This window comes from Streptomyces sp. NPDC004327 (genome assembly GCF_042873935.1).
GTDB lineage: Bacteria > Actinomycetota > Actinomycetes > Streptomycetales > Streptomycetaceae > Streptomyces.
Genome location: NZ_JBIAME010000005.1, coordinates 560,726 through 618,396, shown reverse-complemented (window position 1 = coordinate 618,396; position 57,671 = coordinate 560,726). Strand labels below are relative to the sequence as shown.

At 71.6% G+C, this 57,671-nt stretch carries 45 protein-coding genes (1 of these 45 cut by a window edge); 33 read left to right on the top strand and 12 right to left on the bottom strand.

Going from position 1 to position 57,671, the window contains the following annotated elements:
* On the bottom strand, window positions 1–1,006 hold the 5' portion of the coding sequence (locus ACFYU9_RS20480; protein ID WP_389345616.1) for a MerR family transcriptional regulator. The gene continues 173 nt to the left of window position 1, outside the view; only the first 1,006 of its 1,179 coding nucleotides appear in the window; the start codon lies at window positions 1,004–1,006; the stop codon falls past the left edge of the window.
* Between the two features lie 214 nt (window positions 1,007–1,220).
* Between ACFYU9_RS20480 and ACFYU9_RS20475 the strand changes: the two genes are divergently transcribed.
* Window positions 1,221–2,807 carry an SDR family oxidoreductase gene (locus tag ACFYU9_RS20475; protein ID WP_389345615.1) on the top strand — a complete coding sequence of 529 codons (1,587 nt, stop codon included), beginning with the start codon at window positions 1,221–1,223 and terminating at the stop codon, window positions 2,805–2,807.
* Between the two features lie 111 nt (window positions 2,808–2,918).
* Here the strand turns inward: ACFYU9_RS20475 and ACFYU9_RS20470 are convergent, their stop codons facing one another.
* Entirely contained in the window at window positions 2,919–3,365 is a 447-nt protein-coding gene (locus ACFYU9_RS20470) for an Lrp/AsnC family transcriptional regulator (RefSeq protein WP_389207770.1), read from the bottom strand.
* 105 nt (window positions 3,366–3,470) lie between these two features.
* Between ACFYU9_RS20470 and ACFYU9_RS20465 the strand changes: the two genes are divergently transcribed.
* Window positions 3,471–4,424 (top strand): SMP-30/gluconolactonase/LRE family protein, encoded by a 954-nt coding sequence (locus ACFYU9_RS20465; RefSeq protein WP_389345614.1) that lies wholly within the window; start codon window positions 3,471–3,473, stop codon window positions 4,422–4,424.
* On the opposite strand, the gene ACFYU9_RS20460 is transcribed toward ACFYU9_RS20465, so the two are convergent.
* Window positions 4,421–4,789, bottom strand: a complete 369-nt coding sequence (locus ACFYU9_RS20460) for a hypothetical protein (RefSeq protein ID WP_389345613.1) — start codon at window positions 4,787–4,789, stop codon at window positions 4,421–4,423. The two genes, ACFYU9_RS20465 and ACFYU9_RS20460, sit on opposite strands and share 4 nt — an antisense overlap.
* 268 nt (window positions 4,790–5,057) lie before the next feature.
* On the opposite strand from ACFYU9_RS20460, the gene ACFYU9_RS20455 reads away from it, so the two are divergent.
* The 4 genes from ACFYU9_RS20455 (at window position 5,058) to ACFYU9_RS20440 (ending at window position 7,909) form a co-directional block, all read left to right on the top strand.
* The gene (locus tag ACFYU9_RS20455; RefSeq protein WP_389345612.1) at window positions 5,058–5,480 is read left to right on the top strand and encodes a cell division protein SepF; all 423 of its coding nucleotides are present in this window, start codon (window positions 5,058–5,060) and stop codon (window positions 5,478–5,480) included.
* Between the two features lie 54 nt (window positions 5,481–5,534).
* A complete protein-coding gene (locus tag ACFYU9_RS20450; RefSeq protein ID WP_389345611.1) occupies window positions 5,535–6,938 on the top strand; it encodes an AAA family ATPase in 1,404 nt (467 codons plus the stop codon).
* Window positions 6,935–7,291 (top strand): nucleotide pyrophosphohydrolase, encoded by a 357-nt coding sequence (locus tag ACFYU9_RS20445; protein ID WP_389345610.1) that lies wholly within the window; start codon window positions 6,935–6,937, stop codon window positions 7,289–7,291. Before ACFYU9_RS20450 ends, ACFYU9_RS20445 begins: the two co-directional genes overlap by 4 nt.
* Before the next feature lie 126 nt (window positions 7,292–7,417).
* Window positions 7,418–7,909 (top strand): DUF6099 family protein, encoded by a 492-nt coding sequence (locus ACFYU9_RS20440; protein WP_389345609.1) that lies wholly within the window; start codon window positions 7,418–7,420, stop codon window positions 7,907–7,909.
* Window positions 7,910–8,112: 203 nt separating this feature from the next.
* On the opposite strand, the gene ACFYU9_RS20435 is transcribed toward ACFYU9_RS20440, so the two are convergent.
* Window positions 8,113–8,463: a hypothetical protein gene (locus ACFYU9_RS20435; RefSeq protein WP_389345608.1), complete on the bottom strand. Its 351-nt coding sequence runs from the start codon at window positions 8,461–8,463 to the stop codon at window positions 8,113–8,115.
* Between the two features lie 248 nt (window positions 8,464–8,711).
* On the opposite strand from ACFYU9_RS20435, the gene ACFYU9_RS20430 reads away from it, so the two are divergent.
* The 7 genes from ACFYU9_RS20430 to ACFYU9_RS20400 all read left to right on the top strand — a co-directional run bounded on the left by ACFYU9_RS20430 (window position 8,712) and on the right by ACFYU9_RS20400 (window position 17,870).
* The gene (locus ACFYU9_RS20430) at window positions 8,712–9,635 is read left to right on the top strand and encodes an LLM class F420-dependent oxidoreductase (protein WP_389207757.1); all 924 of its coding nucleotides are present in this window, start codon (window positions 8,712–8,714) and stop codon (window positions 9,633–9,635) included.
* A 4-nt stretch (window positions 9,636–9,639) separates the two neighbouring features.
* Complete coding sequence (mmuM, locus tag ACFYU9_RS20425; protein WP_389345607.1) at window positions 9,640–10,542, top strand: homocysteine S-methyltransferase; 903 nt, start codon at window positions 9,640–9,642, stop codon at window positions 10,540–10,542.
* Window positions 10,543–10,702: 160 nt separating this feature from the next.
* Window positions 10,703–12,223, top strand: coding sequence for a 3' terminal RNA ribose 2'-O-methyltransferase Hen1 (locus ACFYU9_RS20420; protein ID WP_389345606.1), 1,521 nt, complete (start codon window positions 10,703–10,705; stop codon window positions 12,221–12,223).
* The gene (locus ACFYU9_RS20415) at window positions 12,220–14,811 is read left to right on the top strand and encodes a polynucleotide kinase-phosphatase (RefSeq protein WP_389345605.1); all 2,592 of its coding nucleotides are present in this window, start codon (window positions 12,220–12,222) and stop codon (window positions 14,809–14,811) included. The genes ACFYU9_RS20420 and ACFYU9_RS20415 overlap by 4 nt, the downstream gene beginning before the upstream one ends.
* A gap of 145 nt (window positions 14,812–14,956) precedes the next feature.
* The gene (locus tag ACFYU9_RS20410; RefSeq protein WP_389207749.1) at window positions 14,957–16,189 is read left to right on the top strand and encodes an arginine deiminase; all 1,233 of its coding nucleotides are present in this window, start codon (window positions 14,957–14,959) and stop codon (window positions 16,187–16,189) included.
* Window positions 16,190–16,340: 151 nt separating this feature from the next.
* Window positions 16,341–17,348, top strand: coding sequence for an ornithine carbamoyltransferase (argF, locus tag ACFYU9_RS20405; protein WP_389207747.1), 1,008 nt, complete (start codon window positions 16,341–16,343; stop codon window positions 17,346–17,348).
* Window positions 17,349–17,423: 75 nt separating this feature from the next.
* Complete coding sequence (locus ACFYU9_RS20400) at window positions 17,424–17,870, top strand: hypothetical protein (RefSeq protein ID WP_389345604.1); 447 nt, start codon at window positions 17,424–17,426, stop codon at window positions 17,868–17,870.
* Window positions 17,871–17,876: 6 nt separating this feature from the next.
* Here ACFYU9_RS20400 and ACFYU9_RS20395 read toward each other — a convergent pair whose 3' ends face one another.
* Complete coding sequence (locus tag ACFYU9_RS20395) at window positions 17,877–18,494, bottom strand: MerR family transcriptional regulator (protein WP_389345603.1); 618 nt, start codon at window positions 18,492–18,494, stop codon at window positions 17,877–17,879.
* Between the two features lie 90 nt (window positions 18,495–18,584).
* On the opposite strand from ACFYU9_RS20395, the gene ACFYU9_RS20390 reads away from it, so the two are divergent.
* Window positions 18,585–19,421, top strand: coding sequence for an MBL fold metallo-hydrolase (locus tag ACFYU9_RS20390; RefSeq protein ID WP_389207741.1), 837 nt, complete (start codon window positions 18,585–18,587; stop codon window positions 19,419–19,421).
* Window positions 19,422–19,548: 127 nt separating this feature from the next.
* The gene (locus ACFYU9_RS20385; RefSeq protein ID WP_389345602.1) at window positions 19,549–21,054 is read left to right on the top strand and encodes an amino acid permease; all 1,506 of its coding nucleotides are present in this window, start codon (window positions 19,549–19,551) and stop codon (window positions 21,052–21,054) included.
* Here the strand turns inward: ACFYU9_RS20385 and ACFYU9_RS20380 are convergent.
* The gene (locus tag ACFYU9_RS20380; RefSeq protein WP_389345601.1) at window positions 21,008–21,511 is read right to left on the bottom strand and encodes an ATP-binding protein; all 504 of its coding nucleotides are present in this window, start codon (window positions 21,509–21,511) and stop codon (window positions 21,008–21,010) included. The two genes, ACFYU9_RS20385 and ACFYU9_RS20380, sit on opposite strands and share 47 nt — an antisense overlap.
* Before the next feature lie 249 nt (window positions 21,512–21,760).
* Between ACFYU9_RS20380 and ACFYU9_RS20375 the strand changes: the two genes are divergently transcribed.
* Genes ACFYU9_RS20375 through ACFYU9_RS20365 form a run of 3 tightly spaced genes read left to right on the top strand, consistent with a single transcriptional unit; the run spans window position 21,761 to window position 25,595 of the window.
* Entirely contained in the window at window positions 21,761–22,588 is an 828-nt protein-coding gene (locus ACFYU9_RS20375) for an enoyl-CoA hydratase family protein (protein ID WP_389207735.1), read from the top strand.
* Window positions 22,585–25,158 carry a bifunctional salicylyl-CoA 5-hydroxylase/oxidoreductase gene (locus ACFYU9_RS20370; RefSeq protein WP_389345600.1) on the top strand — a complete coding sequence of 858 codons (2,574 nt, stop codon included), beginning with the start codon at window positions 22,585–22,587 and terminating at the stop codon, window positions 25,156–25,158. Before ACFYU9_RS20375 ends, ACFYU9_RS20370 begins: the two co-directional genes overlap by 4 nt.
* Before the next feature lie 47 nt (window positions 25,159–25,205).
* Entirely contained in the window at window positions 25,206–25,595 is a 390-nt protein-coding gene (locus ACFYU9_RS20365) for a VOC family protein (RefSeq protein WP_389207732.1), read from the top strand.
* A 109-nt stretch (window positions 25,596–25,704) separates the two neighbouring features.
* Here the strand turns inward: ACFYU9_RS20365 and ACFYU9_RS20360 are convergent, their stop codons facing one another.
* Together ACFYU9_RS20360 and ACFYU9_RS20355 are read right to left on the bottom strand one after the other, a co-directional pair.
* Window positions 25,705–26,511: a PaaX family transcriptional regulator C-terminal domain-containing protein gene (locus tag ACFYU9_RS20360; protein ID WP_389207730.1), complete on the bottom strand. Its 807-nt coding sequence runs from the start codon at window positions 26,509–26,511 to the stop codon at window positions 25,705–25,707.
* 4 nt (window positions 26,512–26,515) lie between these two features.
* A complete protein-coding gene (locus ACFYU9_RS20355) occupies window positions 26,516–28,318 on the bottom strand; it encodes an AMP-binding protein (protein ID WP_389345599.1) in 1,803 nt (600 codons plus the stop codon).
* A 259-nt stretch (window positions 28,319–28,577) separates the two neighbouring features.
* Here ACFYU9_RS20355 and ACFYU9_RS20350 point away from each other — a divergent pair, with 259 nt between their 5' ends.
* From ACFYU9_RS20350 to ACFYU9_RS20330, 5 genes are all read left to right on the top strand, one after another.
* On the top strand, window positions 28,578–29,852 hold the full coding sequence (locus ACFYU9_RS20350) for an acyl-CoA dehydrogenase family protein (protein WP_389345598.1): 1,275 nt from the start codon (window positions 28,578–28,580) through the stop codon (window positions 29,850–29,852).
* Window positions 29,849–30,250, top strand: a complete 402-nt coding sequence (locus ACFYU9_RS20345) for a RidA family protein (RefSeq protein ID WP_389207725.1) — start codon at window positions 29,849–29,851, stop codon at window positions 30,248–30,250. Before ACFYU9_RS20350 ends, ACFYU9_RS20345 begins: the two co-directional genes overlap by 4 nt.
* A gap of 119 nt (window positions 30,251–30,369) precedes the next feature.
* A complete protein-coding gene (locus ACFYU9_RS20340; RefSeq protein WP_389207723.1) occupies window positions 30,370–31,923 on the top strand; it encodes an MFS transporter in 1,554 nt (517 codons plus the stop codon).
* Window positions 31,924–32,027: 104 nt separating this feature from the next.
* Window positions 32,028–35,954 (top strand): hypothetical protein, encoded by a 3,927-nt coding sequence (locus ACFYU9_RS20335; protein WP_389345597.1) that lies wholly within the window; start codon window positions 32,028–32,030, stop codon window positions 35,952–35,954.
* A 19-nt stretch (window positions 35,955–35,973) separates the two neighbouring features.
* A complete protein-coding gene (locus ACFYU9_RS20330; protein ID WP_389345596.1) occupies window positions 35,974–36,663 on the top strand; it encodes a hypothetical protein in 690 nt (229 codons plus the stop codon).
* 36 nt (window positions 36,664–36,699) lie between these two features.
* Here the strand turns inward: ACFYU9_RS20330 and ACFYU9_RS20325 are convergent, their stop codons facing one another.
* The 3 genes from ACFYU9_RS20325 to ACFYU9_RS20315 are packed head-to-tail and all read right to left on the bottom strand — an operon-like array spanning window position 36,700 to window position 39,273.
* Window positions 36,700–38,229, bottom strand: a complete 1,530-nt coding sequence (locus ACFYU9_RS20325; RefSeq protein ID WP_389207717.1) for a helix-turn-helix domain-containing protein — start codon at window positions 38,227–38,229, stop codon at window positions 36,700–36,702.
* A 50-nt stretch (window positions 38,230–38,279) separates the two neighbouring features.
* A complete protein-coding gene (locus tag ACFYU9_RS20320) occupies window positions 38,280–38,636 on the bottom strand; it encodes a VOC family protein (protein ID WP_389207716.1) in 357 nt (118 codons plus the stop codon).
* A gap of 55 nt (window positions 38,637–38,691) precedes the next feature.
* Window positions 38,692–39,273 carry a sigma-70 family RNA polymerase sigma factor gene (locus tag ACFYU9_RS20315; protein WP_389345595.1) on the bottom strand — a complete coding sequence of 194 codons (582 nt, stop codon included), beginning with the start codon at window positions 39,271–39,273 and terminating at the stop codon, window positions 38,692–38,694.
* A gap of 56 nt (window positions 39,274–39,329) precedes the next feature.
* Here ACFYU9_RS20315 and ACFYU9_RS20310 point away from each other — a divergent pair, with 56 nt between their 5' ends.
* The gene (locus tag ACFYU9_RS20310; protein ID WP_389207712.1) at window positions 39,330–40,061 is read left to right on the top strand and encodes an alpha/beta fold hydrolase; all 732 of its coding nucleotides are present in this window, start codon (window positions 39,330–39,332) and stop codon (window positions 40,059–40,061) included.
* A 155-nt stretch (window positions 40,062–40,216) separates the two neighbouring features.
* A complete protein-coding gene (gene acnA / locus ACFYU9_RS20305; protein ID WP_389345594.1) occupies window positions 40,217–42,946 on the top strand; it encodes an aconitate hydratase AcnA in 2,730 nt (909 codons plus the stop codon).
* 55 nt (window positions 42,947–43,001) lie between these two features.
* On the opposite strand, the gene ACFYU9_RS20300 is transcribed toward acnA, so the two are convergent.
* Complete coding sequence (locus ACFYU9_RS20300; protein ID WP_389345593.1) at window positions 43,002–46,805, bottom strand: GH92 family glycosyl hydrolase; 3,804 nt, start codon at window positions 46,803–46,805, stop codon at window positions 43,002–43,004.
* Window positions 46,806–47,204: 399 nt separating this feature from the next.
* Between ACFYU9_RS20300 and ngcE the strand changes: the two genes are divergently transcribed.
* From ngcE to dxs, 8 genes are all read left to right on the top strand, one after another.
* The gene (gene ngcE, locus ACFYU9_RS20295) at window positions 47,205–48,656 is read left to right on the top strand and encodes an N-acetylglucosamine/diacetylchitobiose ABC transporter substrate-binding protein (RefSeq protein ID WP_389345592.1); all 1,452 of its coding nucleotides are present in this window, start codon (window positions 47,205–47,207) and stop codon (window positions 48,654–48,656) included.
* A 60-nt stretch (window positions 48,657–48,716) separates the two neighbouring features.
* Window positions 48,717–49,646 (top strand): carbohydrate ABC transporter permease, encoded by a 930-nt coding sequence (locus tag ACFYU9_RS20290; protein ID WP_389207701.1) that lies wholly within the window; start codon window positions 48,717–48,719, stop codon window positions 49,644–49,646.
* Window positions 49,647–49,661: 15 nt separating this feature from the next.
* Complete coding sequence (locus ACFYU9_RS20285; RefSeq protein WP_389345591.1) at window positions 49,662–50,609, top strand: carbohydrate ABC transporter permease; 948 nt, start codon at window positions 49,662–49,664, stop codon at window positions 50,607–50,609.
* 157 nt (window positions 50,610–50,766) lie between these two features.
* A complete protein-coding gene (locus ACFYU9_RS20280; RefSeq protein WP_389345590.1) occupies window positions 50,767–51,987 on the top strand; it encodes an ROK family protein in 1,221 nt (406 codons plus the stop codon).
* A 122-nt stretch (window positions 51,988–52,109) separates the two neighbouring features.
* Entirely contained in the window at window positions 52,110–53,210 is a 1,101-nt protein-coding gene (locus tag ACFYU9_RS20275) for a substrate-binding domain-containing protein (protein ID WP_389207695.1), read from the top strand.
* Window positions 53,211–53,382: 172 nt separating this feature from the next.
* Window positions 53,383–54,183, top strand: a complete 801-nt coding sequence (locus ACFYU9_RS20270) for an ATP-binding cassette domain-containing protein (RefSeq protein ID WP_389207693.1) — start codon at window positions 53,383–53,385, stop codon at window positions 54,181–54,183.
* Window positions 54,180–55,481 (top strand): sugar ABC transporter permease, encoded by a 1,302-nt coding sequence (locus ACFYU9_RS20265; protein ID WP_389345589.1) that lies wholly within the window; start codon window positions 54,180–54,182, stop codon window positions 55,479–55,481. The genes ACFYU9_RS20270 and ACFYU9_RS20265 overlap by 4 nt, the downstream gene beginning before the upstream one ends.
* Window positions 55,482–55,705: 224 nt before the next feature.
* Complete coding sequence (dxs, locus tag ACFYU9_RS20260) at window positions 55,706–57,625, top strand: 1-deoxy-D-xylulose-5-phosphate synthase (protein WP_389207689.1); 1,920 nt, start codon at window positions 55,706–55,708, stop codon at window positions 57,623–57,625.
* The last annotated feature ends 46 nt before the right edge of the window (window positions 57,626–57,671 follow it).

The window sequence follows — 57,671 nt, the reverse complement described above, 5'->3', positions numbered from 1 at the left end:
CCGCGACGTGCCGGGCCAGGGAGTGGTTCGCCGTGGATCTGGCCTGCGACCAGAGCGCCACGACGGCCGGACCCGACCGGCGAACCGCCGCGTCAAGGGCCTCGGCCGGCACCGCCGCGCCGAACATCCTGGTCGGCAGGCCCTGTTCGGCCAGCCCTGCCGCGAGCGCCTCCAGCGGCAGCGTGTGCTGCTCCGCCGGGACGCACGCCAGTACGACGGGAGCCACCGGGGCAGCCGGGACCACCGGAGCGGGCGGGGAGGATGGGGCAGTCGAGGCCGGCGGGGAGGCTGGGTGCGCCGCCGCCGGGCCGGTGACGGCGGCCCGCCGCAGCGCGGTGGAGACGTGCCAGGACAGCAGGTGCTCCACCTCGACGTAACGGTCGCCGGAGGACTCCCACTTGCGGCCCACCGCGTGCAGGGTCGGCCCCATCACCTCCTCCCACGCGGTGACCAGCCCGTACCGGGTCAGTACCTCCTCAAGGAGCGCGTCCATGGCCGGACCGTCGAGACGCACCGCGGCGCGGGCCAGCCCCCGGCACTCCCGCCGTACGGCGCCGAGGGGCAGCCCGTCGCCGAAGGGAAGCCCGCCGCCCGGCTCCGTGCGGTGGCCCTTGCGCGACGGCTCGTCGTCGGCCGCGGGCGCGGCCGGTCTCACCTGCTCGGCCGGCCGAGCAGCGCCCACTCCTCCGGTCCCGGCCTCGGCTCCTCCGGTCCCGGCCCCCACTCCCGCGGTCCCGGTCTTCGCTCCGAGGGCCCCGGTCCCCGCCCCGGCCCGTACGTCCCTGGCGGCGCGTGCCGCCTCCGCGGGCGGGACGCCGGATGCCGTGAGGCGGCACATCTCCTCCAGCATCGCCACGTCCGCCGGGCTCCACCTGCGGTGCCGCCCGTTCGCGCGCACGGCGGGGCCGATGCCGTACCGCTGGTCCCAGGAGCGCACCGTGGTCGGCGAGACGCCCAGGCGCCGTGCCACCGCACCCGTCGTGATCCCGAGTGGCGTGTCGGACATGCCATCCACCATACGCTGCGGAAACGATGCGTTCAGGTGGTCGCCGACCGTGCCCGCATCCGTCGGCGCGGTCCCGGACGAAGAACTCTCAGAAGGAAGCAGAAGGAGAGGAATCAGAAGGAATCAGTGGCCTCACGACAGGCCGGTGATCTCGAAGCGGATCAGTGAAACAGATCGGTGAAACGGACCAGTGAACCGACGAACGGATCGGCGCATGGCTACTTCCACACCCGGCACGGGCACCCGCTGCCTGGTCACGGGCGCGAGCGGCTACATCGGCGGCCGCCTCGTACCCGAGCTGCTCGACAACGGCTACCGCGTGCGCTGCCTCGCTCGGCACCCGGACAGGCTCCGCGACCACCCCTGGGTCGACCGTACGGAGATCGTGCGCGGCGACGTGACCGATGCCGCGAGCCTGCGCGAGGCCCTCGCCGGTGTCGACGTCGCCTACTACCTGGTCCATTCCATGTCCTCGACCGCCGAGTTCGAGGACACGGACCGGCTCGCCGCCCGCACGTTCGCCCACGAGGCGCGCTCCGCGGGAGTGCGGCGGATCGTCTATCTGGGCGGTCTGACTCCGCGCGGAGTGGCGGAGGACCGGCTTTCGCCGCACCTGCGTTCCCGCACCGAGGTGGGCCGCGTCTTCCTCGAGTCGGGCGTCCCCACCACCGTGCTGCGCGCCGCCGTCGTCATCGGATCGGGTTCGGCGTCCTTCGAGATGCTTCGATATCTGACGGAACGGCTGCCCGTCATGGTCACGCCGAGCTGGGTCGGCAGCCTGGTCCAGCCGATCGCCGTCCGTGACGTGCTGAGGTACCTGGTGGCCGGCGCGGGCATGCCGCGGGACGTCAACCGGACCTTCGACGTCGGCGGCCCCGACGTGCTCACGTATCGGGACATGATGGTGCGGTACGCGGCCGTCGCCGGGCTCCGCCGCCGCCTCATCGTTCCCGTGCCCGTCCTCACCCCGCGGCTGTCCAGCCACTGGATCGGCCTGGTCACCCCTGTCCCCGCAGCCTTGGCCCGGCCGCTCGCCGAGTCGCTCCGGCACGAGGTGATCTGCACCGAGAACGACATCACGCGCTACGCCCCGGACGGCCCCCAGTCGCCGATCCCGTTCGACACCTCCCTCCGGCTCGCCCTGCGCCGGGTGCGAGACGCGCAGGTCGCCACCCGCTGGTCCTCCGCCTCGCTGCCCGGGGCGCCGAGCGATCCCCTGCCGACCGACCCCGACTGGGCCGGCGGCAGCCTCTACAGCGACGAGCGCACCCGTACCGTCGACGCGAGCCCGGCATCGCTGTGGCGGGTCATCGAGGGCGTGGGAGGCGAGAACGGCTGGTACTCCTTCCCGCTCGCCTGGGCCGTCCGCGGGTGGGCCGACCGGCTCGTCGGGGGAGTGGGATTGCGCCGTGGACGCCGGGACGCGCAGCGCCTCAGGGCCGGCGACGCGCTCGACTTCTGGAGGGTCGAGGAGATCGACCGCGGACGCCTGCTCCGCCTCCGGGCGGAGATGCGCCTGCCGGGTCTCGCCTGGCTGGAGATGGCCGTTGAACGGGACGAGCACGGCCGCACCTCGTACCGGCAGCGGGCGCTCTTCCACCCACGGGGACTTGCGGGTCATGCGTACTGGTGGAGCGTGGCGCCGTTCCACGCCGTCGTCTTCGGCGGCATGGCAAGGAACATCGCCCGGACGGCAGAGGCGGAGAGCACTCGGGCGGCAGAGGCGGAGAGCGCTCGGGTGGCAGAGACGGAGGGCACCCGGGCGGACGGGAGGGAGAGCAGCCGACGATCCCGCTCGTGAGGTACGCGTACCTCACCGGTATCCGCGCCCCCCAATAACCGCGCCGCACCGGTAACCGCAACGAACACCCCGCCACCGGCTGCTTCCCCGCCTCCGTGCACCAGCGGCGGGTCAGCCCTCCGCACCCGGTGACACCGGACGCTCGAAGAACGTCTCAAGGACCACCGTCGCCTGCGTCCCGCTCACGCCCTCGATCGCGTAGATCCGGCGCAGCACGTCCTGCAGTTGCTCGGTCGTCGAGGTCCTGACCTTCACGAGCACGGAGGCGCTGCCCGCGATGACGTGCGCCTCCAGGATCTCGGGGATCGCGGCGAAGTGCGGGGCGGAATCGCCCATCCAGGCGGTCGAGTCGACCATCACGTAGGCCAGGACGCCGCTGCCCACCGCGGCGGGGTCGACGTCGACCGTCGTGCGGCGGATGACGCCGCGTTCGCGGAGCTTGCGTACGCGGTCGTGCGCCGCGCCGGCGGAGAGGCCGACGGCCTGGCCGAGGGCGGCGTAGGGCTGGGCGGCGTCCTGTTGGAGCAGGGCCAGTAGCGCACGGTCTATGTGATCCACGACTCTCCATTCGGGAAGAACTTGCAGTGACCGTATCTCATCCACCAGTCTCCCTCTCAGGCCGAACAAGGTTCGGTCGCTGGGCTCTTGGTGACGGAGGGGATCATGACCGGTACGCGTCCCGAGTTCTACGAGGTGTTCGACGACAGGTTCGTCACCGGCCGTTGCACGTACGGCGACGGGCGCCTGGAGGTGCTCTACAGCGGTTGCCGCTGGGCCGAGGGGCCCGTCTACCTGCCGGCGTGGCGGCAGGTGGTGTGGAGCGACATCCCGAACGACCGGATGCTGCGCTGGGACGAGGAGACCGGCGCGGTCGGCGTCTTCCGCCGTTCCGCGGGGCACACCAACGGCAACACCCTCGACCGCGAGGGCCGGCTGATCACCTGTGAGCAGGGCAACCGCCGGGTGACGCGGACCGAACACGACGGCACGGTCACGGTCCTCGCCGACCGCTGGCAGGGCAAGCGGCTCAACAGCCCGAACGACGCCACCGTGAAGTCGGACGGCTCGATCTGGTTCTCCGACCCGGACTTCGGCATCATCAGCGACTACGAGGGCCATCGCGCCGACAGCGAGATCGGCGCCAACAACGTCTATCGGATCGACCCGCGCACCGGCGAGGTCCGCCTCGTCGCCGACTGCTTCGCGGCCCCCAACGGCCTGGTCTTCTCGGCGGACGAACGGCAGCTCTTCGTCTCCGACACCCGCGCCGGCTTCGTCCGCGTCTTCGACGTGCGCGACGACGGCACGCTCTCCGACGGCAAGGTCTTCGCCGAGGCCGCCGGCCGCCCCGAAGCCCGTTTCGACAACCTGCGGTTCGACGCCGACGGCCGGCTGTGGGTGGCCGCGATGAACGACGGGGTGCACTGCTACGACCCCGACGGCACTCTGATCGGCCGGCTCGACATCCCCGAGGCGGTGGCCAACATCTCCTGGGGCGGCGCCAAGCGCAACCGCCTCTTCATCGCCGCCGAGACCAGCCTCTACTCGCTCGTCACCTCCGTCACGGGCACCCACCCGACGGGCCCGGGGCACCGCCCCTGGGCCTCCACGCGCTAGACGCCGCGGCGCAACAGCCAGAGCCAGCGGCGGCGTTCCGTCACCGTGGTCGCCGCGGCCAGCACGGAGACGACGACCGCCGCCCACACGGGCCACACGGCCCAGGCGGCGGTCACGGCCGCCGCGAGCTGGAGGAGCACCAGCAGGATCGTGACCGGGCCCGGGACGGCGACCATCACCTGGGCCTTGTCTCCGGGCGTGGAGAAGACGGTCGGCAGCCCGATGAGCACCACCACGGAGAGTACGGCGAGCACCCAGGAGTACGAGGCCAGCGCCCAGGGGGTCGCCACCCACGCGATCAGCTCCGTCGTGAAGCGCAACACGGAGGCGACGCGGTCGTCCGGCCGGTCGTCCGGCCGGTCCACCGGGCGCCCCGTCGCCCGTGCCCCTGCCCCCGCCCGTGCCTCCGCCTGTGCCCCTGCCTCCGCCTGTGCCCCTGCCCCGGCGCTTGCCCCCGCCCCTGTAACGTCTCCCATCCCGTCACCCATCTCCGCACTCACTCCGTCCTCCGCTCTCATCCCGTCCTCCGTTCCCGCGGTGCGGTGTCCATGCCGCCCCTCACGGGCGGGAGATCATAGGGCGTCAGCCGTGTCGGTGTTGGGCCGAACGGGTGAGTAACGGGAGGATGGGCGCATGAGTAGGTACGAGAGGTACGACGTCACCGACGAGCAGTGGGAGGGCCTGGCCCAGGTCGTCCCCCTGCGCGGCCGGGACGAATGGCCGTCAAGGGTGGACCACCGCACGATCCCCGACCAGTACGAATCCGCCGAACAGCGCCGGATGGTCGTGCTCCGCGTCCAGGTCTTCGCCGACGCCCGCGAGGTCGCCGAGTACCTCATCGCCCAGATCCCCGTGCTGCTCGACCTCACGAGCGCCGACACCGAGGTCGCCAAGCGCATCCTCGACTTCAGCAGCGGCGTCGTCTTCGGCCTCGGCAGCGGGATGCACCGCGTCGACCGCAACGTCTTCCTGCTGGCGCCGGCCGGTACGGAGGTCGAGGGCGCCGAGGACGGTAGCGCGGCGGAGGCCGGCGAGGGCGCGATCCCTCGTTCGTAGGAAGTTGATCAGGCGTAACGGTTCGTCGCGCGGAGGGCTGCGTACCTTCCGATCATGACCACCACCGGCGGTACCGCCCCCGACCGCACCCTGTCGCCGGGCCTCGTGCCCCCACAGGGACGCCCTCGCACGTACGACCACGGGCCGGGCCCGACGGTCACCCGGCCCGCCGTCACCGAGTTACGGCTCTCGGCGTTCGGGGCGCACCGCGGAACCGTGGTGCCACTCGGGCCCGTGACGCTGCTCAGAGGGCCGAGCGGCAGCGGCAAGTCGACCGTCCTGCGGGCGTACGAGGCGCTCGCGCGGCTCGGCGCGGGGGCGGGGCTCGCCGAGGCGCTTCCGGACGCGGCCGGTCACGTGCCGGACCGAGCGCGGCCCGACGCCCAGGGGAGGCGGGGCTTCCGGATCGGCTGCACGGTTGACGGCCCGGCCGGGCCGGTCCAGCTCGACCTCGCCGTCCAGGCCGACCCCGAGCTCCGGATCGTCGGCGAACGGCTCACCTGGCAGGGCCGCACCCTCCTCGCCACCGCCCTGCGCGATCCCGGCCGCGGCACCGTGCAGGCCGAGTGGCACACCGCCGGCACCACCCCCGTCACCCGCGCCCCGTTCCCCGACGACGCGCTCGGTACGGCTCTGCTCCCGCTGCGCGTCGCCGGCAAGACGCAGGGGCAGCGTGACGTCCTGGCCGCCGCCGAGCAGGTGGTCGTGGGACTCCGCTCGGTCTTCGCGTGCGATCCGGCGCCGGGCCGGATGCGGGCGCCGGTCCCGGTGGGCGAAGGACGGCTGCGGCGCGACTGTCGCAACCTCGCCGAGGTGCTGCACCGCACCGCGACGGAATGCCCCCGCCGCCACGCCCGGCTCGCGGCCTTCGCGGGCGCCGGGTGCGTCGGGTCGGTGGCGGCCCTCGGGCTACGGGAATGGGCCGACGCCGGCACGGTCGAGGCGGTCCTGGAGCGCGCCGGGCGCCCGGCGACGCCGCTCGGTCGGCTCGGGGACGGCGAACTGCGCTATCTCGCGCTCGGGCTCGTCCTGCTCACCGGCCCCGGTGTGCTCGCCGTCGACCCGGTCGCGGAGGTGCCCCAGGCCATGCAGACGCTGACCGTCCTGGCCGACGGACTCGACCGAGGACTCGACGCCCGGCAACTGCGCGCCCTCCTCGGGCTCGCCGCCGAGATCTGCGGGAGCGGACATCTGCGTCTCGTCGCGACGGTGGGGGAGGGGGCGAAGGTCATGCAGGCAGCACAGGAAGCACAGGAAGCACGGGAGGCACGGGAAGCACGGGAGGCACAGGAAGTACCGGGGGCGCAGGGAGCGGTGGGAGTGCCGGGAACGGTGGGTGCGCCGGAAGCGGTGGGAGTGGTGGGAGCGTTGGGGGCGACGGCCCTCGAAGCGGCGCAGGTGACAGAAGTGCCGGGGGTGGCGTTCGTGGACCTGCCGCCTGGTAGATCTGAGGCGTGACTGAACTCGATGTGACGGGCCTGCGGCGCCGCCTCGCGGAATTCGCCGCGGCCAGGGACTGGCAGCCGTACCACACGCCCAAGAACCTGGCCTCGGCGCTCAGCGTCGAGGCCGCCGAACTCCTGGAGATCTTCCAGTGGTTGACGCCTGAGGAGTCGGGCCGGGTGATGGCGGATCCGGACACGGCGCACCGGGTGACGGACGAGGTCGCGGACGTGCTCGCGTATCTGCTCCAGTTCTGCGAGGTCTTGGGGATCGATCCGCTGGCGGCACTGGCGGCGAAGATCGACCGGAACGAGATCCGTTTCCCGCCACCTGGACGTCGGGCACCTGATCGTCACTCTTCGGAGTGACCGAGTTTTCCCCAACGAGCTTCCTGTCCACAGATTTCCGAATTCCTCTGGTGTTTGGGCTCAGTCGGCCTCACGCTGGGTAATGGAATGAGTGAGCGGTAAGTCATCAGAACGGGGGCGGCGTTGATGGAAGCGGAGCGATTGATCGCGAGCGGTCGGCACGCACTGGCCGAGAGCCGCACGGCGCTGGACATCGTGGCGGAAGCCTGGCAGGCCCAGGCCCTCGCCCAGGCGATAGGGAGTCATCTCGCGCTCGGCGGGCCGCTGGAGTTGCGCGGCGAGGCCCGGGGGCTCGGTGAGACGGTCGGGGGACGTGGTGCGCTGGACCACCCCGCGCTGCGCACCGGCGGGCTGCGCGCCGTGCAGCTCACCGCCGTCGGCGACGCGCGCACGGCACTGACCGCGCTCGGCGCGCTCCTCGGCGAGGTGGGCATCGCCCTCGTCGGCGTGGCCTGCGCGACGGACGAGGAAGGGCTCTACTGGCAGTGCATCGAGGCCATGGACGCTGCCGACGAGGCCAACGACCGTGTCCGCGCCATGCTCCGCCGGCTCTCCCTCCGCGACCACGACCCGCATCGCCCACCCGACACGGCCCGCGGCCGCGCGGGCCCGGGGTAGGGGTGGGGGAGGGGTGAGGAGCAGAGGAAGCGAGTAGCGGCTGCTCCGGCGCAAGGCGCCGGCCGGTCAGACGACGGCTGCTGTCCGTCCAGTGCGTGCCGTGCGTGCTGTCCGTGGTGTCCGTGCCGCCCGTGGTGCCCGCGCCGTTCGTGCCGTCGGGCCGGCTGCTCCCGTGCTGGGCGACGGGCGCCGGTCGTCAGGCGTCAGGCGGTCGTCGTGCCGTCCGTCCGGTCGGCGGCGGAGGACGGGCCGGCCTCACCAGGGACCTGGGCTGTGCCCTCGCCGGAGCCCTGTCCCGGGCCTTGCGCAGGGGCCGGAGCAGGGGCCTCGCGCAGGGACCGACCGGGGGCGGCCGGGCGGTCGGACGAGGACTGGAAGTCGGCGTCGAGCTGGGAGAGGTCGGCGGTCAGGGCCGCCATCAGCTCCTCCATCTGCTGCAGCAGGCCCTTGGGAGCGCCACCGGCCGGCTGCGGGGGCACGGGAGGAACCGGCGGGAGCGGCGGCTGGGCGGGCTGCTCGGACACGGACCGCTCCGGTGCGGCTTCCTGGGACATGGCGGCCTCCTCGGCCCGGGCCCTTTGGTGAGGAAGGGCCCACAAGAGAGAGGGGACGCACCGGCAGCGGCCGCCGGCACGCGGGCCGGGCGGTCCGGCTCCGCCCGAGCCAACGACAGGTCACCGGCCCCGGTCACTGGCCTGGTGGGAGGCCGCCCGCCGGGAGGTGGATGTTCACCCGGCCGAGCCGGTGGGGCTCGCCCGCTGACGAAACGGTTGACGCGCACCCGACGGTGCAGGATGGAGGTATGGATCTTCGAATCTTCACGGAACCCCAGCAAGGCGCCTCGTACGACACCCTGCTCACGGTCGCCAAGGCCACGGAGGACCTGGGCTTCGACGCCTTCTTCCGCTCGGACCACTATCTGCGCATGGGCTCCGCCGACGGCCTGCCCGGACCGACGGACGCCTGGATCACCCTGGCCGGTCTCGCGCGGGAGACCCGGCGGATCCGGCTCGGCACGCTCATGACCGCCGGCACCTTCCGGCTCCCCGGCGTCCTCGCGATCCAGGTCGCGCAGGTCGACCGGATGTCCGGCGGGCGCGTCGAGCTGGGCCTCGGCGCGGGCTGGTTCGAGGAGGAGCACCGGGCGTACGGGATCCCGTTCCCGAAGGAGAAGTTCGGGCGCCTGGAGGAGCAGCTGGAGATCGTCACCGGGCTGTGGGGCACCGAGGTCGGCAAGACGTTCTCGTACGAGGGCGAGTACTACCAGCTGACCGACTCGCCCGCGCTGCCCAAGCCGGCCCAGGCACGGATCCCGCTGCTCGTCGGCGGGCACGGCGCGCGCCGCACCCCGCGGCTCGCGGCGCGGTTCGCCGACGAGTTCAACATCCCGTTCGCCTCGCTGGAGGACACCGAGCGGCAGTTCGGCCGGGTGCGGGAGGCGGCAGCGGAGGCCGGGCGGCCCGCCGGGGCGCTCGTGTACTCCAACGCGCTGGTGGTCTGCGTCGGCCGCGACGACGCGGAGGTCGCCCGCCGGGCGGCCGCCATCGGGCGGGACGTCGACGAACTGAAGGCCAACGGCCTGGCGGGGTCACCCGCCGAGGTCGTGGACAAGATCGGCCGGTACGGTGCACTGGGCTCCACCCGGATCTACCTCCAGGTCCTCGACCTGGACGATCTGGACCACCTGGAGCTGATCTCCGCACAGGTACAGACGCAGCTGGGGTGACCCGATGAAACCCGACCGCACGCTCGCCACCGCCCTCGCCGAAGGGGTGCTCGTGCTCGACGGCGGGCTCTCCAACCAGCTGGAGGCCCAGGGCTGCGACCTCTCCGACGCGCTCTGGTCCGCGCGGCTGCTCGCCGACGGACCCGAGCAGATCGAGGCGGCCCACGCGGCCTACGCACGCGCCGGCGCGCAGGTGCTGATCACGTCCAGCTACCAGGCCACCTACGAGGGCTTCGCCCGGCGGGGCACCGGGCGGGCGGAGGCCGCGCGGCTGCTCGCGCGCAGCGTGGAGCTGGCCCGGGCGGCGGGCGAGCGGGTGGAGCGGGAGATCTGGGTCGCGGCCTCCGTCGGGCCGTACGGGGCGATGCTCGCGGACGGCAGCGAGTACCGCGGTCGGTACGGGCTGTCGGTGGGCGAGCTCGAGCGGTTCCACCGGCCCCGGATCGAGGTCCTGGCCGAGGCCGGGCCCGACGTCCTGGCCCTGGAGACGGTGCCCGACGCCGACGAGGCCGAGGGGCTGCTGCGGGCGGCCGAGGGCTGTGGGGTGCCGGTGTGGCTCTCGTACACGGTCGAGGGCGAGCGGACCCGGGCCGGTCAGCCGCTGGCGGACGCCTTCGGGCTGGCCGCGGGCAACGACCAGGTCGTCGCGGTCGGCGTCAACTGCTGCGACCCGGACGACGCCGGGCCCGCCGCGGAGATCGCCGCCGCGGTGACCGGTAAGCCGGTCGTCGTCTACCCCAACAGCGGCGAGCTGTGGGACGCGGCGGCGCGCGGCTGGCACGGCGGTGCCACCTTCGACCCGGCCAGGACCGACCGCTGGCGTGCCGCCGGCGCCCGCCTCGTCGGAGGCTGCTGCCGCGTCGGCCCGGAGGCCATCGCCGAACTGGCGGCGAACCTGAGGTCGTAGCGGTCGCCCCCCCGGGGCCGGTCCCGGGCCGGGGCCGGCCTGCGACCCCAGCTCTGGGCTCGGGCCGGCCTTCGCCCTCGGCCCCCGGGCGGGCCCGGGGGGCGGCTCTCGGACTGAAAATCGTTGTGACGGAGCGGCGGGAAAGGTCATCCTTGAACGCATGTTCCTGACCATCAGCACCACCGGTACGGCTGAGAAACCCGCCACCGACCTGGGCTTTCTCCTGCACAAGCATCCCGAGAGGGCGCAGGCGTTCGGCACTGCGCACGGCACCGCGCATGTCGTCTACCCCGAGGCGAGCGCGGAGCGGTGCACGGCCGCGCTGCTGCTTGAGGTGGACCCCGTGGCGCTGGTGCGGAAGGGCAGGGGCAAGGGACGGGGCGGGGCGCCCGACGCGGCGCTCGCGCAGTACGTGAACGACCGGCCGTATGCCGCGTCCTCGCTGCTCGCCGTCGCCCTCGCGAAGGTCTTCAAGAGCGCGCTGCACGGAAGTTGTGCGGCGCTGCCGGAGCGGGCCGCCGCGCCGCTGCCGCTGCGGATCGAGATCCCGGCGCTGCCGGCGCGCGGCGGGGCCGGGCTGGTGACGCGGCTCTTCTCCCCGCTGGGCTGGGCGGACGTGACGGCGGAACCGGTCGCGCTCGACCCGGAGTTCCCCGAGTGGGGCGACTCGCGCTATGTGCGGCTCGTCCTGGAGGGCGAGCTGCGGCTCGCCGACGCGCTCAACCAGCTCTACGTGCTGCTCCCGGTGCTCGACGACGCCAAGCACTACTGGGTGGCGCCGGACGAGGTCGACAAGCTGCTGCGCGCCGGTGACGGCTGGCTCGCCGACCACCCCGAGCGGCAGCTCATCACCAGCCGCTACCTGTCCCGCCGCTGGAGCCTTACCCGCGAGGCCACCGAGCGCCTCGAACTGGTCCGGCTCGCCGAGGCCGACGGCCTGGACGTCGACGACGTCGACAACGCCGTCGACGAGACGACCGACACCGAGGAACGCCCGGTGCCGCTCGCCGAGCAGCGCCGCGAGGCGATCCTCGGTGCGCTGCGCGCCGCCGACGCCGCCCGGGTGCTGGATCTCGGCTGCGGCCAGGGCCAGTTGGTGCAGGCGCTGCTCAAGGACGTGCGGTTCACCGAGATCGTCGGCGTGGACGTGTCCGCCCGCGCGCTGTCCGTGGCAGCCCGCCGGCTGCGCCTGGAGCGGATGGGCGAGCGGCAGGCAGGCCGCGTGAAGCTGCTCCAGGGCTCGCTCACGTACACCGACAAGCGGCTGACCGGCTACGACGCCGCCGTGCTCAGCGAGGTCATCGAGCACCTCGACCTGCCGCGGCTGCCCGCGCTCGAGTACGCGGTGTTCGGTTCCGCCCGGCCGCGCACGGTCGTGGTGACGACGCCGAACGTCGAGTACAACGTGCGCTGGGAATCGCTGCCGGCCGGTCATGTCCGCCACGGGGACCACCGCTTCGAGTGGACCCGCGAGGAGTTCCGCGGCTGGGCGGAGGCCGTCGCCGACCGTCACGGATACGCGGTCGGCTTCGCCCCCGTCGGCCCGGACGACCCCGAGGTCGGCCCGCCCACCCAGCTCGCCCACTTCACCCGTATCGACCCGACTGACACGACCGACCTCACAGCCAACGACCCGACCGCCCACGACACGACCGACACCACGAAGGAGGACGCGGCATGACCGACGACGCCATCACCAGCCAGAAGACCGGGCGCACGCTGCCCGTCACCGACCTCTCCCTCGTGGTCCTGATCGGTGCGACCGGCTCCGGCAAGTCGACCTTCGCCCGGCGGCACTTCAAGCCGACCGAGATCGTGTCGTCCGACTTCTGCCGCGGCCTCGTGGCCGACGACGAGAACGACCAGAGCGCCAGCAAGGACGCCTTCGACGTCCTGCACTACATCGCGGGCAAGCGGCTCGCCGCCGGCCGGCTGACCGTCGTCGACGCCACCAGCGTGCAGCGCGAGGCGCGCCGCCAGCTCGTCCAGCTCGCCCGCGAGCACGACGTGCTGCCGATCGCGATCGTCCTCGACCTGCCCGAGGAGGTGTGCGCGGCGCGCAACGCGGCCCGCGCCGACCGGGCGCACCTGCCGCGGCACGTGATCCAGCGGCACCGCCGCGAACTGCGCCGTTCGCTCAAGGGACTCGAACGCGAGGGCTTCCGCAAGGTGCACGTGCTGCGCAGCGTGGAGGAGGTGGAGTCGGCCGAGGTCGTCCTGGAGAAGCGGTTCAACGACCTGCGGCACCTGACCGGCCCGTTCGACATCATCGGCGACGTCCACGGCTGCCGCTCCGAGCTGGAGACGCTGCTCGCGCGGCTCGGCTACGTCGACGGGCACCACCCGGAGGGCCGGACCGCCGTCTTCGTCGGCGACCTCGTCGACCGCGGGCCGGACAGCCCGGGTGTGCTGCGCCGCGTCATGGGCATGGTGGCCGCCGGGGACGCGCTGTGCGTGCCCGGAAACCACGAGAACAAGCTGGGCCGCTGGCTGCGCGGCCGCAAGGTGCAGCAGACCCACGGCCTCGCCGAGACGATCGAGCAGCTGGAGCGCGAGCCGGAGGAGTTCCGGGCGCGGGTCGCGGAGTTCATCGACGGCCTCGTCAGCCACTACGTGCTCGACGAGGGCAAGCTGGTGGTCTGCCACGCCGGTCTGCCGGAGAAGTACCACGGCCGCACGTCCGGGCGGGTGCGTTCGCACGCGCTGTACGGGGACACGACCGGCGAGACCGACGAGTTCGGCCTGCCGGTGCGCTACCCGTGGGCCGAGGAGTACCGCGGCCGGGCGACCGTCGTCTACGGGCACACGCCCGTGCCGACCACGTCCTGGATCAACAACACCCTCTGCCTCGACACCGGCGCGGTGTTCGGCGGGAAGATGTCCGCGCTGCGCTGGCCGGAGCGCGAGCTCGTCGACGTACCGGCCGAGCGGGTCTGGTACGAGCCGGCCAGGCCGCTCGCGGCCGAGGCGCCCGGCGGGCACCAGGGGCGGCCGCTCGACCTGGCCGACGTGCACGGGCGGCGGATCGTCGAGACGCGGCTGATGGGCAACGTCGCGGTCCGCGAGGAGAACGCGGCCGCCGCCCTGGAGGTCATGAGCCGCTTCGCGGTCGACCCGCGGCTGCTCGCCTACCTCCCGCCGACGATGGCGCCGACCGCGACTGCGAAGGCGGAGGCCCGCGGCGGAGCCGCTGATGAGCACTTCCTGGAGCACCCGGCCGAGGCGTTCAAGCAGTACGCGGCGGACGAGGTCGGGAAGGTCGTGTGCGAGGAGAAGCACATGGGCTCGCGGGCCGTCGCGCTCGTCTGCAAGGACGCGGCGGTGGCGGCGGAACGGTTCGGCGTGGCCGCGGCGGACGGTGTGACGGGCGCGCTGCACACCCGTACCGGACGCCCGTTCTTCGACGATCCCGCCGTCACCGAGCAGGTCCTCGGCCGGCTGCGGGCGGCGATCGGCGCGGCCGGGCTCTGGGAGGAGCTCGACACCGACTGGCTGCTGCTCGACGGCGAGCTGATGCCGTGGTCGCTGAAGTCCGCAGGACTGCTGCGCTCGCAGTACGCGGCGGTCGGCGCGGCCTCCCGGGCGGTCTTCCCCGGCGCGCTCGGCGCGCTCGAACAGGCTTCGGCGCGCGGGGTGGACGGGCTCGGCGAGCTGCTCGGCCGGCAGCGGGAACGGGCGGCGGACGCGGCCGCGTTCACCGACGCCTACCGGCGCTACTGCTGGCCGACGGACGGTCTGGAGGGCGTGCGGTTCGCGCCGTTCCAGGTGCTGGCCGCGCGCGGCCGTTCGCTGGCCGCCGTACCGCACGACGAGCAGCTGGCCTGGCTCGACCGGCTGGTGGAGCACGATCCGACCGGCCTGCTCCAGGTGACGCGGCGGCTCGTCGTCGATCCGGCCGACGAGGCGTCCGTGCGCGCCGGCATCGACTGGTGGCTCGAACTGACCGCGGCCGGCGGCGAGGGCATGGTCGTCAAGCCGCTCGCGGCCGTGGCCCTCGGCAAGGACGGGCGCCCGGTGCAGCCGGGCGTGAAGGTCCGCGGGCGCGAGTACCTGCGGATCATCTACGGACCGGAGTACACGCGTCCGGACAACCTGGAGCGGCTGCGCCAGCGCTTCCTCGGCCACAAGCGTTCGCTGGCGCTGCGCGAGTACGCGCTCGGCCTGGAAGCCCTCGACCGGCTGGCGGCCGGCGAGCCGCTGTGGCGGGTCCACGAGGCCGTCTTCGCGGTCCTCGCCCTGGAGTCGGAGCCGGTCGACCCGAGGCTCTGACGCGAACACGGCGACAGGAAGGCCACGAGGGGGGCGGCGGGAAGCCCACGAGGGGCGGCGAGGTGGGGTCCCGACCCCGCCCCGTCGCCCGCGTGACACGCGGAGTACTACGCGCGGGCCGCTCCGCTCGGCCAGGATGGGGCGCATGGGATTCCATGTCGATTCCGAGACCGGGCGGCTGCGCCGCGTCATACTGCACCGGCCCGATCTGGAGCTGAAGCGGCTCACCCCGACCAACAAGGACGCGTTGCTCTTCGACGACGTGCTGTGGGTGCGCAGGGCGCGCCAGGAGCACGACGGTTTCGCGGACGTGCTGCGGGACCGGGGGGTGGAGGTGCACCTCTTCGGTGATCTGCTGGGCGAGACCCTGGAGCTGCCGGCGGCGCGGCGGCTGGTGCTCGACCGGGTCTTCCACGAGAAGGAGTACGGTCCGCTCGCCACGGACCATCTGCGGGCGGCGTTCGACTCGCTGGACTCGCCGGCCCTGGTGGAGGCGCTCGTCGGCGGCATGACCAAGCGGGAGTTCCTGGCGGCGCACCGGGAGCCGACCTCGGTGCGCTTCCACGCCCTGGACCTGGATGAGTTCGTCGTCGGGCCGCTGCCGAACCACATCTTCACCCGGGACACCTCCGCCTGGATCTACGACGGGGTGTCGATCAACGCGATGCGCTGGCCGGCCCGGCAGCGCGAGACCGTCCACTTCGAGGCGATCTACAAGCACCACCCGCTCTTCACCGGCCCCGAGGCGGGGAGCTTCCACCACTGGTCGGAGGGGCAGTCCGACTACCCGTCGACGATCGAGGGCGGCGACGTCCTCGTCATCGGCAACGGCGCCGTCCTCATCGGCATGAGCGAGCGCACCACCCCGCAGGCCGTGGAGATGCTGGCGCGCGGCCTGTTCGCGGCGGGTTCGGCGCGCACCATCGTCGCCCTGGACATGCCGAAGCGGCGGGCGTTCATGCACCTGGACACGGTCATGACGATGGTGGACGCCGACACCTTCACCCAGTACGCGGGCCTCGGCATGCTGCGCTCGTACACGATCGAGCCGGGCGACGAGGGCCAGTCCCTGCGGGTCACCGACCATCCGCCGGAGCAGATGCACAGCGCGATCGCCGCCGCCCTCGGCCTCCAGGACATTCGGGTGCTCACGGCCACCCAGGACGTCCACGCGGCGGAGCGGGAGCAGTGGGACGACGGGTGCAACGTGCTCGCCGTCGAGCCGGGCGTGGTCGTCGCGTACGAGAGGAACGTCACCACCAACACGCATCTACGCAAGCAGGGCATCGAGGTGATCGAGATCCCCGGCAGCGAGCTGGGGCGGGGGCGGGGCGGTCCGCGCTGTATGAGCTGTCCGGTGGAGCGGGACGCGGTGTGAGACGCGGCGCGGTGTGACGGCGGGGCGCCTCTGCGCGGCGGGCCGGGACGGAGGGGGGCGAGGGCGGGGTCTGTATAAGAATGCTGAATTACGTATACACTTCCAACGTCCTCGTCCCTCGACGTCCCCGACCGTAACCCAGGAGCGCCCCATGGCCACCGACCTCATCGGCCGCCACTTCCTCAAGGAGCTGGACTTCACCGCCGAGGAGTTCCGCGGCCTGATCGCGCTCGCCGCCGAACTCAAGGCGGCGAAGAAGGCGGGCGCCGAGGTCCAGCGGCTGCGGGGCCGGAACATCGCGCTGATCTTCGAGAAGACCTCCACCCGCACCCGCTGCGCCTTCGAGGTCGCCGCCGCCGACCAGGGCGCCTCCACCACCTACCTCGACCCCGTCAGCTCGCAGATGGGGCACAAGGAGTCGGTCAAGGACACCGCCCGGGTGCTCGGCCGGATGTTCGACGCGATCGAGTACCGGGGCGACGGACAGGTCGTCGTCGAGGAGCTCGCCGCCCACGCCGGGGTGCCGGTCTACAACGGGCTCACCGACGACTGGCACCCCACCCAGATGCTGGCCGACGTGCTCACCATGACCGAGCACTGCGCCAAGCCGCTCGACGAGATGGCCTTCGCCTACCTCGGCGACGCCCGCTTCAACATGGGCAACTCCTACCTGATCACCGGCGCCCTGCTCGGCATGGACGTCCGGATCGTGGCCCCGGAGGCCTACTGGCCCGCCGAGGAGGTCGTCGCCGAGGCCCGCCGGCTCGCCGAGACGAGCGGCGCGGTGATCACGCTCACCGAGGACGTCACCGAGGGCGTGCGCGGCACCGACTTCGTCGCCACCGACGTGTGGGTGTCGATGGGCGAGCCCAAGGAGGTCTGGGACGAGCGGATCGGTGTCCTCGCCCCGTATTCCGTGACCATGGACGTCCTGGCGGCCACCGGCAACCCGGACGTGAAGTTCCTGCACTGCCTGCCCGCCTTCCACGACCTCGGCACCGCCGTCGGCCGCGACCTCCACGCCCGGCACGGGCTGACCGAGCTGGAGGTCTCCGACGAGGTCTTCGAGTCGGCGCACTCGGTCGTCTTCGACGAGGCGGAGAACCGGATGCACACCATCAAGGCGGTCATGGTCGCCACGCTCGCGGGGCCCGCCTGATCGTCGGACGGCCCGTTGTCAGACCCCCCTGTTACGTTCGTGAGTGTCAGGAGACGTGACGAACAGGGGGACTTGATGAGCGAGACCAGCAGGACAAGCGGCGGCGACCTGCGACGCCTCGGTGTCGACATCTACGCGCAGTGGACGGCCATGTGGAACGGTGAGCTGGCGCTCGCCGAGAAGATCATGGCCCCGGACTTCACCCTCCGCTACACCCAGGCGAACACGGAAGCCTTCGACGGCATCCGCACCCCGGCCGGACTCGCCGCCGTCATCGACGCGTGGCGCCGCAGCCGCACCGAGCTGCGCTTCGCGGCCGAGGGTGAGGCGGTGGTGGACCTCGCCCTGGTGGACGGTGCGCCGACCGGTCTGGTGGCCCGGCCCTATCGCGCGAGCTTCACGGGCGAGGACGGCGAGACCGTCGCCCGCAGCGGGACCGATACGCTCCGGATCACCGGCGGGCTGATAACCGAGGTGTGGTCGGTGTCCTCCGGCGCCGCCGGCCGGACCTTCTACCGCTGAGGGACGTCAAGGGGCGGTCGCCGGCGGCACGTTGCCGACCGCCCGCTTGAAGTCGGGGCAGTCGACGATCGGCTCGTGCTCGCAGACGGCCGCATGGCGGAGGCTGTCGCGCAGCCGGGTGAGCCGGCCGATCTGTTCGTCGAGGTCGTCGGCCTTGGCGCCCATCCGGACCCGCAGGTCCGCGTCGGACGGCCGCGCCACCACGAAGCGGCTCACCTCGGCGATCGAGAAGCCCGCGCTGCGTGCGCAGGTGATCAGGGCGAGACGCTCCAGGACGTCCGGGCGGTAGGTGCGGCGCAGGCCGTTGCGGCCGGCCGGGGCGATCAAGCCCTTCTTCTCGTAGAAGCGCAGCGCCGACGGCGCGAGGCCGCTGCGCTCCGCGACCTCGGCGATGTCCAGCAGCCCCTCGCCGACCAGCCCCGGGTTGAGCAGTCCCCGGCCGGGCAGCCTCGGGCCGAGCGCTCCCTGCCCCGGCAGTCCCTCGCCGGCCAGCCCCGGGGCGAGCACTCCCTGCCCCGGCAGTCCCTCGCCGACCAGTCCCCGGCCCGGCAGTCCGTCGCCCCGCAGTCCGTCGCCCTGCAGTCTCTCGTCCGTCGGCGCCTCGGTCGGCAGTCCCTCGTTCACGGTCGATCCCCCGTCCACCGCCACCCCCGGAGCCGCCCCTGAAACCGGTCCCTTGACTTGAAGCGCGGTTCAAGTCGCAGCCTACTCGTCATGAACGTGACGAAGGTCCATCACCTCAACTGCGGCTCGGTCCGCACCATCGACCCCACCTACGAGGGCCCGGCTCCCGCGCCGGCCGTCAACCACTGCCTCCTCGTGGAGACCGACTCCGCCGGGCTCGTCCTGGTCGAGACCGGACTCGGCCTCGACGACGTCCGCGATCCCGACGCCACCCTGGGCGCCGACTGGGTGGCGATGGCGGCGCCCGCGCTCGACGAGGAGGAGACGGCCGTCCGCCAGGTCGCCCGCCTCGGGTACGCGCCCGCCGACGTGCGCCACGTCATCGTGACCCACCTGGACGTGGATCACTGCGGAGGGCTGCCCGACTTCCCCGGCGCCAAGGTGCACCTGCTCGCGCCGGAACTCGCGGCCGCGCGCGCCGAGGCCCCGAGCTACCGCTACCGCCCGGCGCACTGGGCGCACGAGCCCGACTGGGTCACCTACGCGCCGGACGGGGCGGACGCCGCCGACGACTGGTTCGGCTTCGGGGCGGTGCGCCTGGACGGGCTGCCGTCCGGGATCCGGCTCGTCCCGCTCGGCGGCCACACCGCCGGCCACACCGGGGTCGCCGTGTACGACGAGGGGCGCGCCGGCGCGGCCGGGCGCTGGCTGCTGCACTGCGGGGACGCGTACTACTACCACCGTGAGATGGCGGACGCGAAGGAGCCGCATCCGCTGATGGACGTCGTGCAGACGCGTTCCGAGGTCCACCGGGACCTGCGTCTCGGCACCCAGGCGCGGCTGCGCGAGCTGGTCCGCGACCACGGGGACGAGGTGGAGGTGTTCTCGGCGCACGACCCGTGGGAGTTCGCCCGCTACGTGTCGTAGGCATGGGAATGCCGCCGATTGGGTGAATATGCGCGAGGGGCCTTACCATCGGCTTATCAAGGGGGGTCCGGGTGCGCAGCGTCCGGGCCCCCCTCTCGCATGCACGACCAGAGATGAGAACCACCCCATGTCCTCGCGGATCGACTCCCGCCGGATCAAGTCCCCGCAGCGGCTGCTCGCCGAGTCCGGTGCCGACCTCGAAGGCCACGGCCTCAAGCGCACCATGGGGCTGTTCCAGCTGGTGTGCTTCGGCATCGGCGCCATCGTCGGCACCGGCATCTTCGTCGGGCTCTCCGACAGCGTCGCCGAGGCCGGGCCCGCCGTCGTGGTCTCCTTCGTGCTCGCCGCGCTCACCTGCGTCTTCACCGCCTTCTCCTTCGCGGAGCTGGGCGACGCGATCCCGGTGTCCGGCTCGTCGTACTCCTTCGCCTACGCGAGCCTCGGCGAGCGGGTCGCCTTCCTCGTCGGCTGGTGCCTGCTCCTGGAGTACGGCGTGTCCGTCTCCGCCGTCGCGGTCGGCTGGAGCCAGTACCTGAACGAGCTGCTCGACAGCCTGGTCGGCTGGCACCTGCCCGCCGCGCTCTCCGCCGGTCCCGCCGACGGCGGCGTGGTCAACCTGCCGGCCGTGGTCGTGATCCTGCTCGCCGCCGTGCTGCTGGTCCGCGGGGTGCGCGAGAGCGCCCGGGCGACCGCCGCCATGGCCGTGCTCAAGATCGCGATCCTGATCGTCTTCTGCGCGATCGGCTTCAGCGCCTTCCGGGCCGGTCACCTCTCCCCGTTCGCGACCCACGGCACGGCCGGGATCACCGCCGGAGCGTCCGTCGCCTTCTTCTCGTACATCGGTTTCGACGCCATCACCACCGCCGGCGAGGAGGTGAAGAACCCGCGCCGCACCATCCCGCTCGCGATCCTCATCTGCATCGGCGTGGTCACCCTGCTCTACGGCGCCGTCGCGCTCTCCGCGATCGGGGCGCTCGGCGCGGACGCCGTCGGCGACAAGCCGGCCGCGCTCTCGCTCGTCGTCAACCAGGTCACCCACTCGACGGTCGGCGGCGGGATCATCGCCTTCGGCGCGGTCGTCGCCATCGCGTCCGTCGTGCTCGCCGTGATGTACGGACAGACCCGGATCCTGCTGTCGATGTCCCGCGACGGCCTCGTGCCCCGGACCTTCGAGAAGGTCTCGCCGCGCAGCGCCACGCCCGTCGCCAACACCTGGATCGTGGCCGCGGTCTTCGCGGTCCCGGCGGCGTTCGCCTCGCTCGACGCCGTCGTCAACCTCACCACCATCGGCACGCTCGCCGTCATGGCCGTCGTCAACATCGCGGTGATCGCGCTGCGCCGCCGCAACCCGGAGCTGCAGCGATCGTTCCGCGTCCCGCTGTACCCGCTCAGCCCGCTGCTCGGCGTCGGCTTCTGCGCGTACCTGATCTGGGGGACCGGCTGGACGACCTGGCTGGAGTTCGCGGCCTTCCTGGTCGTCGGCGCGCTCGTCTACGTGGGGTACGGCCGCCGCCACTCGCGGCTCTTCACGACCACGGCTCCCGAGGCCGCCACGCTCCCGGCTCCCGAGGCCGCCACGGAGACGGTCACGGCTCCTGAGGCCGGGGCGGAAGCGGTACGGCCGGGAGCGTGAACCAGACCGCCTTGCCGTGCGCGGTGGGGCGGTGTCCGCAGTCGCTGCTCAGCGCGCGGATCAGGAGCAGGCCGCGGCCGTGCTCCTGCCAGGGGTCGACCGGGACGGCCGGATCGGGGCAGACCAGGTCGCCGGGGGCGGCAGGGCGGCCGTCGTGGACCTCGATCTGGCAGCCGCCGGGGGCCGGGAGCAGCTCGACGACCAGCTCGATCGGGCCGTGGCCCGGGGTGTGCTCGACGGCGTTGGCGACCAGCTCGGCGGTGAGCAGTTCGGCCGTGTAGCAGTCGGCGGCGGCCTGCTCGGGGCCCTCGATCTCGGTGAGGGCGGTACGGACGAGGGCGCGCGCGAGCGGCACGGCGGCGGTGGTGTGGGGGAGCGATAGCCGCCACGAGGCGGCGGCCGGGGCGGCCGCGGGTGAGGGCGCGAGGGCGGTTGCGGGGGCGGGGACTTCGAACACGGCGGTGGGGTCCGTTCGAGCTCGGTGTGGGGGCGGTCGGGGGTGATGTCCTGGTTTCAACCTTACGGAGCCACGCGTCCCGGACCAGAGGCGGTCGCCGGTTCGGGCCGGGACCAGGGTCCGGGACCTTGGTCCGGGGGTCATACGCGGGGCTTATTGCGCACTCGTGACGATGGTCACAGATGAGTGATACCCTCTGGTGGTGATGCCGTACCCGTACGCGCACACACTCAGGGAGGTCCTCCCGAAATGAGCCCCTTCACCGGCTCCGCGACCCGCACCGAACGCTGGCGGCACCTGCGCCTCACGATCGACGACGGCGTCGCCACGATCACCCTCGCCCGCCCCGAGAAGCTGAACGCCCTCACCTTCGGCGCCTACGCCGACCTGCGCGACCTGCTCGCCGAGCTGTCCAGGGAGCGGGCCGTCCGCGCCCTGGTGCTCGGCGGCGAGGGCCGCGGCTTCTGCTCCGGCGGCGACGTCGACGAGATCATCGGCGCCACGCTCTCCATGGACACCGCCCAGCTGCTCGACTTCAACCGGATGACCGGGCAGACCGTGCGGGCGCTGCGCGAATGCCCCTTCCCGGTGATCGCCGCCGTCCACGGCGTCGCCGCCGGCGCCGGGGCGGTCCTCGCCCTCGCCGCCGACTTCCGCGTCGCCGACCCCACCGCCCGCTTCGCCTTCCTCTTCACCCGCGTCGGCCTCTCCGGCGGCGACATGGGCGCGGCCTATCTCCTTCCGCGCGTCGTCGGCCTCGGCCACGCCACCCGGCTCCTCATGCTCGGCGACCCCGTCGGCGCCGCCGAGGCCGAGCGCATCGGTCTCATCAGCGAACTCACCGAGGAAGGCGCCGCCGACACCCGCGCCGCCGCCCTCGCCCACCGCCTCGCCGAGGGCCCGGCCCTGGCGCACGCCCAGACGAAGGCGCTGCTCACCGCCGAGCTGGACATGCCGCTGGCCGCCTCCGTCGAGATGGACGCGGCCACCCAGGCTCTGCTCATGCACGGCGAGGACTACGCCGAGTTCCACGCCGCCTTCACCGAGAAGCGCCCGGCGAAATGGCGCGGGCGATGAGCGCGAGGCCGATCGACGCGGGGCTGATCGACGCGGGGCCGGTCGACGCGAGGCCGGTCCACGCGAGGCCGATGGACATGGGAGAGACGAACGCGGGGGCGACGGGCTCCGGGGCGGCGAGGGGGCGCGGGGCGCCCGGGCCGGCCCGGGACCTGGCCCCGGCGCTGCCCGGGCGGCCGCCCGCGGCGCCCCCCGGCCCCCGTACCGCGCCGGGCGGCACCGGCGCGGTACGGTCCACCCCCGCGGCCGCCCCGCTGAGCCCGGCCGCCCCCCTCGCCGAGGCCGCGCGCCCCGACGTCCCCCGCCCCGGAGCCGCACCGCTGCGCATCGCCGTCATCGGCGGCGGTCCCGGCGGGCTGTACGCCGCCGCGCTGCTCAAGCGCGGCGACCCGGCCCGCGAGGTCACCGTCTGGGAGCGGAACGCGCCCACCGACACCTTCGGCTTCGGCGTCGTGCTGTCCGACGAGACGCTCGGCGGCATCGAGAGCGCCGACCCCGTCGTCCACGCCGCCCTGCGCGAGGAGCTGGTCCACTGGGACGACGTGGAGATCGTGCACCGCGGCCATCTGCACACCTCCACCGGCCACGGCTTCGCCGCGCTCGGCCGCCGCCGGCTCCTGGAGCTGCTCCAGGCGCGCTGCGCCGAACTCGGCGTCCGGCTCCGCTTCCGTACCGAGGCCCCGCCGGCCGCACGGCTCGCCGCCACCCACGACCTCGTCGTCGCCGCCGACGGTGTGCACAGCCGTACGCGCGAGGAGAGGGCCGACGTCTTCGGGCCGGTGATCACCACGCACCGCTGCCGCTACATCTGGCTCGCCACCGACTTCGCGCTCGACGCCTTCCGCTTCGAGACAGCCGAGACCGAGTACGGCGTGATGCAGCTCCACGCCTACCCCTACTCCGCCGACAGCTCGACCGTCATCGTCGAGATGCGCGAGGAGGTCTGGCGGGCCGCCGGCTTCGACGAACCCGGCCAGGACGAGGAATCGGCCGCCCGCTGCGCCAAGATCTTCGCCGAGGCGCTCCAGGGCCGGAGCCTGCGCTCCAACAACTCCGCCTGGACCGCCTTCCGCACGGTCGTCAACGCCCGCTGGTCACACGGCAACACCGTGCTCCTCGGCGACGCCGCCCACACCGCGCACTTCTCCATCGGCTCCGGCACCAAACTGGCCGTCGAGGACGCCGTCGCGCTCGCCGCGCACGTCGACGCCCGGCCCGGCCGGCTGCCCGAGGCGCTCGCCGCGTACGAGGCCGAGCGCCGCCCGGTCGTCGAGTCCACCCAGCGCGCCGCCGCCGCGAGCCTGCGCTGGTTCGAGGAGATAGCGGACCAGCTCGACCGCCCGCCCCGGCAGTTCGCCTTCAACCTGCTCACCCGCAGCCGCCGCGTCACCCATGACAACCTGCGCCTGCGCGACCCCCGCTTCACCGCGGCCGTCGAGGAGGAGTTCGGCTGCCCGCCCGGCACGCCGCCCATGTTCACGCCGTTCCGGCTCGGCGGACTGACGCTGCGCAACCGGGTCGTCGTCTCGCCGATGGACCTGTACGTGGCCGAGGACGGCGTCCCCGGCGACTTCCACCTGGTCCACCTCGGCTCCCGCGCCCTCGGCGGCGCCGGCCTGGTCATGACCGAGATGGTCTGCGTGAGCGAACGCGGCCGGATCACCCCCGGCTGCACCGGCCTGTGGACCGACGCCCAGGCCGACGCCTGGGCCCGGATCACCGACTTCGTGCACGCCGAGGCGCCCGGCACCGCGATCGGCGTGCAACTCGGCCACTCCGGCCGCAAGGGCTCCACGCGCCGCATGTGGGAGGGCATCGACCAGCCGCTCCCGGACGCCAACTGGCCTCTGGTCGCCGCCTCGCCGCTGCCCTACCGCCCCGGCGTCAACCAGACCCCGCACGCGCTCGACCGGGCCGGGCTCGCCGCCGTGCGCGAGGAGTTCGCCGCAGCCGCCCGGCGCGCCGCCCGGGCCGGCTTCGACCTGCTCGAACTCCACTGCGCGCACGGCTATCTGCTCTCCGGCTTCCTCTCCCCGCTCACCAACCACCGCACCGACGGCTACGGCGGCGACCTCGCCGGCCGGCTGCGCTACCCGCTGGAGGTCTTCGACGCGGTACGGGAGGCGTGGCCGGCCGACCGGCCCATGACCGTGCGCATCTCCGCCACCGACTGGGCCGAGGGCGGCACCACCGCCGAGGACGCCGTGGAGATCGCCCGCGCGTTCGCCGCGCACGGCGCCGACGCCCTCGACGTCTCCACCGGCCAGGTCGTGCCCGACGAGCGCCCCGAGTTCGGCCGCTCGTACCAGACCCCGTACGCCGACCGGATCCGCGGTGCCGTCGGCGTGCCCGTCATCGCGGTCGGCGCGATCTCCTCCTGGGACGACGTGAACTCCCTCCTGCTCGCCGGCCGCGCCGACCTCTGCGCGCTCGCCCGCCCGCACCTATACGATCCGCACTGGACCCTGCACGCCGCCGCCGAGCAGGGCTACGCGGGCCCCGCCGCACCCTGGCCGGCCCCGTACCGCGCGGGCAGCAGGCGCCCGCCCACGGGCCGCAAGGACCCGTGACCCCGGGTCCGCCCCCTTCCGCGCCCCCGCACCACCCGGAGCACCTCATGAGGATCAACCTGACCAGCGTCTTCGTCGACGAGCAGGACAAGGCCCTGCGCTTCTACACCGACGTGCTCGGCTTCGTGAAGAAGACCGAGGTCCCGCTCGGCGGCCACAGCTGGCTGACCGTCGTCTCCCCGGAGGAGCCCGACGGCGTCGAGCTGGTCCTGGAGCCCAACCAGCACCCGGCCGCCAGGGCGTACCAGGAGGCGCTGAAGGCCGACGGCATCCCGGTGAACTCCTTCGCCGTGACGGACGTGCGCGCCGAGTACGAGAGGCTGCGCGCGCTCGGCGTGCGCTTCACGCGGGAGCCGGCGGACATGGGCCCGGTGACCGTCGCGATCCTCGACGACACCTGCGGCAACCTGATCCAGATCGCCGAGTACAAGGGCTGACGAGCCCGTCGCGCGGGCTTCGGCCGCCTCCGCGGCCCTGGCGGGGCGGGCGCCAGGGCTTGCCCGTGCGGGCCCTGGGGCCCGCACGGCGGATCAGGGCCGGACAGCCCTAGCCCGCCGGGTGCACGAACTCCGCGCCCCGCGCGTACAGCAGCTCGTGCAGCCCCAGGAAGACCTCCGCCGAGCGGGTGCCCGGCCAGTTCTCCGGGAGGAGTTCCAGGGGCAGGACCGGGTCGGCGTACGGCAGCCGGCGCCAGGAGTCGAGGGCGAGCAGGTACGCCCGGTACGCCGCCTCCGGCGTGGCCGGCGGCCCGGCCCTCAGCACCGGCTCGTGGGCGTCCAGGAACTCCTCGTGCAGCTTGGCGATCGACGGCAGGTCCCACCAGCGGGCCACCGCCTCCGCCGTCGCCGCGAAGCCCAGGTGGTCGCCGCGGAACAGGTCCACGTACGGGGCGAGCTCCAGGCGCTCCAGGGTGTGCCGGGTCTCCTCGTACAGCCGGGCCGGCGCGATCCACACGCCCGGCGCGGCCGTGCCGAAGCCGAGGCGGGCGAGCCGGGAGCGCAGCAGATGGCGCTTGTGGCGCTCGGCCTCCGGGACGGAGAACACGGCGAGCACCCAGCCGTCGGCGAGCCGGGGCTCGTCGCGGGCGTAGATCCGGCGGTCGCCGTCGTCGAGCAGCATCCGCGCGTCGTCCGACGGCGTGTACCCGGCGGCGCCGTCCGCCGTCCTGCGCGGCAGCAGCAGGCCGCGCCGCTTCAGCCGGGACACCGAGGAGCGCACCGAGGGCGCGTCCACGCCGAGCGCGCCGAGCAGCCTGATCAGCTCGGCCACCGCCAGCGGCGCGCCGTCCGGCGACCGGCCGTACGCGCCGTAGAGCGAGACGATCAGGGATCGGGGAGTGTGCTGCTCGGCCACGTGATCACTTTAGGCGGCCGGATCCGGCCCCGTCGCCCGGGAGCCCGTCGGCCGGGATTCCGTCGGTCCGGAGGCTGTCGGTCCGGAGTCCGTCGGCCGGGAGTCCGCCGGTCCGGAGGCTGTCGGTCCGGAGTCCGTCGCCCGGGAGCCCCTCGGCCGGGAGCCCGTTGCCGGGGAGCCCGTCGGTGCGGAGCCGGAAGCGCTGGAGTTTGCCCGTCGCCGTGCGCGGCAGCGCGTCGAGGAAGACGATCTCGCGCGGCGACTTGTACGGGACGAGCCTGGCCCGTACGAAGGCGCGCAGCGCGGCCGCCGTGGAGGGGTCGCGCGGCACCCCGTCCCGTACCACCGTGTAGGCCACCACGATCTCGCCGCGCAGCTTGTCGGGCCGGCCGACCACCGCCGCCTCGACGACGTCGGGGTGGGCGAGTAGGGCCTCCTCGACCTGCGGGCCCGGTATGTTGAACCCGGCCGAGATGATCATGTCGTCGGCGCGGGCGACGTAACGGAAGTAGCCATCGGGTTCGCGGACGTAGGTGTCGCCGGTGATGTTCCAGCCCCCGCGCACGTACTCCGTCTGGCGCGGGTCGGCGAGATAGCGGCAGCCGACCGGGCCGCGCACCGCGAGCAGCCCGGCCTCGCCGTCCGGCAGCTCCTGGCCGGACGGGCCGACGACCCTGGCCTGCCAGCCGGGGACCGGGCGGCCGGTGGTGCCGGGGCGTATGTCGCCGTCGGCGGCGGAGATGAAGATGTGCATGAGTTCGGTCGCGCCGATGCCGTTGATCAGCTTCAGGCCGGTGCGCTCGTGCCAGGCGTCCCAGGTCGACGCCGGCAGGTTCTCGCCCGCCGAGACGCAGCGGCGCAGCGAGCCGAGGTCGTGTTCGTGCTCGTGGCCGGGGGCGTCCAGCTCCTCCAGCATCACCCGGTACGCGGTCGGCGCCGTGAACAGCACCGACACCCGGTGCCGGGCGACGGCGGCGAGCAGCTGCTGCGGTCCCGCCTGTTCCAGCAGGACCGCGCAGGCCCCGGCCCGCAGGGGGAAGACGACGAGCCCGCCGAGGCCGAAGGTGAAGCCGAGCGGCGGGGAGCCGGCGAAGACGTCGTCCGGCTCCGGACGCAGGACGTGCGCGGAGAAGGTGTCGGCGGCGGCGAGCACGTCCCGGTGGAAGTGCAGACAGCCCTTGGGCCGGCCGGTGCTGCCGGAGGTGAAGGCGATCAGCGCCACGTCGTCGGCGGCGGTCGGCACCGCCTCGTACCGCCCGGGCTTGCCCGACGCGAGGGTCAGCAGGTCGTCGGGGCCGTCGCCGCCGAAGGGGGTCACCTTGAGGCCCGGGACTTCGGCCTTGGCCAGTTCGTCGAGCGCGCGCACGTCGCACAGCGCGAGGCCGCAGCGCGCCATCTCGCACATCACGGCCAGCTCGCGGGCCCGCTGCTGGGCGAGGACGGTGACGGCGACCGCGCCGGCCTTCATCACGGCGAGCCAGCAGGCGGCCAGCCAGGGGGTGGTGGGGCCGCGGAGCAGCACCCGGTTGCCGGGGCGGACGCCCAGGTCGTCGGTGAGGACGTGGGCGATCCGGTCCACCCGCTCGCGCAGCTGTCCGTACGACCAGACGTCTCCCTCGCCGTCCCGGAAGGCGGCGCGCTCGGCGCCGAATCGTTCCACCGTGCGGTCGAGCAGCTCGGTGCCGCAGTTGAGCCGGTCGGGGTAGGCGAGCGAGGGCAGTTCGAAGAGCAGGCGGGGCCACTGCTCCGCGGGCGGCAGATGGTCGCGGGCGAAGGTGTCCTGGTGGGCCGAGGGCGTCAGCTCCATGCGTCCGTCCCCCTGTCGGTGGGATCGTCGGTGGCGGTGGTGGCTGTCGTGGCTGTGGCGCCTGTCCTGGGGGCCGGTCCGGTCCGTTCGGGGTCGGCCGTCGCCCAAGGAGCGTATCGTGATGGTGACGACAGTCAACGGTTCGCGATAAGGCATCCGGCAAGGCTTTCGACAAGGCTTCCGATACGGCTTCCGACGACGGCTTCCGACGACGGCTTCCGATACGGGTTCCGGCACCGCCGGCCCGGGAGAGGGCCCCATGGCCGCATTCTCGCTCGATCCGGAACAGACCACCTGGTGCGCCGAGCTGCGCCGGCTCGCCGCCGACCGCCTGCGCCCGCTCGCCGAGAAGGGCGAGCCGGGCCGCGTCAACCGCCCCCTCGTCGCAGCCCTCGGCGAGCTCGGACTGCTCGCCCGCCTCTTCGACTCCGGCGCGCTCGACCTGTGCCTCATGCGCGAGTCCCTCGCCCACGCCTGCACGGAGGCCGAGACCGCACTCGCCCTCCAGGGCCTCGGCGCCCACCCCGTCGCCGCCTTCGGCACCCCCGGGCAGCGCGCCCGCTGGCTCCCCGAGGTCGTCGCGGGACGCGCCGTCGCCGCCTTCGCCCTCTCCGAACCGGGCGCGGGATCCGACGCCGCCGCCCTCGCCCTGGAGGCCGTCCGGGACGAGGAAGGAGACGGCTGGCGGCTCTACGGCGAGAAGCGCTGGATCTCCAACGCGCCGGAGGCGGACCTGGTGACCGTGTTCGCCCGAACGGGCGAGGAAGCGCGCGGCCCCGGCGGCGTCACCGCCTTCCTCGTCCCCGGCGACCGGGCCGGGCTCGGCGGCGAGGCCCTCGACATGCTGGCGCCGCACGCGCTCGGCAGCCTGGTCTTCGACGGGGTGCGGGTCGGGCCCGAGGACGTGCTCGGAGTGCCGGGGGAGGGGTTCCGGGTGGCGATGGGGACACTCAACCTGTTCCGGCCCAGCGTCGGCGCCTTCGCCGTCGGCATGGCGCAGGCCGCGCTCGACGCCACCCTGGCCCACACCGCCGCCCGGCCCGCCTTCGGCGGCGTCCTCGCCGACCTCCAGGCCGTCGCGCACCAGGTCGCCGAGATGGCGACCCGCACCGAGGCGGCCCGGCTGCTCGTGTACGCGGCGGCCGAGGCGTACGACCGGGGCGACCCGGACGTGCCGCGCCGCGCCGCCATGGCGAAGCTGCTCGCCACCGAGACCGCGCAGTACGTCGTCGACGCCGCCGTCCAGCTGCACGGCGCCCGCGCGCTCCAGCGCGGCCATCTGCTCGAACACCTCTACCGGGAGGTGCGGGCGCCCCGGATCTACGAGGGGGCCACCGAGGTCCAGCGCACGATCATCGCCAAGGAGCTCTACCGGGCCGCCGCCCGGGCCCCGGGCGCGCAGGCCGCCGAGGCCGCCGATGACCGAGAGACCTCCGGGGCGCGGGCCGGCCGAGAGGCCTCCAAGGCCCGGGCCGCCGGGGATCCCGCCGAGCGCCCCGCACCGCCCCTCGCCCAGGCAGGAGCCGCGTCATGAGTCTGCACCGCCACAACCCCGCCGACCTCTCCCCGCCCAGCGGCTTCAGCCACGCCGTCACCGCCACCGGCAGCCGGCTGGTCTTCCTCGCCGGCCAGACCAGCCTCGACCGCGACGGCAAGGTGACCGGCCGGACCCTGCCCGAGCAGTTCGAGACCGCCCTCACCAACCTCCTCACCGCCCTGCGTCACGCCGGCGCCACGCCCGCCGACCTGGCCCGGGTCACCGTCTACGCGACGGACGTCGACGACTACCGCCGCCACGCGGCCGAACTCGGCCGGATCTGGCACCGGTTGGCGGGCCGCGACTATCCGGCGATGGCCGTGATCGGCGTCGTACGGCTGTGGGACGAGCAGGCGCTGGTCGAACTGGACGGCTTCGCGGTCGTGGACGAGTGAGGCGGACGAGGGGCCCCGACCGGGCGGCTTGATCAACTGGTGACCCCCTGGGGGCTGGCTTAGGGTCGAAAGGTGGACTGACCGGCCCACGGCTCCCTCAGGTGAGGGCGCGATGCGCCATGACTACCCCGAAGCCGACGACCTCGCAGAAGTCCGCCGCCCCGAGCCGAGGCGGCGACGGCAAGGGCATCGCCCTGTTCGTGATCGCCTCCTGCCAGCTGATGGTCGTCCTCGACATCACCATCGTGAACATCGCGCTCCCGCACATCCAGAGCGCGCTGAACTTCTCCACCACCAGCCTGTCCTGGGTCGTCAACGCCTACACGCTGACCTTCGGCGGACTGTTGCTGCTCGGCGGCCGCACCGGTGACATCCTGGGCCGCCGACGGGTCTTCATCTTCGGCGTGCTGCTCTTCGGACTGGCCTCACTGCTCGGCGGATTCGCCCAGGAGTCCTGGCAGTTGCTCGCCGCCCGCTCGCTCCAGGGCGTCGGCGGGGCCATCGCCTCGCCGACCTCGCTGTCCCTGATCACCACGACCTTCGACGAAGGCCCCGAACGCAACCGGGCCTTCGGAGTGTTCGCGGGCGTCTCGGCCGGCGGCGGCGCGATCGGCCTGCTGGCCGGCGGTCTGCTGGTCGAATGGCTCAACTGGCGCTGGGTGTTCTTCGTGAACGTCCCCATCGCGCTGCTCATCGCCTTCCTGACGCCACGCCACGTCAAGGAGTCCGAGCGCCACCCCGGTCACTTCGACGTGCTCGGCGCGGTCACCTCGACGCTGGGCATGGTGGCGCTGGTGTACGGATTCATCCGCGCCGCGCAGCAGGGCTGGCGTGACCCGCTCACCGTGGCCTCGTTCGCCGCCGCGGTCGTGCTGCTCGTCACCTTCGTGTTCATCGAGCGCCGGTCGAAGCAGCCGATCACCCCGCTGCACATGTTCGCCGACCGCAACCGGTCCGGCACCTACGGCATCATGCTCTGCCTCGCGGCCGCCATCTTCGGGATGTTCTTCTTCCTCACCCTCTTCGTGCAGGACGTCCTGGGCTTCAGCCCGCTGGAGGCCGGCCTCGCCTTCCTGCCGGTCAGCGCCGTCATCGCGGTCCTCGCCGGGGTCACCTCGCAACTCATGCCCCGCTACGGCCCGAAGCCCTTCATGGTCATCGGCTCGCTCTGCCTCGCGGCCGGTCTGTCCTGGCTGACCATGACCGACATCCACTCCACCTACGCCGGCAGCATCCTCGGACCGATGCTGGTCCTCAGCGCGGGCATGGGCATGATGTTCGTCTCGCTGACCCTGATGGCCCTCTCCGGCGTCCCCGCCCACGAGGCGGGCGCGGGCTCCGGCCTGCTCAACGCCACCCAGCAGGTCGGCGGCTCGCTCGGCCTTTCCATCCTGGTCACCGTCTTCGGCACGGCCAGCCGCAACGAGGCCGCCGACCAGGTCCCGGCCTTCCTCGCCCAGGCCGGCCCGCTGCAGAAGGCCCAGTTCGCCCGGACCCAGCAGCTCCCCAAGCCCTGGAGCGACCAGGTCCTCACCAGCGGTGTCACCGCGGGCTTCGTCGTGGCCGCGGCCTTCGCCATCCTCTCCTTCCTGATCGCCCTCTTCGCGATCAAGGTCCGCCCCTCGGACATGGAGCGGCTGCGGGGCGGCGGGATGGTGCCGGGCGGAGGCTGAGGCACCGGACGGGACCACGGCGGGTCGGGAGTCTCTCCAGGTCTGCCCCTTCCGCTGCCTGATAGGGCTAGGAGCCCGACTGTGACGCGCGTCACGATCGAGGGATGGGGAACTCGGTCGAGCGGGAACGGGAGGGGGCCGGCGAAGCCGTCCCGCGTCGTCGCGACGCGACGCCCGCCCCCGGCGCCGAGGACCGGGCCACCGCCACTCACGCGCCGGCGGGGCCGGTGCGGGCCGGACCGGGCTCGCCGTTCGGCCGGCAGACCGCGCAACGCCTGCAACGCGCCGTGGGCAACCGCGCGGTCGCGGCGATGGTGGCCTCCCGCCGCGCCGGACCCAGGGCCGGTCCGCCGGCCCCGGCGCGGGTCACCGCGCAGGCCTCGCCGGCGACGTCCTCCGTGACGGCCGGCGGCGCACGCACGGGTGAGGCCCGTACCGCGGCCCTGGACGGCGGGGTCCACGCGGAGAGGGTGGCCGCGCTGCCCGTGCAGCGTCTCGCGCCCGGCGCGCGGGCTCCCGCCGCGTCGTCGGCGAAGTTCTCCGCGGTGGCGTCGGACGTACGCGGCAAGAAGACGGCCCTCGCGGCGCATCCGCCGCCGGCCGCGACGGCGGACGCCGCGCAGGCCGCCGCGAAGCCGCCCGCCGACGACAGGATCGCGCAGGGCAAGGCGGCGAACGCGGAGAAGATGAACGCCGCCCAGCCGGGCACCTTCGACAAGGCGGCCTTCGTGCGCGCCGTGAACGAGGCCATCAGCGCGCAGGCCCCCAAGAACCTGGACGAGGCGGACAAGTTCGGCCGCTCGGGCAAGGCCGACGCGGTGAAAGGGCAGGTGCAGGGGCAGGTCGCGGACGGCAGGAAGAAGTCGGCCGAGGCCATCGAGACCACGACGAAGGCGGCGCCCGACACCGCCGCGGCCAAGGAGAAGCCGGTCACGCCGCTGGCCCCGCAGCCCGCTGTCGCCAACCCGGGTGCCCCCGACGCGTCCCAGGCGGTCCCGGACAGGGCTCCGGCCGCGGCGACGGACTTCTCGGCCGGGCCGAGACAGGTCGACCAGCAGATGGCCGACGCGCGGGTCACCGAGGAACAGCTGGCCACGTCCAACGAACCGGAGTTCACCACCGCGCTGAAGGACAAGAAGGCCGGCGAGCAGCACGCCGCCACCGCCCCCGGGCAGGTGCGGGCCGCCGAGGACAAGACCCTGGCGACGGCGAAGGCCGCCGCCGCCACGGCCGGGGCCACCGCGATGAGCGGCCTGACCGCGGTCCGGCAGCAGACCGACACCCAGGTGCGGCAGGGCCAGCAGACCGCCCAGAGCGGCGACGAGAAGAAGCGGGCGGACGTCACCGCGAAACTGCAGACGGTCTTCGACGCGACGAAGACCGAGGTCGAGGCCGTCCTGTCCGGCCTGGACAAGAAGGTCGACGAGGCGTTCACCGCGGGTGAGAAGGCCGCGCGGGACGCCTTCACCGCGGACCACAAGCGCCGCATGGACGCGTACAAGGACAAGCGGTACTCGGGTTTCACCGGCAAGCTGAAGTGGGTCAAGGACAAGTTCGCCGGGCTGCCCGCGGAGGCCGACCAGATCTTCGTCGTGGCGCGGCAGGGCTATGTGACCCGGATGCAGTCGGTGATCTCCGGGGTCGCGGACATCATCGGCGCCGAGCTGAACCGCGCGAAGCAGCGGATCGCGACCGGACGTCAGCAACTGCAGGCCGAGGTACAGAAGTTGCCGGCGGACCTGCAGGCGATCGGCAAGGAGGCCGCGGGACAGTTCGCGGGCCGGTTCGACGCCCTCACCGAGAGCGTGGACGCCAAGGGCCAGGAGCTGGTGCAGACCCTGGCGGACAAGTACAACTCCGCGCTCAAGGAGGTGGACGCGGAGATCGAGGCGGAGAAGGAGAAGAACAAGGGCCTGATCGCCAAGGCCGTGGACGCGGTCAAGGGCGTCATCGACACCATCCTCCAGCTCAAGGACCTCCTGCTCGGCGTCCTCGCGAAGGCCGCGCACGCGGTGATGGCGATCCTGAAGGACCCGGTCGGCTTCCTCGGACACCTCGTCTCCGCCGTCGGCGCCGGCCTGAAGAACTTCCTCGCCAACATCGGCACCCATCTGAAGAAGGGCCTCGTCGGCTGGCTGCTCGGCGCCATGTCCGGGGCGGGACTGCAGTTGCCGGCGAAATTCGATCTGCGCGGCATCCTGGGGATGATCGCCTCCCTGCTCGGGCTCACCTGGGGAGCGATCCGGGGCCGGATCGTCGCGAAGGGCGTGCCGGAGCAGGCCATGAGCGCGGTCGAATCCGGCGTGCCGCTGGTGGCGAAGCTGCAGTCCGAGGGCGTCGCCGGGGTGACGGAGGAGATAAAGGACCAGATCGGGGACCTGAAGGAGAACCTGCTCGGCAGGATCTCCTCGTATCTGATCCCCACCGTGCTGATGGCCGGCATCACCTGGATCATCAGCCTGCTGAATCCGGCGAGCGCGTTCATCAAGGCCTGCAAGATGATCATCGACATCGTCACGTTCATCGTCGAACGCGGCGCCCAGATCGTCGAATTCGTCAACGCCGTACTCGACGCCGTCATCGCCATCGCGGGTGGCGGAGCCGGAGGCGTGCCGGCACTGATCGAGAACGCCCTGGCCAAGTCCATTCCCGTGCTGATCGGCGCGCTCGCCGCGATTCTCGGCATCGGCGGCATCGCGAACAAGGTCAAGAGCTTCTTCCAGGCCCTGTCGAAACCGGTCATGAAGGCCGTCGACTGGATCGTCGGCAAGATCGTGAAACTGGGCAAGGCCATCTGGGCCAAGCTGAAGGCGGCCGGCAAGAAGGTCAAGGACACATTCAGCGGCAAGAAGGGTGCCGACCAGAAGACCCAGGGCAAGGACGCCGGCCCGGCGGCCGATTTGCCCCTTCCGTCGAAGCCGTTCTCGACCCGCGACGGCGAGAGGCACCAGGTGCTGTTCACGGGGCGCGGCACCTCGGCGGAACTGAAGGTGCACAGCGTCGAGCAGCGCATCGAGGACTTCTTCCAGGCGTGGACCACGGAAGTGGGCAAGCTGCCCGATACGAGCCCGGAGAAGGCGGCGCAGACCCAGGCACTGGCCGCCGCGAAGGCGAAGTCCGACGACGTCGCGAAGCGCAAGGACGCGCTGGGCAGGAACGGCGCGGCCGGCCCGCCGCGGCAGAACGAGTACAACGCCCTGGTCGCCGACATGACCGTCCTCGCGCGGCTGCTCGCGGCCCGCAGCCCGAAGCCGCAGCTGCCGCCGCCCGTGATGCCGCCGTTCGCCAACGGGGTGCTGGCCGGCGGATTCAAGGCGGAATACCTGCCCAAGGACATCGCGAGCATTCATCCGGGCGAGGACGCGGCGAAGAATTCCGGCGCGACCCTGACCGGCTGGACCTACGTCAGCATGAACGGCCTCAACCCGGCCAATTCCACCGTCTGGGTGAAGATGCATCTGCTGCCCGCTCCGCTGGGCGGCAAGGCCACCGACTCCAACCTGGTCCCGGCCCGTGCCACGACGAACACGAGCTTCCACTACGGCGTCGAGGACCCGGCCGCGCAGGCGCTGAGCAGCGGCCGTGAGGACATGATCTGGTACGAGGTCGACGTCAGCACGCACACGGCGCCCCCGGAAGGATTCCTGCAGAGCATCACGGTGCGCTGGGCCGGTTACGAGGTGAAGGACGGCGCCTGGCATCCCAAGTCGCCGAATTCCTCACTGAAGCAGGTGCTGTCGTCGGGGAGTCAGACGACACCGACCGGAGTGAATCCGCTGATGCTGAACGCGATCAGCCCGTACGGCTGGAAGGGCCTCAGTAATGCGATATTCGGCTCGAAGGATGAGCAGGCGTTCTCGCAGATGGTCATCAACGAAATCTCGAGCGGTGGCCCCTATACGAGTGACCTGACCAAGCTGAGGGTCAGGATCATCACCGCGAACAATCGGCGGACGTCCAAGATAGACGGAATTCAGGGAAAGGCGGACGCCTTGGTCGCGGCCATCCAGGCGGGACGCATCCAGATCTAGCGGACGGAGCGTGAAGAACATGGTCGATCGTGACCCGACACCCGTCGAGCGCCGATTCCTCGACATGATCGCAAAACTGAAGCAGAGCGATGCGATCGACGTCCGCGGCGAAAGGAAGGGCGACATCAGCGACGTGGTCGAGGACACGGCGGCCGGATTCGCCCTGCTTGAGGAACTGTTCGGCATCACCCTCGATCCAGCCCTCGTGGACCACCACGTCCGCTACTGGGAGCTCGGCATCCACTGGTACGAGGCCGGCGCCTCCGTCGGCGCGGGCGGCGAGTTCGTGCTGCGCGAACTGGTCGACGCGCTCATGTCCGGGCCGCCCGACGCCGGCAGTGTCCGCGACGAGGAGGAAGCCGCACTCTTCGGGGAGTTGCGGGTGATCGACTACCTGCCGGACAGCGGGGAGAACGCGTTCGCCGCCGTCCGGCTGGCCAAGGACACCCTCGCGCCGCGGACGTGGGTCCACTGGTTCCCGCACGGCCTCTTCGAACTCGAACTCGACTACCCCGGATACCTGGAGGCACTCCTGCTGACCAGGGGCTTCTACGGCTGGCAGTTCCTCTACGCGGACGTACGCCTCGCCGACCCGGCGTACGCCCCGCTGGCCGATCTGATCCGGACCGGCCTCGACTTCCTGGCGGCGGCCCTGCCGGATCCCCGCTACGAGGAGCTGGAGACCCGGCTGGCCGACCGGCTGCGCTGACCGCGGTCGTCGGAGCCCCGTCGCGGTCGTCGGGGACTAGATGTCCCGGAAGATCTCGATCTGCGCGCCCACCGAGTTCAGGCGCTCCGCCAGGTCCTCGTACCCGCGGTTGATGACGTACACGTTGCGCAGCACCGACGTGCCCTCGGCCGCCATCATCGCGAGGAGGACGACCACGGCCGGGCGGAGGGCCGGCGGGCACATCATCTCGGCGGCGCGCCAGCGGGTGGGGCCCTCGACGAGGACGCGGTGGGGGTCGAGGAGCTGGAGGCGGCCGCCGAGGCGGTTGAGGTCGGTGAGGTAGATGGCGCGGTTGTCGTAGACCCAGTCGTGGATCAGGGTCTTGCCCTGGGCCGTGGCCGCGATGGCCGCGAAGAAGGGGACGTTGTCGATGTTGAGGCCCGGGAAGGGCATCGGGTGGATCTTGTCGATCGGCGCCTCCAGCTTGGAGGGGCGGACCGTCAGGTCGACCAGGCGGGTGCGGCCGTTGTCGGCGGCGTACTCGGTGGAGCGGTCGTGGTCGAGGCCCATCTCCTCCAGGACCGCGAGCTCGATCTCCATGAACTCGATCGGGACCCGGCGGATCGTCAGCTCCGACTCGGTGACGACGGCCGCGGCGAGCAGGCTCATCGCCTCGACCGGGTCCTCGGAGGGGGAGTAGTCGACGTCGACGTCGATCTGCGGCACGCCGTGGACGGTGAGCGTGGTGGTGCCGATGCCCTCGACCCGTACGCCGAGCGCCTCCAGGAAGAAGCACAGGTCCTGGACCATGTAGTTGGAGGAGGCGTTGCGGATGACGGTGACGCCGTCGTGGCGGGCCGCGGCGAGGAGGGCGTTCTCGGTCACGGTGTCGCCGCGCTCGGTCAGCACGATCGGGCGGTCGGGGGCGACGTTCGGCTCGACCTGGGCGTGGTAGAGGCCCTCGGTGGCGGTGATGTCGAGGCCGAAGCGGCGCAGCGCGATCATGTGCGGCTCGATCGTGCGGGTGCCGAGGTCGCAGCCGCCGGCGTACGGCAGCTTGAAGCGGTCCAGGCGGTGCAGCAGCGGGCCGAGGAACATGATGATCGAGCGGGTGCGGATGGCCGCCTCCGCGTCGATCGACTCCATGTCCAGCTCGGCGGGCGGCACGATCTCCAGGTCGACGCCCTCGTTGATCCAGCGGGTGCGGACGCCGATGGAGTTGAGCACCTCCAGGAGCCGGAAGACCTCCTCGATGCGGGCGACCCGGCGCAGCACGGTGCGACCCTTGTTGAGGAGCGTGGCGCACAGCAGCGCGACACAGGCGTTCTTGCTCGTCTTGACGTCGATGGCGCCGGAGAGCCGGCGGCGGCCCACGACCCGCAGGTGCATGGGGCCGGCGTAGCCGAGGGAGACGATCTCGCTGTCGAGTGCCTCACCGATGCGGGCGATCATCTCAAGGCTGATGTTCTGGTTGCCGCGCTCGATCCGGTTGACGGCGCTCTGGCTGGTGCCGAGTGCGTCGGCGAGCTGGGTCTGGGTCCAGCCGCGGTGCTGACGGGCGTCACGGATGAGCTTGCCGATGCGTACGAGGTAGTCGTCTGCCATGGCGTCACGTTATCTCAGATATGAGATGACGCTCGCGGTGGGGTAGGCCATCAGGGTGACGGAGTATGAGCAATGGGGTGACGCGGTTCATACAGGGGCAGTTCGGTCCCGCTCGGCAGCCGCACGGCCCCGACGATGCCCCAGCCCTGGTCGCTGACGGGTCGTGAGACCTCCGCCCCGCGGTCCTCCAGGGCGGCGAGGGTCCGCGCGATGTCGTCGCACATCAGATAGACCTCGTGCTTCGGTTCGCCCTCGGTCGGGTGCACCGCGATCTCGGCCGGCGGCAGCCGGAAGATGAGCCAGCCGCGCCCCGCGTCCACGTGGTCGAAGCCGAGGACGTCCCTGAGGAACGCCCGGTCCGCCTCCGCGTCCTGGGTGTAGAGGATCACATGTGCGCCGCTGAACATGCCTCAATTGTTCGTCCGCGTCCGCATTGCGGCAATTGCGCCACACCCGTACGGGTCAGACCGCGTCCTGAAGCCGTATGCGCTGGACCTGGCAGGCGAGCGCCCGGCGCGCCGACGCCGTCCCGGTCCCCTTCTCGTCCGGGGCGGCGGGCACGTCCAGGGCGCGGGCGATCCGGTCGTACGTGTCCCGGTACGCGCCCGGCAGTTCCGCCCCCCGCTCCCGCAGGTCCGCCTCGACGAGCCGCCGCAGCGCGTCCACGTTCTGCGGGGTGAACCGCTTCCGGCCCCGGGCGAGCACATGGACCAGGCGTGCGCAGTGGGCCTCGTCGTCGAGGGCGTGCGAGACCGCCTCGGCCAGGCCCCACAGCCGGCCTTCGAGCCACGGCGCGTCGCGCTGGTCGAGCGACACGTCCGTCGCCTCCCCGGCCCGGTCCTTCGCCACCTGCTTGGAGACGGCCGGCTGGCTCATCCCGGCGAGCCGGGCCAGCCGGTCCTGGGTCCAGCCGGCGGCGGCTAGTGCCTGGATCATCTCGGCGCGCAGCCCGCGCATCTCCTCGCCGGCCCGGATGACCTCGTTCATCCCGGCGAACATCTGGGTGACCTGTTCCTCGGTCATCTCGGTCGCGTCGGCATCCACAACCCAGTTATACCCCGCCCTCGACACGCTCCATAACCAGGTTGTATAACGTGGTTATGGAACCTCTTCTCTGCGTCCCCGGCGGCTCCGGCGACCCCGCGTACCTCGGCGACCTCGGAGGCCTCTCCGCCCACCGCACCCTGGTCGTCCCGGAACGGCACGCGACCTCCGTCGACGGCGTCGAGGCCCTCCGCCTCCGCCTCGGCCTCGACCGGATCGCCCTGCTCGGCCACTGCGCCGGCGCCAACACCGCCGTCCGCTACGCCGCCCGGCATCCCGAGCGCGTCGAGCGGCTCGTCCTCGTCACTCCGAGCACCCGCGCACTCGGCGTCGGCATCACCGCCGGCGCCCGGCTCGCCCTGGCCCGCCGCCGCGCCCGTGAACCGTGGTTCCCGGCCGCCTTCGCCGCCCTGGAGGCGATCAACGCGGGCACCGGCGCCGACTGGGAGGCCGTCGCGCCCTTCCTGTACGGCCGCTGGGACGCCGCCGCGCGCGACCACCACGCGGCCGAGTCGGCGGCGGGCCGGGCCCCGGCCGGTACCGCCGACGACGACGCCTTCGCCCCGGCCGGCGTCCGCGCCGCGCTCGCCGCACTTCCCGCCCCCGTCCTGCTGCTCGCGGGCGAGGTCGACCTCAACAGTCCGCCGAGCGCGGTCGAGGAGTGCGCGGGGCTGGTGTCCGATGCCACATTCCATGTGCAGCCCGACGCGGGGCACTATCCGTGGCTGGACGACCCCGTCCGCTTCGTCGCGACCCTGGCCGGGTTCCTCGCGTCCTGCCGGGCATGACCGACCGCCGGTGATGTACTAGAGTTATCTCGACATCGAGATATCTGCCGAGGCGCACCGCTGCCGCCACCCGGTAAGGGTTACCTAACTTAGCCTTACCTTAGCGGATCGACGACGTGTACGTGGCGGCAGGATGTGGTGAAACGCGCACATATATGAAGGAGACTGTCGTGTCGGCGAACAGCTTCGACGCCCGCAGCACGCTGCGCGTGGGCGACGAGTCGTACGAGATCTTCAAGCTGGACAAGGTCGAGGGCTCCGCGCGCCTCCCTTACAGCCTGAAGGTCCTCCTGGAGAACCTGCTCCGCACCGAGGACGGCGCGAACATCACCGCCGACCACATCCGGGCCCTCGGCGACTGGGACTCCCAGGCCCAGCCGAGCCAGGAGATCCAGTTCACGCCGGCGCGCGTGATCATGCAGGACTTCACCGGTGTCCCCTGTGTCGTCGACCTCGCCACCATGCGCGAGGCCGTCGCGGCGCTCGGCGGCGACCCGGCGAAGATCAACCCGCTCTCCCCGGCCGAGATGGTCATCGACCACTCCGTCATCGCGGACAAGTTCGGCACCAACGACGCGTTCGCGCAGAACGTCGAGCTGGAGTACGGCCGCAACAAGGAGCGCTACCAGTTCCTGCGCTGGGGCCAGACCGCGTTCGACGACTTCAAGGTCGTCCCGCCGGGCACCGGCATCGTCCACCAGGTGAACATCGAGCACCTGGCCCGCACCGTCATGGTCCGTAACGGCCAGGCGTACCCCGACACCCTCGTCGGCACCGACTCGCACACCACCATGGTCAACGGCCTCGGTGTGCTGGGCTGGGGCGTCGGCGGCATCGAGGCCGAGGCCGCGATGCTCGGCCAGCCGGTCTCCATGCTCATCCCGCGCGTCGTCGGCTTCAAGCTGACCGGCGAGCTGCCCACCGGCACCACCGCCACCGACCTGGTGCTGACCATCACCGAGATGCTGCGCAAGCACGGTGTCGTCGGCAAGTTCGTCGAGTTCTACGGTGAGGGCGTCGCCGCCACCTCCCTCGCGAACCGCGCCACCATCGGCAACATGTCGCCGGAGTTCGGCTCCACCGCCGCGGTCTTCCCGATCGACGACGAGACCCTGAACTACCTCAAGCTCACCGGCCGCTCCGAGCAGCAGGTCGCGCTCGTCGAGGCGTACGCCAAGGAGCAGGGCCTCTGGCTGGACCCGAAGGCCGAGCCGGACTTCTCCGAGAAGCTCGAGCTCGACCTCTCCACGGTCGTCCCGTCGATCGCCGGCCCGAAGCGCCCGCAGGACCGCATCGTCCTCGCGAACGCCGCCGCGCAGTTCGCCCAGGACGTCCGCAACTACGTCGCCACCGCCGACGAGGCGGGCGAGGAGTCCTTCCCGGCCTCCGACGCCCCCGCCGTCAGCAACGGCGTCCCGTCCAACCCGGTCGAGGTGACCGCCCCCGACGGCACCACCTACACGATCGACCACGGCGCCGTCACCGTCGCCGCGATCACCTCCTGCACCAACACGTCGAACCCGTACGTGATGGTCGCCGCCGCGCTCGTCGCGAAGAAGGCCGTGGAGAAGGGCCTGACCCGCAAGCCGTGGGTCAAGACCACCCTCGCCCCGGGCTCGAAGGTCGTCACCGACTACTTCGACAAGGCGGGTCTGACCCCGTACCTCGACAAGGTCGGCTTCAACCTCGTCGGCTACGGCTGCACCACCTGCATCGGCAACTCCGGCCCGCTGCCGGAGGAGGTCTCCAAGGCCGTCAACGAGCACGACCTCGCCGTGACCTCGGTGCTCTCGGGCAACCGCAACTTCGAGGGCCGCATCAACCCCGACGTCAAGATGAACTACCTGGCCTCCCCGCCGCTGGTCGTCGCGTACGCCATCGCGGGCTCCATGAAGGTGGACATCACCAAGGACGCGCTGGGTGTCGACACCGAGGGCAACCCGGTCTTCCTCAAGGACATCTGGCCCTCCGAGGCCGAGGTCAACGACGTCGTCGCCAACGCCATCGGCGAGGACATGTTCTCCAAGTCCTACCAGGACGTCTTCGCCGGCGACGCCCAGTGGCAGGCGCTGTCGATCCCGACCGGCAACACCTTCGAGTGGGACGCCGAGTCGACCTACGTCCGCAAGCCCCCGTACTTCGAGGGCATGACGATGGAGACCACCCCGGTCACCGACATCACGGGCGCCCGCGTGCTCGCGAAGCTCGGCGACTCGGTCACCACCGACCACATCTCCCCGGCCGGTGCCATCAAGGCCGACACCCCGGCCGGCAAGTACCTCACCGAGCACGGTGTGGAGCGTCGTGACTTCAACTCCTACGGCTCGCGCCGAGGCAACCACGAGGTCATGATCCGCGGCACGTTCGCCAACATCCGCCTGCGCAACCAGATCGCGCCGGGCACCGAGGGCGGCTACACCCGCGACTTCACCCAGGCCGGGGCGCCGGTGTCGTTCATCTACGACGCCTCGCAGAACTACCAGGCCGCCGGCACCCCGCTGGTCATCCTGGGCGGCAAGGAGTACGGCTCCGGCTCGTCCCGCGACTGGGCGGCCAAGGGCACGGCCCTCCTCGGCGTCAAGGCCGTCATCACCGAGTCGTACGAGCGCATCCACCGCTCGAACCTCATCGGCATGGGCGTCCTCCCGCTCCAGTTCCCGGCCGGCCAGTCGGCCGACTCGCTCGGCCTGACCGGCGAGGAGACCTTCTCCATCACCGGCATCACCGAGCTGAACGAGGGCACGACCCCGAGCACGGTCAAGGTCACCACCGACACCGGTGTCGAGTTCGACGCGGTCGTCCGCATCGACACCCCCGGTGAGGCGGACTACTACCGCAACGGCGGCATCATGCAGTACGTGCTGCGCAACCTGATCCGCGGCTAAGGATCGGCGAAAGGGCCCGTCTCCACCCGGAGACGGGCCCTTTCTCATGCCCGGGTCAGCCGAGCAGCTCGACCTCGGCCAGCTCGCCGCCCGAACCCGCCGGCACGAGCCGGTACCTCGCGTACGTCCCCGGCGCCGCCACCGTGAACACCCGCGTCTGCCGGTTCCACGCGAAGGACTCGCCCGAGCGCCGGTCCAGCTCCTGCCACGTCACACCGTCCGCCGAGCCCTGGAGCACCCAGCCCGCCGGCGCCTTCGCCCGGTCCGCCGACGAGGTCAGCGTGTACTGCACGGCCCGGCCGGCAGCGGCCAGCGGCAGCTCGACCGCGCCGGCCACCGGTCCCGCCGTCGCCGACGTGTCGTCGAACAGCGGACCCGCGCCCCTGACCAGGTCGGTCCGCGGCGCCGGCACCTTGTCGTCCTTCGTGAGCGACACCGGGCCCGCCGCGGCGCCCGTGCCCCACGCCGAGGGCTTCGGTCCCATGTCGAACTTCAGGGTGCCGCCCCTGGCGAGCAGGCCGTGCGGCAGCGCCGTCGACGTCCACGCCACGCCGTCGAGCTTCACGCCCTGGACGTAGATGTTCCGGGCGCTGTTGCGGGGTGCCTCGACGACCAGCGTGCGGCCGTTGTCCATCCGCACGGTCGCCTTGGTGAACAACGGCGAGCCGATCGCGTACTCCCCGCTGCCCATCACCAGCGGATAGAAGCCGAGCGCGGAGAAGAGGAACCACGCCGACTGCTCGCCGTTGTCCTCGTCGCCGTGGTAGCCCTGGCCGATCTCGCTGCCGGTGTAGAGCCGGGAGAGCACCTCGCGGACCTTCTCGGCCGTCTTCCACGGCTGCCCGGCGGCGTCGTACATGTACGGCACGTGGTGGGCGACCTGGTTGGAGTGCCCGTACATGCCCATGCGCACGTCCCGCGCCTCGGTCATCTCGTGGATGACGCTGCCGTACGAGCCGGCCACGTCCGGGCTCGCCGTCTCGGGCGTCGAGAAGTAGGCGTCGAGCTTCTGCGCGAGGCCCGCGCGCCCGCCGTACAGGTTGGCCAGGCCCCGGGAGTCCTGCGGGGCGGTGAAGGCGTAGCCCCAGCCGTTGGTCTCCGTGTAGTCGTAGCCCCAGATCCTCGGGTCGAACGACTCCGAGGGCACCCGCCAGCCGCCCTTCGCGTCGCGGCCCTGGAAGAAGCCGGCCTTCGCGTCGAAGAGCGTGACGTACTTGCGGGCCCGGTCGAGGAAGTACGCGGACTCCTCCGCGTACCGCTTCTCGCCGGTCTTCTCGTACAGCGCCCGGCCCATCCGCCCGATGCCGTAGTCGTTGAGGTAGCCCTCCAGCGACCAGGACAGGCCCTCGTCGGTGTCGGTCGAGGCGTAGCCCGTGAACGGGGAGGTCGCCATGCCCTTGCGGCCGGTGCCCCGGCTCGGCGAGACGACGGTCGCGTTCTTCAGGGCGGCCTCGTAGGCGGCCGCCGCGTCGAAGTCCACGCCCTTCACGTACGCGTCGGCGAAGGCCACGTCGGAGGAGGTGCCGGTCATCAGGTCCGCGTAGCCGGGCGAGGACCAGCGCGAGATCCAGCCGCCGTCCTTGTACTGCTGCACGAAGCCGTCGACCAGCTCGCCCGCCTTGTTCGGGGTGAGGAGCGCGTAGGCGGGCCAGGTGGTGCGGTAGGTGTCCCAGAAGCCGTTGTTGACGTACGGCCTGCCCTCGACGACCTTCGCGCCGGTGCGGGTCGGGGTGTCCGGCCCGGCCGGGGGAGTGAAGGGGCTGGCGTAGCGGTAGGTCGAACCGACCTTCTCGAAGGCCGAGTTGGGGTAGAGGTAGAGCCGGTAGAGGCTGGAGTAGAGGGTGACCAGCTGGTCGTGGCTCGCGCCCTCGACCGTCACCCGGCCGAGCACCCGGTCCCAGGCGTCCTGGGCGCGCTCGCGGACGGTGTCGAAGGAGGTGCCGTCCGGGATCTCGTCGGCGAGGTTGGCCTTCGCCTGCTCGACGGAGATGAGGGAGGTCGCGATCCGCAGGCTGACCGTGCGGTCCGCGCCCGCGTCGAAGCGCAGGTGCCCCTTCACGCCCTGCGCCGCCGAGTCGGTGACCGGCGCGTCGAAGACGCCGTACACGAACATCCGGCCCGCACCCGTCGACAGGCCGCTCTTCACGTCCGAGTAGGCGGTGAAGGAGCGGGTCGCCGGATCGACGGTGAGCCCGCCCTGGTCGGTGACGTTGTCGAGCACGACGCTCGCGTCCTCACCCGGATAGGTGAACCGCATGACGGCCGCGTGGTCGGCCGGCGCGATCTCCGCCTTCAGGCCGTTCACGAAGGTGACGCCGTAGAGGTACGGCTTCGCCGTCTCGTCGGCGTGGCGGAACGGGAGCGCGCGGGCGCCCCGGTCGGCCGGCGGGGTGCCGGCGGCGGCCGAGGGCATCACCTGGAAGGTCTGCCGGTCGCCCATCCACGGACTCGGCTGATGGCTGACGGACAGCGCCTGGAGGGCCGGCAGGTTGTCGGCGTTGTTGCCGCGCGCGTACTCGTAGATCCAGCTCTGCGTCGCCGCGTTGGTCACCGGCGTCCAGAAGTTGAAGCCGTGCGGCACGGCCGTGGCCGGGAAGGTGTTGCCGCGCGAGAAGGAGCCGGAGGAGTTGGTGCCGCGGACCGTCGAGGCGTACGCGGACAGCCGGTCGTAGGGCTGCTGCGGCTTCCTCGGCGCGATCGAGAGGTCGTCGATCCAGCCCTGGAACTTCCCCGGGCCCTTGGGCGAGTCGTACGCCACCAGGATCCGGTCCACCGTCTTGCCGTTCGCCACGTCCCCGATCCGGGCCGTCACCCGGTTCCACTGGTTGACGTAGAGCCGCTTGGCCGCGCCCTGGCCCTGCGGGCTGAGCCGCCCGCCGTACGAGTCCGTCGCGCCCAGGTCGCTCAGATAGGTGCCGTCGGTGAAGGCCAGGTCCACGGACACGTTCGTGGCCGGGTAGTTCAGGTCGGCGTCGGAGGCCGACATCGACGGGAAGATCTCGTAGGACAGCTCGGTGTCGCGGACGATCCGGGTGTCGACGTCGAAGACCTTGTTGTACGAGTACGCCCGGCCCGCGTCCCGGTGCGTGCCCGCGTAGCGCAGCGCCCGCTTCCCCGTGAAGCCCGCGCCGGCCTTGGCGGTGGGGGAGCCGCTGGGGCCGCGGTCCACGGCGCTGCGCATCTCCTCGGGGACGGGCTGCGAGGTGTCGCCGTTGGAGAACTGGACGTCGGCGAGCTGGGTGAGGCCCGCGCCCGCGTTCCTGGTGACCTCCAGGCGGTAGTGGGCGTACGCCGCCGGGGCTCCGGGGAGGTCGTACGTCCTCGTCTCGAAGCGCTTGGCGAAGCTCTCGCCCGACCGCGTGTCGAGGACCGTCCACTCCTTGCCGTCCGCCGAGGCCTTCAGCGTCCAGTCCCGCGGATCGCGTTCCGCGGCGTCGTTGGCCGAGGTGAGCGCGTACGCGGCGAGCTTCACCGGCTGGTCGGTGTCGAACTCCAGCCAGGCCGTCGGCTCGAACACCAGCCATTTGGTGCCGGGTTGGAGATCGACGAGGTTCTCCTTCACCTCGCCGGCGCCGGCGTTCTCGCCGCTGGCGCGCACGTCCGTCACCCGGTCGGTGACGTTGCCCGGGATGCCGGTGACGAATCCGCCGTCGACGCCCGATGTCCGTGCCTGTCCGTCCGGGCCGGTTTCGACGGTGTTGCGCCAGGTCGGCTGGGCTTCGTCCGGTTCGAAGGAGGTGCTGAACTCCCGGGCGGAATCGTCCGATCGGCCCGGAAGTGCCTGAGCCACCGAGGGGGTGAGGCCCAGAACGAGTGCGGCCGACGCCGCGAGTGAGAGCGCTCTGAGAGGGAGGTGCATGCCTTTCGCCACTCCTGCCGCTGTTTTAGACAACGTTGTCAATCTAGCCGCGCAAGATCCCAGGGAAGGGCAAGTGGGTGGGCCTGTCAAGGGTGTTGACGGCAAGGCGCGGGAGAAAGCGGGGCAGAAAGGCCGCGGACGGTCCGCGGGTATTCCGCAGGTCTCAACTCGGAGAAGACTGCCGGGGAAAGCTGGTTTCGATCTTGCTCCGGTGACGTGAAGTGGACTATACCTGTCGGCGTCCAGCCCGTCGTACCGGTCCACTCCCGTACGGCGACGCCCGACGCCTGCACGACCCAGCTGCAATTGACCGCGGTGGCGGGGCCCTTCGCCTGAGGCGAACTCTGTACGGGCGACCGGTACACCGCCTGAGTCCTGAATGAAGGCGAGGACTTAAGCATGGGATCCACCTCCGCCACGAACGGCACCCCGGACAACGAGGGCCTCGGCCGCCGCGATCTGATCAAGCGTTCCGCCGCTCTCGGTCTGATCTCGGTGCCCACCATGAGTTTCCTGTCGGCGTGCGCCTCCAGCGGCGGCGACGACACGAGCTCCGACAAGCCCAAGGGCGAGAAGACGAAGGACAATCCGTTCGGCGTCGCCAAGGGCGGAAAGATAGACGTCGTCGTCTTCAAGGGCGGGTACGGCGACGACTACGCCAAGGCGTGGGAGGCCAGCTTCAACAAGAAGTGGGGCGTCGCCGCGACCCACACCGGCACCCAGGAGATCACCGGCAAGCTCCAGCCCCGCTTCAACGCGGGCAACCCGCCGGACATCGTCGACGACTCCGGCGCCCAGAAGATCAAGATCGACGTCCTGCAGAAGAACGGCCAGCTGCTCGACCTCGCCGAGGTCCTCGACGCGCCGTCCGTCGACGACCCGGCCAAGAAGGTCCGCGACACGCTGATCCCGGGCACCCTCGACGCCGGCATCCTGGAGGGCAAGACCGTCGCCCTCAACTACATCTACACGGTGTGGGGCCTGTGGTACTCCGGCAAGCTCTTCAAGGAGAAGGGCTGGACCGAGCCGAAGACCTGGGACGAGTTCCTCGCCATCTGCAAGGACGCCACCGCCCAGGGCATCGGCGGCCTCGCCCACCAGGGCAAGTTCCCTTACTACATCAACGTCGCCATCATGGACCTGATCGCCAAGAAGGGCGGTCTGGACGCCATGAAGGCGATCGACAACCTCGACCCCAAGGCGTTCGTCGGCTCCGACGCCGCCAAGGAGGCCGTCGAGGCGATCTACGAGGTGGTCGAGAAGGGCTACCTCATGCCCGGCACCAACGGCCTCACCCACACCGAGTCGCAGACCCGCTGGAACCAGTACAAGGCCGCCTTCATCACCTGTGGCTCCTGGCTGGAGAACGAGCAGCTCAACCAGACCCCGGCCGACTTCGACATGAAGTTCATGCCGATGCCGCTGCTGCCCGGCAGCAAGATGCCGTACGAGGCGATCCGCGCCGGCTCCGGCGAGCCCTTCATCATCCCCTCCAAGGCCAAGAACCTGGCCGAGGCGAAGGAGTTCATGCGGATGATGCTCTCCAAGGAGTGGTCGACGCTCTTCGCCAAGGAGGCCAACTCGCTCACCATCCTCGCCGACGGCGTCGACCCGAGCGTCAAGCTGCGCCCCGGCACCCAGTCCACGGTCGAGGCGTCCAAGAAGGCCGGCACCAACACCTTCCGGTTCCTGTACACCGAGTGGTACAGCGAAATGGACACCGAGATCCAGAACGCCTCCAACGAGCTGATGGCGAAGCGCATCCAGCCCGCGGAATGGCTCAAGCGGGCCCAGGTCGCGGTCGACAAGGCCGCCAAGGACCCGGCGGCCAAGAACAACCACCGCGACTGACGCGCGGACCGACCGCGCGCATCACCTCGCCGGGAACACCAGGGACAGGATCGCCACGCCATGCGCAAAGGGCAGTACAAGTTCGTCACGGGATTCCTCTTCATACCCGTGGCCCTCTATCTGGTCTTCGTCATCTGGCCGTACATCCAGACGTTCGGCTACTCGCTGACCGACTGGAAAGGCCAGTCCCAGACCTTCTCCTTCGTCGGACTCGACAATTACGTCGCCCTCTTCCAGGACGACGTCTTCCTCGGAGCGGTCTGGCACAACATCCTGTTCCTGGTGTTCATCCCGGTGATCACCATCCTGCTCGCCCTCTTCTTCGCCTTCATGGTGAACGCGGGCGGACGCAGCCGGGCCGGCGGCGTCGCCGGCGTCGGCGGCTCGAAGTTCTACAAGATCGTCTATTTCTTCCCGCAGGTGCTCTCGCTCGCGATCCTCGCCGTCCTCTTCGGCGCCGTGTACCGCAGCGACACCGGCGGCATGCTCAACGGCGTGCTGCTCAAGCTCGGCCTCGTCGACGCGGAGAACCCGATCGAATGGCTGAACGAGCCGAACTTCGTGCTCTGGGCGCTGATGGCGGTCGTCGTCTGGCACGGCGTCGGCTTCTACCTGGTGCTGTTCTCCGCCGCCATGCAGTCCATCCCGAAGGACGTCTACGAGGCCGCGCTCATCGACGGCGCCGGCCGTGCCCAGTCCTTCTTCCGCATCACCCTGCCGCTGCTGTGGGACTCCGTGCAGACCGCGTGGGTCTACCTCGGCATCGTCGCGATGGACATGTTCGTCCTCGTCTCGACCATGACCTCCGGCGACTACGGCGGTGGCCCCGACCACCACAGCGAGGTCATGTCCACCGTGATGATGCGGAACTTCCTCTACTTCGGAAAGAGCGGCTACGCCTGCGCCATGGGCGTCGTGATGCTGCTGCTCACCCTGATCGTGTCCGTGGTCACGCTGCGCGCCACCCGCCGCGAGCGCCTCGAGTTCTGAGCGGGAGAACCGACGATGACTGCCCCCATCCAGAAGTCCGACGCCACCGCCACCGGCGCGGCCGGCGTCCCCCGCCAGCGCGCGGCCGGCAAGAGCGGCGGCGCCCCGCCGTCCGGCCCGGCCCGCGAGGGCACCGTCCTCAACGTCTTCTCGCACGGCTTCCTCGCCCTGTGGGCGCTGATGATCGTGCTGCCGCTGCTGTGGCTGGTGCTCAGCTCCTTCAAGACCGACGCGCAGATCGCCGGGTCCGCCTTCGGCTGGCCCGCCCACTGGTCCTTCGACGTCTTCGGCCGGGCCTGGAGCAAGGGCATCGGCGACTACTTCCTCAACACCGTGATCGTCCTGGTGTTCTCGGTGCCGCTGACCATGCTCTTCGGCTCCATGGCCGCGTACGTGCTGGCGCGCTACCGCTTCTGGGGCAACCGGCTCATCTACTACTTCTTCGTCGCCGGCGCGATGTTCCCGGTCTTCCTGGCGCTCGTCCCGCTCTTCTTCATGGTGAAGATGCTCGGGATGCTCAACACCTACCAGGGCCTGGTCCTGGTGTACGTCGCCTACTCGATGCCGTTCACCGTCTTCTTCATGCACTCCTTCTTCCGGACGCTGCCGACGGCCGTCTTCGAGGCCGCGATCCTGGACGGCGCCTCGCACACCCGGGCCTTCTTCCAGGTGATGCTGCCGATGGCGAAGCCGGGCCTGGTGAGCGTCGGCATCTTCAACACGCTGGGCCAGTGGAACCAGTTCCTGCTGCCCACCGTGCTGATGCAGCCGCAGACGGGCGACGACCCCGAGCGCTACGTGCTCACCCAGGGCCTCATCCAGCTCCAGCAGCAGCAGGGCTACGCCTCCGACCTGCCGGTGCTCTTCGCCGGCGTGACCATCGCCATGATCCCGATGCTGGTGGTCTACCTGTCCTTCCAGCGGCAGGTCCAGGCGGGTCTCACCTCGGCCACGCTCAAGTAACGAATCACCCGTTCCGCTCCGGCCCCCGAGGACCTCGTCCCCGGGGGCCGGACCTTTTGCATCCGGATCCGGCTCCGCTGTAGGACTTGACGCCGACAAGCCCCACAGCGGAGCTTGGAGTTCATAACTTGTACACGTCATAGGGTGGAGAGAGTCAATGGAGACTCCGGGGTCGCAGTCCTCGCTGCACCGGGCCAATCTGGAGCGGGTCGTCCGGGCGGTAAGGATGGCCGGATCGCTCACCCAGGCGGAGATCGCCCGGGCGACGGGCCTGTCCGCCGCCACGGTCTCCAACATCGTGCGGGAGCTGAAGGACGGCGGCACCGTCGAGGTCACCCCGACCTCCGCGGGGGGCCGGCGGGCCCGCAGCGTCTCGCTCAGCGGCGACGCCGGCATCGTCATCGGCGTCGACTTCGGGCACACGCACCTGCGCGTCGCGGTCGGCAACCTGGCCCACCAGGTGCTCGCCGAGGAGGCCGAGCCGCTGGACGTCGACGCCTCCGCCGCGGAGGGCTTCGACCGGGCGGAACAGCTGGTCACGCGGCTGATCACGAGCACCGGCATCGGCCGGGACAAGGTCATCGGCGTCGGCCTCGGCGTGCCCGGTCCCATCGACGTCTCCTCCGGCCTGCTGGGCTCCACGTCGATCCTGCCGGGCTGGAGCGGCATCAACCCGGCCGACGAGCTCTCCGCCCGCCTCGGCGTCCCCGTGCACGTCGACAACGACGCCAACCTCGGCGCGCTCGGCGAGCTGGTCTGGGGCAGCGGCCGGGGCGTCAAGGACCTCGCGTACATCAAGGTCGCCAGCGGTGTCGGCGCCGGCCTGGTGATCGACGGCCGGGTCTACCGGGGCCCGGGCGGCACGGCCGGCGAGATCGGGCACATCACGCTCGACGAGTCGGGCCCGGTGTGCCGCTGCGGCAACCGCGGCTGTCTGGAGACCTTCGCGGCCGCCCGCTACGTCCTGCCGCTGCTCCAGCCCAGCCACGGGCCCGATCTGACCATGGAGCGGGTGGTCCAGCTGGCCCGCGAGGGCGACCCCGGCTGCCGCCGGGTGATCGCCGACGTCGGCCGGTACATCGGCAGCGGTGTCGCCAACCTCTGCAATCTCTTGAACCCGAGCCGGGTGGTCCTGGGGGGAGATCTGGCCGAGGCCGGCGAGCTGGTGCTCGCGCCCATCCGGGACTCCGTCTCCCGCTACGCCATCCCCAGCGCGGCCCGGCAGCTCTCCCTGGCCCCCGGGGCCCTGGGCGGCCGCGCCGAGGTGCTCGGCGCGCTCGCCCTCGTGCTGAGCGAGATGGGCGACTCCACGCTCCTGGAGAGTGCTATGGGTGGTTTGTCCGGTTCGGCGAAGCCGAAGACTCCTGCCTTCACTTAGATAACGAATGGCACCGTTGTCGTCTCGTTAAGTATTTACTCCTTGACGTCAGACCTGCGGCCGAGTTGACTTCCAGCCACCTCGGCCGCAACGTCGCGGCCTCGTCAGGGAGGCAACCCCACATGAACGCAGTGACGCGTCGCGTCGTCATAGGCACGGCCGCGGTTTCCATGGCCCTCTCCCTTGCCGCCTGCGGCAAGGCCGGCGACAACGGCTCGGGCGGCTCGGCGGGCGGTGACAGCAAGACCATCGGTCTGCTCCTGCCCGAGAACAAGACCACGCGCTACGAGACCTTCGACCGCCCGATCATCGAGGCGAAGATCAAGGCCCTGTGCTCCGACTGCGAGGTCAAGTACAACAACGCCGCGCAGGACACCGAGACGCAGAAGAAGCAGTTCGACGCGCTCGTCACCCAGGGCGTCAAGGTCATCATCCTGGACTCGGTCGACTACAAGGCCACCAAGTCCTGGGTCCAGCAGGCCGAGGCCAAGGGCGTCAAGGTCGTCGCGTACGACCGCCTGGCCGAGGGCCCGATCTCCGCGTACGTGTCGTACGACAACGAGAAGATCGGCCGCCTGCAGGGCAACGCGCTGGTGAAGGCGCTCGGCGCGGGCGCCAAGTCCGCCAACGTCGTCATGATCAACGGCTCGCCGACCGACCCGAACGCCCCGCTGTTCAAGAAGGGCGCCCACAGCGTCATCGACGGCGCCGTGAAGAAGGTCGTCTACGAGCAGGACATCCCGGACTGGTCCCCGGACGAGGCCAACAAGAAGATGGGCGCCGCCATCGACTCGCTGGGCAAGACCGGCTTCCAGGGCGTCTACTCCGCCAACGACGGCATGGCCGGCGGCATCATCACCGCCCTCAACAAGCAGGCCGTGAAGGTCCCGGTCGGCGGCCAGGACGCCGAACTCGCCGGTCTGCAGCGCATCCTGAAGGGCGACCAGACCTTCACGATCTACAAGCAGATCAAGCCGGAGGCCGAGACCACCGCCGAGATCGCCGTCAAGCTCCTCAAGGGCGAGAAGATCGACGAGCTCACGCCCGTCCAGGTCGACAGCCTCACCGGCGAGTTCAAGGGCATCCCGGCCAAGCTGTACGACGCGCAGGTCGTGACCAAGGACAACATCGCCTCCACGATCATCGCCGACAACGTCTACAAGGCGGCCGACATCTGCACCGCCGAGTACAAGGCGGCCTGCGAGGCCGCGGGCATCAAGTAGCCCGCGGGGCCCCAGGCCCCGGGCCACGGCCCGCCCCCGCCCCCCACGCAGAAACGGTTCGGCGACCCCGCCCCGACATCCACGCCCCGCAAGCGGGGGCGGGGCGCCGGACTCCCCCTTGTACCCCACGGTCTTTTTGCACCACATCCCCGCCGGTCAGGCGGCGAAGGAGATGATTCACGTGTCCGCTGCGCCCGTGCTGGCGTTGCGCGGGGTCTCCAAGCGGTTCGGCGCCGTCCAGGTGCTCACCGATGTCGATCTGGAGATCCACGCCGGAGAGGTCGTCGCCCTGGTGGGCGACAACGGCGCCGGCAAGTCCACCCTCGTCAAGACGATCTCGGGCGTCCACCCGATCGACGAGGGCACCATCGAATGGGACGGCCGCCCCGTCCAGATCACCCGGCCCCAGGACTCCCAGAACCTCGGAGTCGCGACCGTCTACCAGGACCTGGCGCTCTGCGACAACCTCGACGTCGTCGCCAACCTCTTCCTCGGCAGCGAGCTGAACTCCGGCTCCGTGCTCGACGAGATCGCCATGGAGAAGCGTGCCCGGGAGCTCCTGGACACCCTGTCCATCCGGATCCCGTCGGTCCGCATCCCCGTCGCCGCCCTCTCCGGCGGCCAGCGACAGGTCGTGGCCATCGCCCGCGCCCTGATCGGCGACCCCAAGATCGTCATCCTGGACGAGCCCACCGCCGCCCTCGGCGTCGAGCAGACCGCCCAGGTGCTCGACCTCGTGGAGCGGCTGCGCGAGCGCGGCCACGGCGTCATCCTCATCAGCCACAACATGGCCGACGTGCGCGCCGTCGCCGACAAGGTCGCGGTGCTCCGCCTCGGCCGCAACAACGGCGTCTTCGACGTCGCCGACACCACCCACGAGACGATCATCGCCGCCATCACGGGAGCCACGGACAACGCCGTGACCCGCCGGCAGGCCCGTACGGCCGCGGCCGCGAAGGAGGACGCGAAGTGAGCGACCTCACCAAGACCACCGAGCAGGACCCCGCCGGGCAGTCCGCGGCCGAGCAGTCCGCGGCCCCGGTCCCGGCCGTCGACCCGCGCCTCCTCGTCCGCGAGGAGGGCCTCAAGGGCTATCTGACCGAGTTCACCCGCAAGGTCCGCGGCGGCGAGCTCGGCTCGCTCCCGGTCATCCTCGGCCTGATCGTCATCGCGGTCGTCTTCCAGCTCCAGAACAGCAACTTCCTGTCCGCGAGCTCGGTCGCCAACGTCGCCGTCTACGCCTCCGGCCTCGGCATCATGGCCGTCGGCATCGTTTTCGTGCTCGTCCTCGGCGAGATCGACCTCTCCATGGGCTCCGTCGCCGGCGTCGGCGCCGCCGTCTGGGCCGGCCTCCAGGTCACCCACGGCATGAACGAGTGGCTGTCCATCGTGCTCGCGGTGCTCGCCGGCACCGCCATCGGCGCGCTGCACGGCTTCTTCTTCGCCAAGATCGGCGTCCCCGCCTTCGTGGTCACCCTGGCCGGCTTCCTCGGCTGGATGGGTCTCCAGGAGTGGCTGATGGGCGGCGAGGGCTCCATCAACACGCCGTCCGGCAGCGTGGTGGAGAACCTCACCAACTACTTCTTCGCCGACAAGATCGCCGCCTACGGCCTCGCCCTGCTCGCCGTCGCCGCGTACGTGCTCTCGCAGCTGCGCGACAGCAGCCGCCGCAAGGCCGCCCAGCTCCCGGCCCGCCCGATGAGCGAGATCCTGCTGCGCACCGGCGTCGTCGCGGTCCTGGTCTTCGCCGTCGCGTACGTGATGAACGAGCCCGCCGGCGCCCGCGGCCTGCCGCTCGCCCTGGTGCTCTTCCTCGCCGTCCTGGTGCTCGCCGACTTCGTCGCCCGCCGCACCCTCTTCGGCCGCAAGGTCTTCGCGGTCGGCGGCAACGCCGAGGCGGCCCGCCGCGCCGGCATCAACGTGGACCGGGTCCGGATCGCCGTCTTCGCGATCTCCGGCACCCTCGCCGCCTTCGGCGGCCTGTTCATCGCGAGCCTCTCCGGCGGCGCGACCAAGAGCCTCGGCGGCGGCAACACGCTGATGCTGGTCATCGCCGCGGCCGTGATCGGCGGCACCAGCCTCTTCGGCGGCCGCGGCAAGGTCTGGTCCGCGCTGCTCGGCATGATCGTGATCCAGTCGATCCAGCAGGGCCTGAACATGATCGGCATGTCCAACGCGATCCAGAACATGATCACCGGCGCGGTGCTGCTCGCCGCCGTCGTGATCGACTCGGTCTCCCGCCGCACGCAGAAGACCGCAGGCCGCGCGTGACGCGCACCACCGTCCCGTAGCCACGGACCGTTCGCAGTCCGCCCGGCGCCGAGAACCGGCGCCGGGCACTGCTGCGTCCGGACCAGTGCGACGACCGCACGGATCATCGGTGTGTCGGCCATCCGGGTGGCGGTGAAGCCCCCGGCCCGATGCCCGCGATCCAGGACGGAACATTAGACTCGACAAATCGGCAAGCTCGACCAGTTCAAAGCAAGGAGGCACGGGTGGCTCTGCTGACCCGTATCAGGGGACCGCGAGATCTGGACCGGCTCTCCTCGGAACAGCTGGACCAGCTGGCCGAAGAGATCAGGACTTTCCTCGTGGACGCCGTCTCCAAGACCGGCGGGCACCTCGGTCCCAATCTCGGCGTGGTCGAACTGACCATCGCCCTGCACCGCGTCTTCGACTCGCCCAAGGACAAGGTCCTCTGGGACACCGGCCACCAGAGCTACGTCCACAAGCTGCTCACGGGCCGCCAGGACTTCTCCAAGCTCAAGATGAAGGGCGGCCTGTCCGGCTACCCCTCGCAGGCCGAGTCCGAGCACGACGTCATCGAGAACTCGCACGCCTCGACCGTCCTCGGCTGGGCCGACGGCCTCGCCAAGGCGAACCAGGTCCTGAAGAAGGACGACCACGTCGTCGCCGTCATCGGCGACGGCGCGCTGACCGGCGGCATGGCCTGGGAGGCGCTCAACAACATCGCCGACGCCAAGGACCGCCAGGTCGTCATCGTCGTCAACGACAACGAGCGCTCCTACGCGCCCACCATCGGCGGCCTCGCCAACCACCTGGCCACCCTGCGCACCAGCGACGGCTACGAGCGCTTCCTCGCCCGCGGCAAGGACCTCCTGGAGCGCACCCCGGTCGTCGGGAAGCCGCTCTACGAGACGCTGCACGGCGCCAAGAAGGGCCTGAAGGACTTCATCGCCCCGCAGGGCATGTTCGAGGACCTCGGTCTGAAGTACGTCGGCCCCATCGACGGCCACGACATCGAGGCCCTGGAGTCGGCGCTCACCCGCGCCAAGCGCTTCGGGGGCCCGGTCATCGTGCACTGCCTCACCGAGAAGGGCCGCGGCTACCAGCCCGCGCTCCAGGACGAGGCCGACCGCTTCCACGCCGTCGGCAAGATCCACCCCGACACCGGTCTGCCGATCGCCTCCTCCGGCGCCGACTGGACCAGCGTCTTCGGCGAGGAGATGGTCGCGCTCGGCAAGGAGCGCGAGGACATCGTCGCCATCACGGCGGCCATGCTCCAGCCGGTCGGCCTCGACCGCTTCGCCAAGGCCTTCCCCGAGCGGGTGTTCGACGTCGGCATCGCCGAGCAGCACGCCGCGGTCTCCGCGGCCGGCCTCGCCACCGGCGGCCTGCACCCGGTCTTCGCCGTCTACGCGACCTTCCTCAACCGGGCCTTCGACCAGGTCCTGATGGACGTGGCCCTGCACAAGTGCGGCGTCACCTTCGTCCTCGACCGGGCCGGCGTCACCGGCACGGACGGCGCCTCCCACAACGGCATGTGGGACATGTCGATCCTCCAGGTCGTGCCCGGCCTGCGGCTCGCCGCCCCGCGCGACGCCGACCAGGTCCGGGCCCAGCTGCGCGAGGCCGTCGAGGTCACCGACGCGCCCACCGTGGTCCGCTTCTCCAAGGGCGCCGTCGGCCCCGCCGTACCCGCCGTGCGCCGGGTCGGTGGCATGGACGTGCTGCGCGAGCCCGGCAGCGACACGCCGGACGTGCTCCTGGTCTCGGTCGGCGCGCTCGCGCCGATGTGCCTGGAGATCGCCGACCTGCTCGACAAGCAGGGCATCTCCACCACCGTCGTCGACCCGCGCTGGGTCAAGCCGGTCGACGAGGCCCTCGCCCCGCTCGCCGAGGGCCACCGCGTCGTCGTCACCGTCGAGGACAACAGCCGCGTCGGCGGCGTCGGCTCCGCCGTCGCCCAGGCGCTGCGCGACGCGGGCGTCGACGTCCCGCTGCGCGACTTCGGCATCCCGCCGCGCTTCCTCGACCACGCCTCGCGCGGCGAGGTGCTCGCCGAGATCGGCCTGACCGCCCCGGACATCGCGCGCCAGGTCACCGGCCTGGTCTCGCGGCTCGACGGACGGTTCGAGAGCAGCAGCAAGGCCGTGGAGCCCGCGCGGGACTGACGCCGCGCGAGCTTGCGTGACCTCGATCGGGGTCACCACGCGTCAC

Coding starts and splice junctions, on each gene's coding strand:
- ACFYU9_RS20330 (WP_389345596.1), top strand. CDS start 35,974: ATGGTCGATCGTGACCCGACACCCGTCGAGCGCCGATTCCTCGACATG.
- ACFYU9_RS20280 (WP_389345590.1), top strand. CDS start 50,767: ATGGAGACTCCGGGGTCGCAGTCCTCGCTGCACCGGGCCAATCTGGAG.
- ACFYU9_RS20415 (WP_389345605.1), top strand. CDS start 12,220: ATGACCGACGACGCCATCACCAGCCAGAAGACCGGGCGCACGCTGCCC.
- argF (WP_389207747.1), top strand. CDS start 16,341: ATGGCCACCGACCTCATCGGCCGCCACTTCCTCAAGGAGCTGGACTTC.
- ACFYU9_RS20370 (WP_389345600.1), top strand. CDS start 22,585: ATGAGCGCGAGGCCGATCGACGCGGGGCTGATCGACGCGGGGCCGGTC.
- ACFYU9_RS20455 (WP_389345612.1), top strand. CDS start 5,058: ATGAGTAGGTACGAGAGGTACGACGTCACCGACGAGCAGTGGGAGGGC.
- ACFYU9_RS20290 (WP_389207701.1), top strand. CDS start 48,717: ATGCGCAAAGGGCAGTACAAGTTCGTCACGGGATTCCTCTTCATACCC.
- ACFYU9_RS20435 (WP_389345608.1), bottom strand. CDS start 8,463: ATGTCCCAGGAAGCCGCACCGGAGCGGTCCGTGTCCGAGCAGCCCGCC.
- ACFYU9_RS20300 (WP_389345593.1), bottom strand. CDS start 46,805: ATGCACCTCCCTCTCAGAGCGCTCTCACTCGCGGCGTCGGCCGCACTC.
- mmuM (WP_389345607.1), top strand. CDS start 9,640: ATGAAACCCGACCGCACGCTCGCCACCGCCCTCGCCGAAGGGGTGCTC.
- ACFYU9_RS20475 (WP_389345615.1), top strand. CDS start 1,221: ATGGCTACTTCCACACCCGGCACGGGCACCCGCTGCCTGGTCACGGGC.
- ACFYU9_RS20320 (WP_389207716.1), bottom strand. CDS start 38,636: ATGTTCAGCGGCGCACATGTGATCCTCTACACCCAGGACGCGGAGGCG.
- ACFYU9_RS20365 (WP_389207732.1), top strand. CDS start 25,206: ATGAGGATCAACCTGACCAGCGTCTTCGTCGACGAGCAGGACAAGGCC.
- ACFYU9_RS20410 (WP_389207749.1), top strand. CDS start 14,957: ATGGGATTCCATGTCGATTCCGAGACCGGGCGGCTGCGCCGCGTCATA.
- acnA (WP_389345594.1), top strand. CDS start 40,217: ATGAAGGAGACTGTCGTGTCGGCGAACAGCTTCGACGCCCGCAGCACG.
- ACFYU9_RS20325 (WP_389207717.1), bottom strand. CDS start 38,229: ATGGCAGACGACTACCTCGTACGCATCGGCAAGCTCATCCGTGACGCC.
- ACFYU9_RS20385 (WP_389345602.1), top strand. CDS start 19,549: ATGTCCTCGCGGATCGACTCCCGCCGGATCAAGTCCCCGCAGCGGCTG.
- ACFYU9_RS20270 (WP_389207693.1), top strand. CDS start 53,383: ATGATTCACGTGTCCGCTGCGCCCGTGCTGGCGTTGCGCGGGGTCTCC.
- ACFYU9_RS20355 (WP_389345599.1), bottom strand. CDS start 28,318: ATGGAGCTGACGCCCTCGGCCCACCAGGACACCTTCGCCCGCGACCAT.
- ACFYU9_RS20390 (WP_389207741.1), top strand. CDS start 18,585: ATGAACGTGACGAAGGTCCATCACCTCAACTGCGGCTCGGTCCGCACC.
- ACFYU9_RS20340 (WP_389207723.1), top strand. CDS start 30,370: ATGACTACCCCGAAGCCGACGACCTCGCAGAAGTCCGCCGCCCCGAGC.
- ACFYU9_RS20350 (WP_389345598.1), top strand. CDS start 28,578: ATGGCCGCATTCTCGCTCGATCCGGAACAGACCACCTGGTGCGCCGAG.
- ACFYU9_RS20400 (WP_389345604.1), top strand. CDS start 17,424: ATGAGCGAGACCAGCAGGACAAGCGGCGGCGACCTGCGACGCCTCGGT.
- ACFYU9_RS20450 (WP_389345611.1), top strand. CDS start 5,535: ATGACCACCACCGGCGGTACCGCCCCCGACCGCACCCTGTCGCCGGGC.
- ACFYU9_RS20440 (WP_389345609.1), top strand. CDS start 7,418: ATGGAAGCGGAGCGATTGATCGCGAGCGGTCGGCACGCACTGGCCGAG.
- ACFYU9_RS20430 (WP_389207757.1), top strand. CDS start 8,712: ATGGATCTTCGAATCTTCACGGAACCCCAGCAAGGCGCCTCGTACGAC.
- ACFYU9_RS20285 (WP_389345591.1), top strand. CDS start 49,662: ATGACTGCCCCCATCCAGAAGTCCGACGCCACCGCCACCGGCGCGGCC.
- ACFYU9_RS20375 (WP_389207735.1), top strand. CDS start 21,761: ATGAGCCCCTTCACCGGCTCCGCGACCCGCACCGAACGCTGGCGGCAC.
- ACFYU9_RS20310 (WP_389207712.1), top strand. CDS start 39,330: ATGGAACCTCTTCTCTGCGTCCCCGGCGGCTCCGGCGACCCCGCGTAC.
- ACFYU9_RS20345 (WP_389207725.1), top strand. CDS start 29,849: ATGAGTCTGCACCGCCACAACCCCGCCGACCTCTCCCCGCCCAGCGGC.
- ACFYU9_RS20335 (WP_389345597.1), top strand. CDS start 32,028: ATGGGGAACTCGGTCGAGCGGGAACGGGAGGGGGCCGGCGAAGCCGTC.
- ACFYU9_RS20465 (WP_389345614.1), top strand. CDS start 3,471: ATGACCGGTACGCGTCCCGAGTTCTACGAGGTGTTCGACGACAGGTTC.
- ngcE (WP_389345592.1), top strand. CDS start 47,205: ATGGGATCCACCTCCGCCACGAACGGCACCCCGGACAACGAGGGCCTC.
- ACFYU9_RS20275 (WP_389207695.1), top strand. CDS start 52,110: ATGAACGCAGTGACGCGTCGCGTCGTCATAGGCACGGCCGCGGTTTCC.
- ACFYU9_RS20420 (WP_389345606.1), top strand. CDS start 10,703: ATGTTCCTGACCATCAGCACCACCGGTACGGCTGAGAAACCCGCCACC.